The following is a 57,671-nucleotide window of genomic DNA, read 5'->3' as shown; positions in this document are numbered from 1 at the left end:
CACGCAGTCGCGCGCACCGCATCAAGGCGCGCCAAGGCAAGAGGCTTCGACGCGTTGATCAGCGCTCCGGCAAAGGCCCTGGCCTGAACGCCACAAGCCCCAGCACGCCCATCGCCACCGACAGCCACACGATCAGCCGCCCCGTCTCCAGCGGCCCGGCGCAAGCCCCTACCAACAGCCCCGCCAGCGGCTGCGTCAGGTTGTTGAGCATCACAATCACGCCAGTCGTCTTGCCGTAGTCAGCAGGCGGAATGATCTTCTGCCGGCTCGCTCGGATGAACACGTTGAACATCTTGTCGAAGCCGGTGATCAGCAGGAATCCCGCCGCGTAGACCCAGTGGTCCGGCGCCACGCCCGTCAACAAGCCGCCTACCAGCATCGCGATAAAGCCGGTGAGCCCCAGCGTCTTCACGGCGAACGAAGCGCGCGCGATGGTCAGCAGGATCACGATGGTCGCCAGCGCGCCCAGCGTCTGCAGCCCCGCGTAGTAGCCGGTCGAGCGCCCATGCAACCCCGTCACCAGCGCCGCCGAAGACGCGAGCGTGACGCCGACGATCAGGTTCACACCGGCCGCCAGCACCACCAGCCGCTTCAGGCCGGGCAGATGCCAGACATGGCCGAGCGCGATACGGACCGGTTGCCACAACGGCCCACCCTCCGCCTCCGGTTCACGCAGGCGCAAGTCGCTGATCCGCCGCCATGCCACCGTCGCGATGTCGGCCAGCAGGAACAGCGCCGCAGCCACCCCCACCACGCCTTGCCACGGGCACAGCGCGAGCAAGGCCGCGGCCAGCATCGGGCCGAGCATGAAGCCAGTCTGGTCGGCCGCCTGCGACCAGGCCAGCACGCGGTCGAAACGCTCGCCCTGCGCCGCCATCTGCGGCAGCATCACCTCGCGCGCCATCATCCCCTGCGTGGTCAGCACGCCGCACACCGCCGACAAGGCCACCAGCCAGCCGATCCCGCCCCACCACAGGTCGCCCACCACGCCGACGACGCACATCCCCGCACGCAGCACCTGGCTGGCCTGCAGCAACTTGAACGGCGACTTGCGATCGCACAGCGCGCCGCACACCGGAAAGGACAGGTAGCGCGGAAGGGCTTCGACCGCAAACGCGAAGCCCGACCAGGCCACGCTCTGTGTCACCTGGAACACCACCAGCGGCACCAGGAACAACAGGATCTGGTCGGCCAGCTTGGAGACGAACAGCGATGCGAGGAAGACGCGGAATCCCACGAGTCCGGGCGCGTTCAGCCGACGAGGTCGACAACCGCCATCGGCGGAACGCCCCGCGCCTCGATCGCCTCGCCCGCGGCCAGGCAGAGGTCCTCGCGGAAGCGCCCGGCCACCAGTTGCACGCCGACCGGGCTCTTGCCGACCATGCCGGTCGACACGGTCAGCGCCGGCAGCCCGGTGAGCGGCAGGCCGATCATGGTCATCTGCGCTTTCCAGACACGCGCATAGGCCTCGGGGCCCTGCAGGTCCAGGTTGGCAGCGAAGGGCAGCTCGGCGCACACCGGCAACAGCACCACCGGGTAGCGCTCCAGGAACAGTTGCCACTGCCGCGTGATGGTCGCGCGCCGGACCAGTGCCGCCGAGAGTTGCGCCGCAGTGATCTCGCGCGCCAAACCAGCCTGCCCTGCCAGCGCGGTGACCGCGCCCAAGTCGCCCTCGCGTTCGGCCGCCTTCACCATGGCCTCGTAGCCATCGCCCATCCACAGCGTGACCTGGCTTTCGACGGCGTCGCGAAGCGGCGGCAGCGCCTCGAGTTCGTCCACCGTCCAACCCGCGTCGCGCAGGCGCTCCGCCGCATCGAGCAGCGCCTTCACCACCTCGGGTTGCGTGTCCATTCCGTCCGGCCGCAGGCACATCGCAACGATGCGCGGCGCGGCCGGGCCGACGAGGGGCGCGGGGCACCACCACGGATCGCGCGCATCCGGCGCAGCCATGGCGGCCAGACCCAGCCGCAGGTCGTGGATCGTGCGGGCAATGGGGCCGGACACAGCCGTGATCTGGCCGCCGATGGTGCGCTCGGGCAAGGCCGCGTTGAAGGCGGCGATGCGACCCAGCGTCGGCCGCAGTCCGTGCACGCCGCAGGCATAGGCCGGGTAGCGGATCGACCCCGCGATGTCCGTGCCATGCCCGATGTGCCCGATGCCCGCCGCCACCGCCGACGCCGCACCGCCGGATGAGCCGCCTGGCGTGAGCGCCGCGTCACGCGGGTTGACCGTCGTGCCATGCAGCTTGTTGCCCGTGAACCAGCGGTAGCTGAACGCAGGCGTATTGGTGCGCCCGACGATGACTGCACCCGCCTTCAACAGGCTGTCGACCACCGGGCTGTTCGTCGAAGCGATCAGGTCCTTCTGCAGCGTGACGCCATTGGTGGTTGCAAAGCCGACCTGGTCGATGTTGACCTTGACCGTGACCGGCACGCCGGCCAGTGCGCCCTGCTCCTCGCCACGCGCAAGCGCTGCATCGACCGCGCCGGCGCGACGCAGCACCTCGTCGGGCCGGCAGTCGACCACCGCGTTGAGCCTCGTGTTGACGGCGGCCAGCCGCGCCAACGCAGCCTGCGCCGCTTCGGTCGCCGACAACTTGCGCTGGCGGATCAGGTCGGCCACGCGGGAAGCAGGCAAGCGCCAGATGTCGGTCATCGATTCGGAACTCCGTGAGTGGTGAGAAGACGCTCGCAAAGGCGAGCCCGCATCGTATTTCAACAGCCTGGCCTTCGGCACGGGCGCACACAACGCAGGCCGCCTCAAGCTGCATGTCAACGTGGTCGTAACGGCGTCGGTCCCCTGAACGGCGCGCTTCTGGTAAACACAGCGAATGCAAACCACGACTCCAGGCCCGACCCCGGCGACCCTCGCAGCAACCGCGCTGATCGACAGTGACCACCCCGGCGTCACCGCCTTCGCGGCCGAGCACGCGCGAGGTGCAAACGATCGCGAACGCGCCGTGTCCCTCTACTACGCGGTGCGCGATGGCTTCCGCTACGACCCCTACCGCGTCGACCTCTCGCCGCAGGGCATGCGGGCAAGCCAGGTGATCGCGCAAGGGTACGGCTGGTGCGTGCCCAAGGCCGCCCTTCTCGCAGCCGCTGCGCGCGCCGCCGGCATTCCCGCGCGGGTCGGCTACGCGGACGTGCGCAATCACCTGTCGACGCAGCGCATGCGCGAGACCATGCAGACGGACATCTTCATCTGGCACGGCTACACCGAGCTGTGGCTCGACGGTGCCTGGGTCAAGTCCACGCCCGCATTCAACGTCGAGTTGTGCGAACGCTTCGGCTTGCTGCCGCTCGAATGGGATGGCCGGACCGATTCGCTCTACCACCCCTTCGATGGTGAGGGGCGTCGCCACATGGAGTACGTCGGCGAACGCGGCACCTACGACGACATGCCGCTCGAGCGCATCGTGAGCGACTTCGCGACCACCTACCCGGCATGGCAGGGGCTCGCGCAGCCGGGGGTGAGTTTCGATGTCGATGTGCAGCGGGAAGCGCGTTAGCGCCCTCGCCGCCGCTCGACTCCCTCCTGATGGGCCATCTCCCAGCGAGATGGCACGTTCTCCCATCGGTATGAATTTCGCGAGTTAACCCGATAGGGCTGATCGCGCGCTGGATCAACCATGGCGGCCTGGCAAACAGCAACCCACCATGATGACCACCAGCTCTCTATCGACGCCGCTAGGCGGCACCCCATCCCTCTCGACCGCGGACGCGGTCTACCGCAAGGTCAGCTGGCGGCTCATACCGCTGCTGTTCGTCTGCTACATCGTCGCCTACCTGGACCGCGTGAACGTCGGTTTTGCCAAGTTGCAGATGCAGGATGCGCTGCAATTCAGCGAGGCGGTGTACGGCCTGGGCGCCGGCATCTTCTTCGTCGGGTACTTCATCTTCGAAGTGCCGAGTAACGTCTTGATGCACAAGGTGGGCGCGCGCCGCTGGATCGCCCGGATCATGGTCACGTGGGGCCTGTTGTCGGCGGGCACGATGTTCGTGGATTCGCCGATGACCTTCTACGTCATCCGCTTCTTCCTCGGTGCAGCCGAAGCAGGGTTCTTCCCCGGCATCATCCTGTACCTCACCTACTGGTATCCAGCGGCCCGCCGCGGCAAGGCGACCTCGCTGTTCCTGGCCGCGATTCCGTTCGCCGGCATCCTGGGCGGTCCCATCTCGGGCTGGATCCTGCAGGGCATGGCCGGGATCAACGGCTGGCAGGGATGGCAATGGTTGTTCCTGTTGCAGGGCCTGCCGACGGTTGCGCTGGGCCTCGTGATCTGGCGCTACCTGGACGATCGGGTCAAGGATGCCGCATGGCTGAGCCCTGCAGAACGCGAGCTGATCGCACGTGAAATCGCTGCAGACAACATGGGCAAGTCCGAGGTCAGCATCTGGCGTGTGATGGCGCAGGGCCGCGTCTGGCTGCTGGCGCTGGTGTACTTCTCGTTCGTCTCGGGCCTCTACGGCATCTCGTTCTGGCTGCCCAGCATCATCAAGGCCATCGGCGTGAAGGGTGCGCTCGACATCGGCCTGCTGAGCGCCATCCCGTGGACCTTCGGCGTGGTCGCGATGTACCTGACGGCGCGCAGCGCGGACCGCCGCCTCGAGCACCGCTGGCACTCTGCCATTGCCGCCGTGGTCGGCGCCGCCGGGCTGTTGATGAGCGTGGCAATGCATGGCAGTGCCGCCTGGTCGATGGTCGGCCTGACCATCGCGACGATGGGCATCATGTCGACGCTGCCCGTGTTCTGGGGCATGCCGACCGGCTTCCTCGGCGGTGCGGCGGCAGCGGCGGGCATCGCCTTCATCAACTCCTTCGGCAACCTCTCCGGATTCGCTGCGCCCTTCATGATCGGCGTGATCAAGGACGCGACGAAGAGCACGGATGCCGGCCTGCACATGCTCGCGGCGCTGCTCGTGATCGGCGCGGTGCTGGTGCTGCGGGTCAAGCCATCGGCCACCTCGTCGGCCACATCGTCGGCCACCTCGACGCACTGACGTCACCCCCTCCGCGGGCGGGTTGCCCGCGCTTCATTTCTCTTCAGGAAAAACATCATGGATGCCCATGTGATGGACCTCGCGCGCCCGTCTGCCGCCGATGCCGGCCGCCGCACGCCTTCTGCGGAACTCATCGCGGCCTTGCGCCGCCGCTTCGGGACACGGCTGTCCACTGCCGCCAGCGTTCTGCTGCAGCACGGCAGCGACGAGTCGAGCTACCACCCATTGCCGCCCGACGCCGTGGTCTACGTGCACGGCACGGACGAGGCAGCCTTCGTGGTGCGGGCCTGTGCGCGGGAGCGGGTGCCGGTCATCGCCTTTGGTGTCGGCTCCTCGATCGAAGGCCATCTGCTGGCAGTCGAAGGCGGGGTCTGCATCGATTTCTCGCAAATGAACGAGGTGCTCGCGATCCGCACCAGCGATCTCACGGCCACGGTCCAGGCGGGCGTGACGCGCAGCCAGCTCAACGCGGCGCTGGCCGGCACCGGCTTCTTCTTCTCGGTCGACCCCGGGGCCGACGCGACGATCGGCGGCATGGTGGCGACGGCGGCCTCGGGGACCAACACCGTGCGCTACGGCACCATGCGCGACAACCTCGTGAGCCTCACGGTCGTGACCGCGCAAGGCGACGTGATCCGCACCGCCTCGCATGCGCGCAAGAGCTCCGCCGGCTACAACCTGACGCAGCTCTTCTGCGGCTCCGAAGGCACGCTCGGGCTCATCACCGAGGCCACGGTGCGGATTCATCCCCATCCCGAAGTGGTGGCTGCCGCGGTGGTGCATTTCCCTGCCGTGCGCGCCGCCGTGGACTGCGTCATCGAGTCGATCCAGCTCGGCGTGCCGCTGGCGCGCGCGGAAATGCTGGACGCGCTGACGATCAAGGCCGTCAATGCGCACAGCCGCACGACGCTGGCCGAGAAGCCGACGCTGTTCCTCGAATTCGCCGGCAGCCAGGCGCAGATCGAGGAGCAGGCTGCGGTCGTTCGCGAGATCGCCAGCGGTCATGGCGGTGGCGAGTTCCAGTGGGCCAGCCTGCCGGAAGAGCGCTCGCGCCTGTGGACGCCGAGGCACCACGCCTACTTCGCTTCGCTGCAACTCAAGGCCGGCAGCCGCAGCATGACCACCGATGCGTGCGTGCCCTTGTCCGCGCTCGCCGCCTGCGTGGAGGAGACGCTCGAGGACATCGCGGCACATGGCCTGCTGGCGCCGGTGTTCGGCCATGTCGGTGATGGCAACTTCCATTGCCTGGTGCTGGTCGACCCCGCCGCTCCCCCGGAACTGGCCGCCGCCGAGGCCTTCAGCCACCGGCTGGTCCAGCGTTCATTGCGGCACGGCGGCACATCCACCGGCGAGCACGGCGTCGGCCTTCACAAGATGCAGTACCTCGTCGAGGAGCACGGGCCTCATGCGGTGGCGCTGATGCGCTCGATCAAGCTGGCCTTCGATCCGCACAACATCTTCAACCCCGGCAAGGTCGTCAGCTTCAGCTGAGCCACGCCCACGCACATCGCATTCAAACCAACAGAGACAAGACCATGCATTTCACACGTAGCGCCTCCTTGATCGCCATGCTGGCGGCAGCCGGATGCGGCGGCGGGGGCCACAACAATGGCTTCATTGCACCCGCCCCGGTTGCAGCCACGACCCTTGCCCCAGCTCAAGCCCCTGCCCCTGCCCCTGCCCCGGCCCCGGCCCTCGCCCTCACGCTTTCGGAAAAGTGCCCAATGACCGCGGGCCAGCCCCTGGGCAACGGGGCCACCGTGCAGGACGCCCAGGTCGTTGCCGCCACCGGTGCGCAACCCGAGTACTGCGTAGTGCATGCCAAGCTCGACGGCTCGACGTTGCGCTTCGAGGCGCGCATGCCTACCAGCGGCTGGAACGGCAAGATTGCATTCCTCGGCGGTGGCGGCTTCGACGGCGCCATGCCGGTCGCCACCGACCCGCAGTTCAGCGAATCGATCGTCAGCGAGCGCTACGCGACCGTCGGCACCAACGGCGGTTACGACTATCCGGGCGTGCGTGGCCTCGACTATTTCAATGCGGCCTTCGCGCTCAACCCCGAGCAGCTGGCCGACTTCACCTACCGCTCCGAACACCGCGCACTGCCGGCCGCCAAGGCGCTGGTCGCGAGCTTCTTCGGATCGGCCGCTTCTCGCAGCTATTTCGAAGGCTGCTCGATGGGCGGGCACGATGCACTGACGCAGGCCCAGCGCTATCCCGAGGACTTCGACGGCATCGTGGCACGCGCGCCGGCCGGCAACATCATGGGCTTGTTCATGCAGTTCAACCGCATTTCGAAACAGGTCCGCACCCCGGCCAATTCGCTCAACGCGGCCAAGCAAACCCTGCTCGCGAATGCGGTGCTGGCCCAGTGCGACAACCTGGACGGCGCGGCCGACGGCATCATCGCTAAGCCCGAGGCCTGCCGCTTCGACCCGGCGCCCCTGCGTTGCGCGGCCGGCGCAGACACGGGCGACAACTGCCTGTCCGACGCGCAGATTGCCACGGTGAACAAGGTGACCTCGGCCATCGCCTCGGCCGATGGCGCGTGGACGCATCCCGGCTACAACCCCGGCGCCGAGAACACGGCCAAGGGTTGGGGCGAATACATCTGGCCGAACGCGGCCTTCGGTGGCAATTCCGTGCAGGGCCTGTTCTCGGACGGCTTCGTGCGTTCCTTCATCACGCAAGACCCGAACTACGACACGCTCGCCTGGAACTACGACGACTGGCTGCCCCGAATGGGCGTGGTGGGCGGCATGTTCGAGGCCTTCAACCCCGACCTCAGCGCGATGAATGCGCGCGGCGCCAAGCTCATCCTGTGGAACGGCACGACCGATTCCTCGGTCAGCCCTCGTGACACCGCGCGCTACTACGACAACGTGGTCGGTACCCTGGGGCAAGCCAAGGCCGACCAGACCGTCGAACTCTTCATGGCGCCGGGCGTCGGTCACTGCTACGGCGGCGTCGGCCCCGACAAGGTCGACCTGCTCAAGGCGCTGGCCACGTGGGTGGAGCAAGGCACGCCGGCATCGGCGCAATCGCTGGTGCATCGCAAGGTCGACGCCAGTGGCGCAACGACGCTTGCACGCCCGCTGTGCAAGTACCCGGCCTACCCGCGCTACAAAGGCAGCGGCGACCTCAACGATGCGGCCAGCTTCAGCTGCTCGACCTCCTGAAAACCCACCCCCGCAGCGCCTTCGGCGCACCCCCTCGAGGGGGCGCACCCAGCAGCCCGGCAAAGCCGGATCTGCGGGTGCCCCCGAACAGGCATTGCTCGCCGTCGGTTCACGCGTCGCCGGTCACGCGATAGCCTGGCCGCAACCTGATACGAAAGCGGTTCAGAATCGAGTGGTGGAGCTTCGCCAATTCAAGTACTTCCTCGCGATCGTCGAGAACAAGAGCCTGTCTCGCGCCGCGGAGCACCTGCACGTGGCGCAGTCGGCCCTGAGCAAGCAGTTGGCGGAGCTGGAGTCGGAGCTGGGCGTGCAGCTCCTGTCGCGCAGCCGGAACGGCGTGACGACCACCGAGGCGGGCAAGGTGTTCTACGAGTACGCCCAGGGCATCACCAAGCAGATCAGCGATGCGCGCGCGGCGGTGCTGCGGTCTTCCGATACGGTGGTCGGTTCGGTGGTCGTCGCGTTGCCGCAGAGCGTGGCTGCGACGATCGCCATGCCGCTGATGCGCGCGGTGTCGCGCCGCTATCCCAACATCCTTTTTCACCTCAACGAAGAACTCACCGGCAACATGGCCGACCAATTGCTGCTCGGGCGCGTCGACATCGCCGTCTTCACCGAGACCATGCCATCGCGCGACATCGTCTTCACGCCGCTGGTGGAGGAAGCCTTCGTGCTGATGCATTCGCCCCAGGACCCGCTGGCGCCCTCAGGGGGTGACATATCGCTCGACGAAGCGGTTGCGCAGCCGCTCGTCCTGCCGAGTGCGCAGCATGGTCATTGCACGCGATGGATCGTTGACGATGCCCTGAAGCGCGCCGGCCTTCCGCCCCAGCGCATCGCGGCCGAGATCAATTCCGTCTATGTGCTCAAGAGCGCGGTCGAGGCCGGTATCGGGCCAACGATCATGCCGCTGGGCCTTGCGCAGCGCGAAGTCGAGGAAGGACGGCTCGTCGCGCATCGCATTGCGTCGGAAAACGTGGTGCGTGTGCTGGGCCTGTGCGTGTCGCGCCACCTTCCAACATCCAATGCCAAGCTTGCCATCTGCCGGTTGATCAGCAACGTCCTGCGCGATCTCTGCGAGAGCGGCCAGTGGTCGGGCGGGCGCTACCTTGCCCGGCCCAGTTGATCACCATCGACCTTCTCGCCGAGACGCCGCATGACCCACCGGATTCTGGCAGGCGGTGACGTCGCCCCGAGATCGATCGCCGCTTGCCGCTCGTCGACATATCGGATGGCCGCCGCATTGAGCAGGGTCGGCACCAGGTCGGCATGCATCGCCTTCGCCCCATGGTTGGCGCGCAGCCGCTCCCATCGCGCCGCGTTGCCGGCGCGCCATTCATCGCTCGCCCACATGACGGCCGGGACGCGGGTATCCCAGTGTGTCGGGTCCTTCAGCGCGTGCTGGAAGAGCTTGCGCTCGTCGTCGAGCAGGTTCTCGCCATGGTCGGGCGTGTACATCACGAAGGAGGCGCCGCCCGCCTGCGCCGCCTCCGAGATCACGGCATCGACGAAGCGGAGGGATTCGGCCACGGCATTGTCGTAGGCGCGGAGGAACTCCGGCAGCGTGGAGTCATTCGGGAATTGGGAGAGCTTCGAGCAATCTGCCTGGAAAGCAGCCGTTGCCGGGTCGTAGCGATCGCAGTACGAAAAGTGTGCGCCGTAGGCATGCAGCACGATCAACTTCCTGGACGCGCTGTCTGCCAGCGCCGACCTGAGCGATGGCAAAAGGGCTTCCCGATCGGTCCTCTTTGGTGAAAGGAACATGTCGGTGTCGGCGTCAGGCCACGCAATGCCTCTTTCCTGGAGCGCAAGCCACCAGGTGCGAAAGCCAGCCTCCTCGAAAGCCTTCATGAACGTTGCGTCCTTGCTCACTCGATATGCACCGCCAGGCATATCGCGCGAAATGAGCAAAGGCACCGACGTATGCGTGCTGCTGGAGCCGGACGTCACGTCGCAGTAGATGATCGCGTCGTGCTCCATGCCGACCTGCCTTGGCCCGCCGCATGCTCCCAGCCGGTCGGCACGCACGGATTCGCCGATGATGAGGATGTAGGTCTCCTTCTGCGGATGGACCCCCGGCAAGCGCGAGGCGCCCCAGCTCGCGGACGCCAAGCGCGGGTTGGTGGCCGCATAGGGCGACGCCGTCGAGATGAAGTCGTCACGGCCGATCGCGGAAGCCGCGGCCACGGAAATCACATTCAGCGGCCACGCCCTCAGCACCGTGTCATGAAAGACGGCACCGAACAGGACCGAGGCGACGGTGATTGCCGCGAGGGTCGCCACAGACCCCTTCCGGCGCACCGTCCGGGTGGATGGCGTGCGGAACACCACCCAGACCGGCACGGCGAACAGGACCGCGGCCAGGGTGATCCACAGGACATAAGGCTGAATGACCGGCCACGCTTCGTTCGGGTCCGGCCGGATCAGGGCAGCCTCGAGAAGATTGACGTCGCGAAGAAGATCGGCTGCCACGGCCAGGACGCCGAACAGCGCCGGGATGCAGGTGAGCACCAGGAATGTTCGAAGCCCCAGGATCGCCCGAAGCAGACCGAAGAAAGCTGCGCTTGCAACAACCAAGCAGGCGGACCCGGGATCCCATGCGTGCGTGGAGCCGAAGATCCACAGGGCTGGTAACAGCAGGATGGCACCCCAGACAAGCTCGATCAGACGCACGACGCGGTGCCGTCTGTTGACCATCGGCGCGGATGTCACGCGCGCCTTCTCTGGATCGCCATGCTGCTCCATGACCTGTCTGCGAAGACAACAGCATTCTGGCGACATCCCTGGCGACCTGATCGCCCGCCGCCCGAAGACATCGCCGCCCGCAGGGGCTGCCAGGGAGGGAAGACGTCCTGCCGGCTGGCACCCGCGTCAAGCAACCCCGGAACTCCTGGTGGCGCGGCGCGACGCGCAAGACATCAGTCGAACAGCGCCAGTGTCCCGCTCGGCGAGGTGCCTTCGATGGCCAGCATGCGCAGCTTGGTCAGCACCCCGCTGCCGCCGGAAAACCCGCCCGGCCTGCCATTGGCCGCGAGCACGCGATGGCACGGCACGATGGGTGCGAAAGGATTGCGCCCCAGCGCCTGGCCGACGGCCCGCGCCAGCGCCTTGTCGCCCAGCTCCTGAGCCACCTCGCCATAGGTGCGCGTGCGGCCCGGGCCGATGCGACGAGCAATGGCGTAGACCCGCTGGTGAAAATCCGGCACGCCGGTCATGTCGAGCGGCACTTCGCGCAGATCGCGCGAGCCGCCTTGCATCAGGGACTGGACGCCCTCGATCGCCGCTTGCGCGAAGGGTGGTGGTTCGCCATCCTCCAGGGGGCCGGTGCAACGCACCAGCCGGGCCCGGGTGCTGGCCGGATTCGCTTCCGGCAGTTGCACCGCGACGATGGCTTGCGCGTTCCACGCAATGCAGCACGGCCCGATGGCGGTATCGAACAGCGCGCAACCGCGGCACCGGGTCTTCAGCGCTTCCAAGGGCATCCCATGAATCAGCTCCTGTCGATCCGGCGGGGCGGGATCGCTGGGTAAAGCGGTGATTGTCGCCAATCCCCAGCCTTGCAAACGCGCCGACCGCGGATTACGGCGTACGAAGTTGTGCGCGCAGCGCGATGCCGATCTCCGGACGCTCCAGGAAGGGGTCGGCCGGGTTGGTGATCGACACGATGTTCTCCATGCGGCTCTTTACATTGCCGAGCGCGCGCGGATGGCTGAACACATAGAACTGGTTGGCGCTGATGGCGTCGAACACCTTGTTCGCCACCTCGGTCGCCGTCACCTTGCCGCTGCTGACCGCCTTGTCGCTCATGGCCTGGCCGATCAGCTGGCTCTTGGTGAGTTCGGCTTGCGTCGGTGCGTTGGGACGGTTGCGCTCGCTTTTCGTGATACCCGTCGGTACGAAATAGGGGCACAGCAGGCTGGCCCCGATCTGGTCGGTGACCAGCGTCAGGTCCTGGTACATCGTCTCGGTCAGGCTCACGACGGCCGCCTTGGCCGCGTTGTAGATGCCCATGTTGGGGGGCGTCAGCAGGCCGGCCATGCTGGCGGTGTTGGTGATGTGGCCGCGATAGTCCGGGTCCTTCGCGGCGGCTTCCAGCATCATCGGCACGAACAGGCGCACGCCGTGCACCACGCCCCAGAGGTCCACGCCGAGCACCCATTCCCAGTCGGCCACCGTGTTCTCCCACACCAGGCCACCCGCGCCGACGCCGGCGTTGTTGAAGACGAAATGCGGTGCGCCGAATCGCGCCTTGACGTCGGCGGCCAGCTGTTCCATCTGCGCCGCGTTCGACACGTCGACCTTGCGCGCCAGCACCTGCGCGCCGGCAGCTTCCATCTCGGCCTGGGCCTTGTCGAGCGCATCCTGCTGCACGTCGACAAGCACCAGGTTCATGCCCCGCGCCGCGCCGATGCGGGCACATTCGAGCCCGAAGCCCGATCCCGCGCCAGTGAGTACTGCCGTCTTGCCCTTGAAGTCCTGAATCATGAGTGCCGTCCTGTTGAGTCTCTGTTTCGAAGAATGAATCCGCCCGGCTATTGGACCGCGTTGCGGGCGCTGCCGCTGTCGTTCAGGCGACGAGATAGCGCTGGCGCTTGCCCTCTTGCGGCTTTGCATCCAAGCGCAGAACGAGGCGGAGCGCCGCAGACAGTCCTTCATCACGGCAAGACGTTCCAACGCAGTCATGCATTTGAATGCGAGGTCGTCTCAAACCAGGCGCGTGAAGCCATCGGTACTCCAGCCCTCGCTGCCCACGCCGTTATGGACGAAGAACAGGCCATCGGGGTCGTATCGGGCCTTGACGGCGTGCAGTCGCGGATGGTTCGTACCCCAGTACTGCCGCTGGAAGTCCGGCTCAAAGTAGTTGCTCTCCGAGACATAGGCGCCGCCGGCAGGCGCGACCTTGCGCAGTTCGGCCACCGCGCGCGCGATGGCCTGCGCCCGCAAGCGGCCTCGCGCGACGTCCGGCTCATGTCCCGCGACGCCGGGATAGGCCGGCTGCTCTTCCGCGCCCATGATCGCCAGCGCAAAGGCGTCGAGCATCAGGGGGTTCGTGGCCGTGTCCCGCGCCGCCGCGATCGCCTCGGCCGGCGCTCCCGCCAGTCCCTTGTTGGTGTGCAGACCGAGGCCCGTGTGCCGTGAGGCCGCGAACAGCGCATCGCACAAGGCCTCGCGTCGGTCGTCGCGCAGCAATGCCGCAGGCAACCACGCCGAGTCATAGCCATGCAGGAACTGGCCAGCCTGCCCCTGGTCTCCGGGCCAGAACACATTGGTCTTCGGCGCACCGGGCCGGTCGTCGACCGCCATCACGCCCGCCATCCGCTTGAACGTCGTCGCCGACCAGAACTCGCGCGCCGACAGCGATGCGATGAAGGGCGCCGACTCGAACCAGAAGTCCCCCGGCGCACTCGCCACCGCGTCGATGAAGGGCTGCCAGGCCATCTGCGCCTGCCCCCGGTTCAAACCCTGGAACACCATCGACACACGCAGGCTGTTGTCGGGCCTGACGCGGATCTGTTCGCCCCAGTTCGGGTTCATCAGCCTGCTGGCGTAGTGCTCGACCACGAGGCCGATCAACCGCCGATAAGCCTGTGGCGACGTTGCCTTGATCGACATATTCACCGCGCCGAAATCCTCGGGCAGTTCATGCACGCGCAAGGTCACCCGCGTCACGACACCTAGGCTGCCGCCACCGCCACCTTTCAGCCCCCAGAACAGTTCCGGATTCGTGCAGGCATTGGCAACGCGCACAGCGCCATCGGCAGTGACGACCTCGGCTTCCAGCAGGCTGCCGGCCGCGGTGCCATAGCGCTTGGAAAAGCTGCCGAAGCCGCCGCTCTGCACCAGCCCCGCCACACCGACGGTCGTGCACCCTCCACCTTGCACATAGCCGCCGGCCTGTGTCGTGACCGCGTCGTAGGCATGCGCCCAGACCGCACCGGCGCCCACACTCACAGCCCGCAACGGCGTGACATTGCAGCCGGCGGGAACGAAGCCGTCGTGCATCTGGATCGCGTTCATCCGGCGCGTCCACACCATCAGCGAATCGGCGGAATTCGACGTGCCCTGGTAGCTGTGACCACCGCCCTTCACCACCAGCCGCAGCTTGTTCTGCCGCGCGAAGTTGACGGCCGCCACCACGTCGGCTGTGCTGCGCGCGGCAACCGCATACACGCTGGGCTTCGAGGTCCACGCATCGACCCATCCCAAGGTCTGCGTCAGCGCGACGTCGTCGCCGGTGAAGAACGGGTTCTTGATGGCCTTCAGCAACTGCGTGCAGGCCGCACTCGCTGGCGCAGCCACGCACGCTTCCAGCGGCGACTGCACCTTGATGAGCGACCCGCCGACTTGCTGGCCAAGTTGCCGCCACGCGTCGTTCGATGGCCAGCCCGGCTCGCCGGGCCGCACGCGTGCGCGTGGCGAGGCAGCGGCCCATGTGATGAGGGGGAGGCTCAGCGGCGCGGCCAACACACCACCTGCAACAGCTTGCAGTACCCGCCGCCTGTCGGTCGAATCGAGTTTCATGGCTTCGGATTCTGAGGGAATCGCCCTCGCGCGTCAGCCTTGCAGACGTTCACTCCTCAAGCCTTGCGGCTGAATCCGTCGGCACTCCAGTCTTCGCTGCCCACGCCGTTGTGCACGAAGAACAGTCCCTCCGGGTCGAATTGCGTCTTCGCGGCTTGCAGCCTCGGATAGTTCGTGCCCCAGTACGCACGCTGCCAATCGGGCTCGAAATAGTTGCTCTCCGCGACGTACGCGCCGCCGTTGGGTGCCACCTTGCGCAGCTCCGCGACGGCTCGCGCGATGCCTTGTGCGGCCCGACGCCCGCGTGCCAGATCGGGTTCATGGCCCGCGATGCCCGGATAGGCCGGTTGCTCCTCGGCACCGATGATGGCCAGCGCAAAGGCATCGAGCACCGCGGGACTCGTTGCAGTGTCTTTTGCGGCATCGATGGCTTCGGCGGACCCGCCCGCCAGTCCCTTGTTGAAATACAAAGAAATCCACCACTGCCGCGAACTCGCGAACAGCGCGTCGCTCAGCGCCTCGCGTTGATCGTCGCGAAGCAGCGCCGCCGGCAGCCAGGCCGAATCGAATCCATGGACGAACTCGCCAACAGTCAGTTGGTCGCCGGGCCAGTACATGTTGGAGATCGGCGCACCCGGGCGGTCGTCCACCTTGACCAGTCCGAGCGCCCTCTTCAGCGTCGTCGGTACCCAATAGTCCCTGGCCGTCATTGACACGATCACCGGCGACGATTCGAAGCGGAAGTCCCCCGGTGCAGCCGACACCGCCTCCAGAAATGGTTGCCATGCGTGCTGAGCCGCCCCGCGATCGAGGCCCTGGCACAGCATCGAGACACGCATGATGTTGTTGGTCTGCAAACGAACCTGTTCGCCCCAATGCGGGTTCATCAGACGCTTGCCATAGAAGTCGATGAACAGCCCGATCAGACGCCGGAAGGCTTCCGGAGAAGCGGCCTTGATCGACATGTCCACCGCGCCGAATTTCTCCGGCAATTCGTGAACTCGAAGGGTCAGGCGGGTGATCACACCAAGGCTCCCGCCGCCACCACCCTTCAGCCCCCAGAACAGTTCCGGATTCGTGCAGGCGTTGGCGACGCGCACCTGGCCATCGGCGGTGACGACCTCTGCTTCCAGGAGGTTCGCAGCAGCCGTCCCGAAGGCCTTGGAGAAGCTCCCGAAGCCGCCACTCTGGACGAGGCCGGCCACACCCACCGTGGTGCACCCTCCTCCTTGCACATAGGCGCCGCGTTGCGTGGTGACCGCGTCATACACCTGCGCCCAGACCGCGCCTGCTCCGACGGACACCGCCCGCTGCGGCGCGACATGCCCACCGCAACCCGCTGCGACGAACCCATCGTGCAGCCGGATCTCGTTCATCCTTCGCGTCCACACCAGCAGCGAATCGGCCGCGTTCGACGTGCCCTGGTAGCTGTGGCCGCCCCCCTTCACGACCAGCCGCAAGTTGTTCCGCCGCGCGAAGTGGACTGCCGCAGCCACGTCGCTGGCGTTGCGCGCCGCGACGGCATACGCGCTGGGTTTCGAGGTCCATGCATCGACCCAACCGAGATGCTGTGTCAACGCGACGTCATCACCAATGAAATACGGATTCCTGAGTGACTTGAAGAGCTGGGCGCAAGCCGCGCTCGTGGGCGCTTCGACACAGGCTGCAATTGGGGACTCGACCTTGATCAGCGCGCCGCCAACCTGCTGGTTGAGTTGCTGCCAACTGACATCGGACGGCCAGCCTGGATCGCCTGGACGGACACGCGAACGCTGGCGATCCGCGGCCCACGCGCTCATCGGCGCAACCAATGACGCGCCCGCCAACTGCAGAACGCGTCGCCTCCCTGTCCGATCGAGCTTCATGGCGCCCGATTCTGCGGCGAAAGCGTGTGCGCGTCAGCCTTCCGACTTGCGCAGCACGTACCCGATACGCGGGAAGTGCACGTGCACCGTGCCAACGCGATCGTTGCTGCGCTCCAGCGTGTAGTGCGTGCGCGTGGCCGCGACCAGCTTGCCGGCCGTCTCCTCCAGGCCGAAGCTCTCCGCACGCACCGTGACATCGCTGCCCAGCGGAATGCCGTGGTCGTCCTGGAAGGTGCTGTCAGTCAGCAGCGTGTGCGGCGTTGCCGCCTTGGCCGCGGCGATCGCCTCTTCGGAGGTGCACTTCTCCGGCGCACCATGGCCGATGGCGTACATGCGGTCCATCCAGTCGACCACGCCCGGCGTCAGGTCGAGGATGCCGCGCACCGAATCGATGCGCCGCGTGTACCAGAGCGGGTGGTAGGCGGCGAAGTCGGCGATGCAAGGCGCCTCGCCCAACAGGAAGGGCTTGTCGTCGAACATGTCCGAGAGCCGGCGCAGGTAGGACTTGTAGGCGCTCGTGGCATCGGCCGGGCGCAGGCGCGTCATGTTGCCGGCGCTCATCTTGCCGCGGTCCTCGCCGAAGGCCTTGGCGGCCTCGGGCGGCGCCTTGGCGAACACCTCGGCCGCGCCCTTGGGCTGCAGCGCCCAGGCCATCGCAGCCCAGAACAGCGTGGTGTCGGCCCACTGCGCAAGGATGCGAGACAGGCCCTTCTCAGGTTCCGGATACAGCGTCGGCTCGGGCTGCAGGTGCTCCAGAACGTCGGCGATCAGCGCCGTGTCGCAGTACATGTCCGCGCCGATCTGCAGGAACGGCGTCTTGCGGTAGCCGCCCGTCAGCACCTCCACATCCGGCTTCGGCATGATCGGCGGGATGAAGACCGACTTCCACGGCAGCTTCTTCGCGCCGAGGATGAGCCGCACCTTTTCCGAGAACGGCGAGGTGGTGTAGTGGTGCAGGATCAGGTCGGCCATCTTGTTTTCCTTCGAACTTTCCTTCGAACGTAGAGCAGTATCGGCGCGCAACGCAGTGCGCGCAGCAAGGGGCAATCCTTAGATCAGCTTGACGAGCTGCTTGCCGAAGTTCCTGCCCTTCAGCAGGCCCAGGAAAGCCTCCGGCGCCGCTTCGATGCCCTGCGCGATCGTCTCGCGTGGACGCAGCTTGCCGGAACCCACCAGCGCACCCAGCTCCGCCAGCGCCTCGGGCCACACTTCCATGTGCTCGCTGACAATGAAACCTTCGATCTTCAGCCGGTTGATCAGGATCAGCGACGGGTTGGCCAGTGGCAGGGGCGCGCCGTCATAGCCGGCGATCATCCCGCACAGCGCGATGCGCGCAAAGGCGTTGCAGCGCAGCAGCACGGCGTCGAAGATGTAGCCGCCGACGTTCTCGAAGTAGCCGTCGATGCCCTTGGGGCAAGCTTCCTTCAGCGCCGCGCTCATGCTCTTGACGTCCGGATGCTGGCGGTAGTCGATGCAGGCGTCGAAGCCAAGCTCATCGGTCACGTACTTGCACTTGTCCGGGCCGCCGGCGATGCCGACCACGCGGCAGCCGCGCGCCTTGGCCAGCGCACCGAAGGCACTGCCGACCGCGCCGCTGGCGGCGGTGATGACGACCGTGTCGCCTTCCTTCGGCGCGATGATCTTCACCAGGCCGTACCAGGCCGTCACGCCCGGCATGCCGACCGCGCCGAGGTAGTGCGACAACGGCACGTGCGTGGTGTCGACCTTCTTCAGCGAGCCCGGTTGCGAGGCATCGACCACGCTGTATTCCTGCCAGCCGCCGAAGCCCACGACCTTGTCGCCGGCCTTGTACTTGGGATGCTTGCTCTCGACCACCTCGCCCACCGTCCCGCCCTGGAACACGTGGCCGACTGGCTGGCTCGCGGCGTAGCTCTTGGAGTCGTTCATGCGGCCGCGCATGTACGGGTCCAGGCTCAGGAAGTGGTGGCGCACCAGCACCTGGTTGTCGGCCAGCGCCGGCGTCTCGCCCGTGACGAGCTTGAAGTTGCCGAGCGTGGCTTCGCCTTCGGGGCGGTTGTCGAGGTGGATCTGCTTGTTGACTGGCATATGCGTGTCTCTGTGAGGAAAAACTAATCGGTGGAAACGGGTTGCAGCGCGTTCACTTCGCTGCCGCTGACCGGCAGGCGCTTCACGTACTTGAAGGTTCCCGTGGCATGCGAACAGGCGCGGCCCTTCTCGTCGTAGACCGTGGCCTCGGTGAAAGCCATGGTGGCCGTGCGGTGCATCAGCCGGCCCTTGGCGATCAGCGACCCGCGCGAGGCCTGCATGAAGGTGGTCTTCATCTCGATGGTGACGATGCCCATGTCGTTCTGCACGCTGCGCGCGGCCGTGGCCATGGCCACGTCGAGCAGGGTCATGGTGACGCCGCCATGCGCGACGGCAAAGCTGTTGGTGTGATCAGGCTGCGTGGTGTAGTGCAGCTCCGACTCGCCATTCTCGAAGCGCTCGAGCGTGAAGCCGAGGTGATCGACGAACGGGATCGTGACGCCGAAAGAGAGGCTCATGGCGTCAGGCCGCGCCGAGGACGACGCTCACGCCGCCATCCACCGCAACCCATTGGCCGGTGATGTGCTTGCCGGCATCGCTCGCGTACAGCAGCGTCAGGCCCTTCAGGTCTTCCTCGTCGCCGAGGCGGCGCAGCGGCGCGGCATTGGCCATCTTTTCCTCGCCGATCGACTGGATCAGGCCCGTCGCCATCTTGGTCATGAAGAAGCCCGGGCAGATCGCGTTGACGTTGATGCCGTACTTGCCCCATTCGGCGGCCAGCGTGTGCGTGAAGCCGATCACCGCCGTCTTCGAGGTGTTGTAGGCCAGCGTGGTCATCTCGGGCGGGTTGCCGTTGAGGCCGGCGATCGACGCGATGTTGATGATGCGGCCCGACTTCTTCGGGATCATGTACTTGTTGGCCACCTGCTGCGCCAGGATGAAGTAGCCGCGCACGTTGAGGTTCATCACCTTGTCCCATGCTGCGACCGGATGGTCTTCGGCCGGGGCGCCCCAGCTGGCGCCGGCATTGTTCACGAGGATGTCGATGGCGCCCATGCGCTCCAGCGTCTCGTCGGCCAGGCGGCGGGTGTCTTCTTCCTTTGAGCAATCGGCGGCGATCCAGCGCGCGTCGATGCCGGCAGCTTGCAACTCGGCGGCGGCCTGCTCCAGATCCTCGGCCTTGCGCGAGCTCAGCATGATCTTCGCGCCGGCTTCACCGAGCGCATGCGCCATCTGCAAGCCCAGGCCGCGCGAGCCGCCGGTGATGAGGGCGGTCTTGCCCGTGAGGTCGAAAAGTTTCTGGACGGTGCGGGGGGTCATGGGTGTCTCCAGGTAACGAGTCAGCAAAAAGAGTTGTGTGCGGAAGCGAGCGCGATCTGTTCGCAGGACATCGCGGAACCGGCCTTGCCGGACCGCTGGTGTTGCCCCCGGCGAGGGGGTTGGCGCAGTGACGCGAGGCGTCACGCAGCCTGGGGGTGCGTCAAGTGCTGTAGTCGAGGACCGCGCGCGATTCACGCAAAGTGCCAAGGAAGGCCGACACCTTCTTGTGATGCGGATGCACGACGTAGGCCTGCAGCGCAGCAGCGTCGTCGAAGCTCGAGTTCAACACGACGTCATGATTGGCTTCCATGCCCTCGGTACGGATGCCCACTTCGAACTCCCGCATGCCGGGCACCAGCCCCTTGCAGCTGTCGAGTTCCGCCTTGAAGCGCGGCGCTTGCGCTGCATCCAGCAGCTTCCACATCACGATGTGTTTGATCATGGCTTGTCGTCTTTCAGTCGGGAACGAACATAGATCAGCACCACGCCGACCACCGCGGCCACCGCGCCGGGGACGGCCATCATCCAGCCGGTGAAGGCGTCGATGCGGGCGGTGGCGATGCCGAGAATCAGCAGGAACAGCCCGCCATAGATCAGGATCCAGATCCAGTTCTCGATGCGGGCATGCGGATTGGCGGCCATCAGAATGCCTCTTCCGGCATGTCGGTGCAAGTCGGGTCCCGGCTTTCGACGACGTTGAGCCAGGCGCCGATCTTGGGCAACTCGTAGTTGAAGAAGTAGGCCGCGGCGCTGGTCTTTCCGGTCGTCACGGCGGAGGCCTTGGCCGCATCGAGCTCCAGCGCACGGGCCGCCACGTCGAGCCAGATCCAGGCCAGCACCGTGTGCCCGAAGGCCTGCATGTAGGGCACGGCATTGGTCAGCGCCGAGCGCGGATCACCCGTCGACCAGGCCGCCTGCGTGGCCGTGCCGATGCGCTGCAGTGCCTCGCCGAGCGCCTTCGCATGTGCGGCCAGCTCGGGCACCTTGGCCGCACGCACCATCGTCTCGGCCATGCGCGCGGCGAGCAGCTTCATGCCGCGACCGGCTTCCATCAGCACCTTGCGGCCCAGCAAGTCGGCCGCCTGGATGCCGTGTGTGCCCTCGTGGATCATGTTCAAGCGGTTGTCGCGCCAGTACTGCTCCACCGGGAAATCGCGCGTGTAGCCGTAGCCGCCGTGGATCTGGATGGCCAGCGAGTTCGCCTCCAGGCACCACTCGCTGGGCCAGCTCTTGGCGATGGGCGTCAACACTTCCAGCAGCAGGCGCGCATCGTCGCCAGCTTGCGGCGTACCGGTCTTCTGCTCGTCGACCAGCCGCGCACAGTACAGCGACAGGGCCAGCGAGCCTTCGCAATACGACTTCTGAGCGAGCAGCATGCGGCGCACGTCAGCGTGCTCGATGATGCGAACCTGCGGCTTGGCCGAGTCCTTGCCGGCCGGGCCCGCGGGACGGCCCTGGGGACGCGTCTTCGCGTATTCCAGCGAGGCGTAGTAGCCCGCCATGCCGAGCATCACCGCAGCGGTGCCCACGCTGATGCGGGCCTCGTTCATCATGTGGAACATGCAGTGCAAGCCCTTGCCGGGCGAGCCGACCAGGTAGCCCACCGCGCCGGCCTTGCCGCCGACCGGGTACTTGCCCTCGCCGAAGTTCAGAAGCGTGTTGGTGGTGCCGCGCCATCCGAGCTTGTGGTTGAGGCCCGCGAGCGCCACGTCGTTGCGCTCGCCGGTGAGATTGCCCTCGGTGTCCACCATGCGCTTCGGCACGATAAACAGCGAGATGCCGCGCGTGCCGGGAACCAGCTTGCCGTTCTCGTCCGGAATCTTGGCGAGCACGATGTGCACGATGTTCTCGGTCAGCTCGTGGTCGCCCGAGGAGATCCACATCTTGTTGCCCGTGAGACGGTAGCGCGGGCCGAGCGGATCGTCCTGGAAGTCATCGCCATCCGGCACCGCCCGCGTCGCCACGTCGCTCAAGGAAGAGCCGGCCTGCGGCTCCGACAGGCACATCGTCCCCGCCCAGCGCCCCGAGAACTCGTTCTTCGCGAACACGTCCTTCTGCATCTCGGTGCCATGCACCATCAGCAAGTTGGCATTGCCGCTGGTCAGCATGTTCGAGCCGATGCTCACCGAGGCCATCGCGAAGAAGCTGTTGGCCGCAGCCTGCAGCGTGAACGGCAACTGCATGCCGCCGATCTCGTAGTCCTGCGCCGCGCTCATCATCCCCGACTCGACAAAGGCCTTGTGCGCATCGTGCGTGGCCTGCGGCAGGATCACTTTCTCGCCGTCGAAATGCGGCTCCTGCGTGTCGACCGTCCGGTTGTGCGGCGCGTACTTCTCACGCGCAATGCGCTCGCAGGTGTCAAGCACCGCGTCGAAGGTCTCGCGCGAATGGTCGGCAAAGCGCTCGCGCTGGTTGAGCGACTCGGCTTGCAGCCAGTCGTACAGGAGGAAGTCGAGGGTGGAACGAAGGCTCATTGGTGTTCAGTCGAGATCGTGCGCGTGACGACGTTGCACCTCGTCGCGCGGCATCATGAATTCCTCCACCTTGCGTCCGGCTTGCTTCGCCAACGCTGGATTGGAGGACCAAAGGGAAACAAAGAAATCAACCAGCGCGAGGGATTGCTGCAAGCGCGCTTCGGCAAGGGCTGGCGCAATCGAGTTGAGTGATACCGAGTCAGACATGGGGATCCTCTCCGCGTTGAATCTTCTCCAGCGCCTCGACGTCGATCCGGTCTTTCGGGCGATTGGCAAGCGCACGGAGGATGTCGGGAATGGATTTCATCGGGTTGATCGTCGTCGGCTAAGTGCTTCAGTTTGGCTGATTCTGTCCGTCGGGCAAGCGCGCGATCGTGCCTTGTGCAAGCGCGCAAAGTTTCTCCTCGCCATCCTGCACGACGAAAATTTCGCAGGTGCAAACCGCCTGCGTACTGCCCACATGCACTGCCTTCGCACGCGCAATGAGACGCTCGCCGATGGCGGGCCGCACATAGTTGATCTTGAACTCCGCATTGACGACGGGCACGGCCATCGCAGTCCCACCTGCGAAGGTCAATGCGTTGTCGGCAAGGTAGCTGAGCACCCCGCCGTGAACGAATCCGCTTTGCTGCTTGAGCTTGTCGGTGATGGGCACCTGCAGGTCGATGGAACCGCGCGAGAGCTGATGCATCTCCGCGCCGAGCAGCACGCTGAAAGGCTGCGAGGCAATCACCTCGCGGCCCATCGCCAGGAAGGCGTCGGGCGAGACTTGCTGGTCACCGCCCGCCATGATCACAAGACCTCGAACACGCCGGCAGCACCCATGCCGCCGCCGATGCACATGGTCACCACGACCTTCTTCGCGCCGCGGCGCTTGCCTTCGATGAGGGCGTGGCCGGTCAGGCGCTGGCCGCTCACGCCGTAGGGATGGCCCACGGCAATGGCGCCGCCGTTCACGTTCAGGCGGTCATCGGGGATGCCCAGCTTGTCGCGGCAGTAGATCACCTGCACCGCAAAGGCTTCGTTCAGTTCCCACAGGTCGATGTCGTTGACCGTCAGGCCAAGCTTCTTCAGCACCTTCGGGATCGCGTAGACCGGGCCGATGCCCATTTCGTCAGGCTCGCAACCTGCCACGGCAAAGCCGAGAAAGCGGCCGATCGGCGCAAGGCCCTTCTGCTGGGCGTACGTTTCATCGACCAGCACGCAAGCGCCGCCGCCGTCGGAGAACTGGCTGGCATTGCCGGCCGAGATCACACCGCCGGGCACGGCCGGGCGGATGCCGCTAATGCCTTCCTTGGTGGTGCCGGCGCGGATGCCTTCATCGTTCTCGATGGCGACTTCCTTGGTGCGCAGGCCCAGTTGGGCGTCGGCCACGCCGGCCAGCACGGTGATGGGGGCGATCTCGGCCTTGAACAGGCCGGCTTCCAAAGCGGCGGTGGCGCGTTGCTGGCTGCGCGCGCCGTATTCGTCCATGGCCTCGCGGCCGATGTTGTAGCGCTTGGCCACGTTCTCTGCCGTCTGAAGCATGTTCCAGTAGATCTCCGGCTTGTGCTTGACCAGCCACGGGTCGGTGCCCATGTGGCGATTGGCTTCGTTCTGCACGCAGGAGATGCTTTCGACACCGCCGGCCACGTACACATCGCCTTCGCCCGCGATGATGCGTTGGGCTGCCGTCGCAATGGTCTGCAGGCCCGAGGAGCAGAAGCGGTTGATGGTCATGCCCGAGGTGGTGATCGGCAGTCCGGCGCGCAGCGCGATCTGGCGCGCGATGTTCGAACCCGTGGCGCCTTCAGGCGTGGCGCAACCCATGATCACGTCGTCCACCGAGGCCGGGTCGATGCCAGCGCGCTGCACCGCGTGCTGCACCGCATGGCCGCCGAGCGTGGCGCCGTGCGTCATGTTGAAAGCACCCTTCCAGCTCTTGGCGAGCGGTGTGCGGGCGGTAGAGACGATGACGGCGCTGGTCATGGTGATGTCCTTAGTGAAGAGTTGGAAGGGTTACAGGGGTTGCGACGCGGTGTTGCGCAGCAGCTGGTGATAGAAGCCGATCATCTCGCCGTAGTTGGCGATCGACACACGTTCGTTGTTGCCGTGGAAGCGCGGCAGGTCCTCGGACTTCACGCGGATCGGCGAGAAGCGGTAGACCGACTTGCTGATGAGGCTGAAGTGGCGCGAATCGGTGGCCGCGGTCATCAGGCCGGGCGCGACGATCGCATCGGGGAAGCTCTGGCGTACGGTCTGCTCGATCGTGCGGTAGCCCGCGCTGTCGGTTGGCGACACCGGCGACGGTTCGGAGTTGCCCGGGTAGGCCTTGATCTTGATCGCGTCGTTGTCGAGTTGTTTGCGCAGGTGCTCTTCGACGCTGGCCAGGGTGTCGCCCGGCAGCACGCGGAAATTGACGGCGGCCTCGGCACGTCCCGGCAGCACGTTGTCCTTGTTGCCGGCGCGGATGATCGTCAGCGCCGTGGTCGTGCGCAGCATCGCGTTGCTGCTCGGGCTCTTCTCGAGCTGGCTCGTGACCAGCGGGCCGGTGAGCCACAGGTTCGACAGCAGCACGCGATTCAGTCCGCCCATCTCGGGTGCCAGCGTGCCGAACATCTCGGCGGCCACGCCCTGGATGCCGCCGGGCATCGGGTGCGCTTCCAGGCGAGCCAGCGCCGCGCTCATGCTGCCGATGGCGCTCTTCTGCGGCGGCATCGACGAATGGCCCGGGGCCGTATCGAGCGTCAGGAAGAAAGTGCCATAGCCCTTCTCCGCCAGGCCGATCAGCGCGGCCGGCTTGCTCAGCCCGGGCATCACGCCGTCGAGCACCAGCAGGCCTTCGTCGAGCACCCAGTCGAGTTCCACGCCACGCGACTTCAGCAACTCGGCGATCGGCCGCGCGCCGCGCAGGCCGCTGACTTCCTCGTCGTCGCCCATGACCAGATAGATCGTCTGCGGCGGCTTGAAGCCGCTGGCGATCAGCAACTCGATGGCTTCCATCTGGGCCATCAGATTGCTCTTGTTGTCCATCGTGCCGCGACCCCAGACGAAGCCGTCCTTGATCTCTCCAGCAAAGGGGTCGACGCTCCAGGCCTTCTCGGTACCCGGCGCGATCGGCACCATGTCCTGGTGCGCCATCAGCGCCACCGGCTTGCGCGCCGGATCGCTGCCCTGCCACGTGTAAAGCAGGGCGTTATCGCCTATCACTTCCTTCTTCAGCGTCGCGTGAAGCTTGGGAAACTTCTCGGCGAGAAAGGCATGCAACTTGTCGAACTCGGCGTTATTCCCCTTGGGGTCGTCGAGGCTCGACACGGTGCGAAATTGAATCGATGCGGACAGCCGCTTCGCAGCCGCCTCCGTATCGATGGCGGGCGGGGTGACTGCCGCCACCGCCACCTGACGCGACGGCGTGCGCCACGTCTTGACCGCAACCGCCGCTGCCAGCAGCAGAACCACCAGCAGCAGGATTTGAAAAACTCGCTTGATCACAGTTGCGGTCTCTTCCTGTCTCAGCTGAAGCTCTTGCCTTCAGCCACCAGCTTCTGGATCAGCGCAGCCGGCTCCCAGAACTTGCCATCGTCACGCGGGTTCTTCGCAAAGCGACGCATCGTCTCGGCCACGTTGTAGAGGCCGGCTTGCGACGCATAGTGCATCGGGCCACCGCGGAAGATCGGGAAGCCGTAGCCGGTCAGGTACACCATGTCGATGTCGCCGGCCTTGCTCGCAATGCCGTCTTCCAGGATGTGCGCGCCTTCGTTGACCAGCGCGTACACCAGGCGTTGCACGATTTCCTCATCGGAGATCTTGCGCGGCGTGATGCCTTCGTCCTTGCGGTGCTGCTCGATCAGGTCCAGCACGACCTGGCTCGGGATCGCGTCGCGCTTGCCGGCCTGGTAGTCGTACCAGCCTGCGCCGGTCTTCTGGCCGAAGCGGCCCAGTTCGCAGAGCTTGTCGGCCGTGCGGCTGTACTTCATGTCGGCACGCTCGGTGGCGCGGCGCTTGCGGATCGCCCAGCCGATGTCGTTGCCGGCCAGGTCGCCCATGCGAAACGGGCCCATGGCAAAGCCGAACTTCTCGATGGCCTTGTCCACTTGCTGCGGCGTCGCACCTTCGTCCAGCAGGAAACCGGCCTGACGCGAGTACTGCTCGATCATGCGGTTGCCGATGAAGCCGTCGCACACGCCAGAGACGACCGAGGTCTTCTTGATCTTCTTGCCAATCGCCATGACCGTGGCCAGCACGTCCTTGGCGGTCTCCTTGCCACGCACCACTTCCAGCAGCTTCATCACGTTGGCCGGGCTGAAGAAGTGCATGCCGACCACGTCTTGCGGACGCTTGGTGAAGGCAGCGATCTTGTCGACGTCCAGCGTCGAGGTGTTGGAGGCCAGGATCGCGCCGGGCTTGGCCACGCGATCGAGTTCCTTGAACACGGCTTCCTTGACGCCGAGCTCTTCGAACACGGCCTCGATGATCAAGTCGCAGTCCTTCAGGTCGTCGTAGCTCAGCGTGGTCGACAGCAGCGCCATGCGCTGGTCGTACTTGTCCTGCTTGAGCTTGCCCTTCTTGACCTGGGCTTCGTAGTTCTTCTTGATCGTGGCGACCCCGCGGTCCAGCGCTTCCTGCTTCATCTCGAGAATCTTGACCGGGATGCCCGCGTTCAGGAAGTTCATCGAGATGCCGCCGCCCATGGTGCCGGCGCCGATGACGCCGACCGACTTGATCGCGCGCTGGGGCGTGTCTTCCGCCACGTCGGGGATCTTGCTGGCCGCGCGCTCGGCCATGAACAGGTGGCGCAACGCCGACGATTCCGGCGACAGCATCAGCTGCGTGAACAGGCGGCGTTCCTCGGCCATGCCATCGTTGAACTTCATCGTGGTTGCTGCCCGCACAGCCTCCAGGCACTTGAGCGGCGCCGGATAGTTCTTCGACATGCCCGTGACCATGTTCTTGGCGAACTGGAAGTAGGCATCGCCTTGCGGGTGTTTGCACGGCAGGTTGCGCACCAGCGGCAGTTCGGCGGGCGACTTGCCGGCGACGGATTTGGCGAATTCAACCGCTTCGTCGAACAGCGACTCGGCCGAGGCCGCGAGCTTGTCGAACAGCTTCTGGCCAGGTGCCGAGGCGAGCAGTTCGCTCTTGACCGGCTCGCCGCTGACGATCATGTTGAGCGCGGTCTCCACCCCCAGCACGCGCGGCAGGCGCTGCGTGCCGCCGGCGCCGGGCAGCAGGCCGAGCTTGACTTCAGGCAGTGCGACGCTGGTGCCCGGTGCGACCACGCGATAGTGGCAACCCAGAGCCAATTCCAGGCCGCCGCCCATGACCACCGAATGAATCGCAGCCACGATCGGCTTCGGCGAGGCTTCCAGCGCGAGGATCACGCTCAGCAGGTTGGGTTCCTGCAGCGCCTTCGACGTGCCGAATTCCTTGATGTCCGCCCCACCGGAGAACGCCTTGCCGGCGCCCGTGATGACAATCGCCTTGACAGCCGGATCGTTGTTGGCCTTGCTCAGACCGTCGGTGATGCCGACGCGGGTCGAAAAACCGAGACCGTTGACCGGGGGATTGGTCATGGTGATCACGGCGATCTCGCCGAGCACCTTGTATTCAGCCGTCATGGCGCGTTCCTTTGAATGGGGAAGTGAAAAAACGAAGAATCGGCCGGAGAGCGCCCGCCCCACGTGGTGAGGACCTCGCACTCACCCGTCGCCGAATAGCACGAGTGTTCTTTTTAAAATTCTAGGCGCTTACGGCGAACAGTGAATTTCGCCGCAGTCGCTACCGGGACAAGGGCCGAATTCTCAGACCTCTAACCACTCTTTTCGCGTGGTCGCATCGGCACGCAGGCTGTCCGGCGTGCCGTCGAACACGATGCTGCCATGCCCCATGACCAGCGCCCGGTCGGAGATGTGCATCGCGATGGTGAGCTTCTGCTCGATCAGCAGCACCGAGATGCCGCGGCTCTTGAGCGTCTGCAGGTACTGCCCCACCAACTCGACGATCTTGGGCGCCAGGCCTTCGGTCGGCTCGTCGATGATGATCAGGTCGGGGTCGCCCATGAGCGTGCGGCACAGCGTCAGCATCTGTTGCTCGCCGCCGGAGAGCACGCCGGCCTCCGTGTGCTCGCGCTCCTTGAGGCGCGGGAACATCTCGTACATGTCCTTGAAGGTCCAGCGGCTTCCCTTGCCCGAGCCCTTCTGGCCGAGCAGCAGGTTCTGCGACACGGTGAGCTTCGGGAAGATGTCGCGGTTCTCCGGCACGTAGCCCAGGCCCAGATGCGCGATCTCGTAGGCCTTCTTGCGCAGGATGTCCTGGCCCTTCCATTCGAGCTGGCCCTCGGCATGCACCAGGCCCATGATGGCCTTGGCCGTGGTCGAACGGCCGGAGCCGTTGCGGCCCAGCAGCGCGACGATCTCGCCCTTGCCGACCTCGAAGGAAACGCCATGCAGCACATGGCTCTTGCCGTAGTAGGCGTGGATATCGTTGAGTTTCAGCATGTCAGTGTCCCGCCCCTTGCGCGTCGGCGACCGATGAACCGAGATACGCCTCCTGCACCTTCGCATTGGCGCGCACCGCAGCGGGCGTATCGAAGGCAATCACCTCGCCGTAGACCACCACGGCGATCTTGTCGGCCAGGCCGAACACCACGCCCATGTCGTGCTCCACGGTCAGCAGTGTCTTGCCGACCGTCACGTGTTTGATCAGCGCGATGAAGTGCGAAGTCTCCGTCTTGCTCATGCCGGCGGTCGGCTCGTCCAGCAGGATCACGTTGGCCCCACCCGCGATGGTCACGCCGATCTCCAGCGCGCGTTGTTCGGCGTATGTGAGGTTCACCGCCTGCACGTCGCGCTTGCGTTCCAGCCCGATCTGGCGCACCAATTCCTCGGTCCGCGCGTTGGCCTCGTCGAGGTTCGACAGGAAGCGCAGGAAGCTGTAGCGAGCACCCGTATGCCACAGCAAGCCGCAGCGCAGGTTTTCGAACACGCTCAGCTTCGGGAACACATTGGTGATCTGGAAGCTGCGCGCGAGCCCGAGGCGGTTGATTTCGAACGGCGTCTTGCCGTCGATGCGCTGCCCGTTCAGCAGCACCTCGCCACTGCTGGGCTGCAAGCGCCCGCTGATGAGGTTGAACAGCGTCGATTTACCAGCGCCGTTGGGGCCGATCACTGCGATGCGCTCCCCGGCATTCACCGCCAGGTTCACGCCGCGGATGATGTCGGTCTTGCCAAAGCTCTTGCGCAAGTCCTTGAGTTCGAGTGCGTAAGTCATTGCCCTGCCCTGCTTATGCAGCCTCCATGCGCTTGATTTCTGCTTCGATGTATTCCTGCGCGGCGCCCCAGGCGCGCGCGAACTTGCGTCGAACAATTTCCATCAGCGCCAGGCCGACCAGCGCCACTGCCGCCGCGCCCAACCAACTGCCCATGCTCGACGTGTCCAGTGTCAGGCCCGCGAAACGGACCTCAGGTCCAAGCGCCGCGTTGAGCTGGATGTGATAGACCATTTCGACCAACGCCGCTGCGCCCACCACCAGCAGCCCACCCGTCACGATCAGCCCCGCGTACAGCGACCAGAACGGCTTGAATCGCCCGAACTTGGCCACCCGCAGGTTCATCATGATCAGGCTGGCCACGCCGCCCGGCGCGAACATCACCATCAGCAGGAACACCAGGCCCAGGTACAGCAGCCAGGCCTTGGTCAGTTCCGACAGCAGCACCGAGGCCAGCACCAGCAGCACCGCACCGATGATCGGCCCGAAGAAGAAGGTCGCCCCACCTAGGAAGGTGAACAGCAGGTAGCCACCCGAACGCAAGCCGCTCAAGCTGTCGCTCGCGTTCACGATCTCGAAGTTGATCGCTGCCAGACCGCCACCAATGCCCGCGAAGAAGCCGGCGATGATGAAAGCGAAGTAGCGCACCCGCTGCGTGTTGTAGCCGATGAACTCGACCCGTTCCGGGTTGTCGCGCACCGCATTCAGGATGCGGCCAAGCGGCGTTCCGGTGAAGGCGAACATCAGCGCGGTACAGATGAAGCAGTAGACCGCGATCAGGTAGTACACCTGAAGCTGCGGGCCGAAGTTCGCCCCCATGAAGGTGCCGTACGTCCGGTTGCTCGTGACACCGCCTTCGCCGCCGAAGAAGCCGGGGAACATCAGTGCCATCGAGGCCACCAACTCACCGATGCCCAGCGTGATCATCGCGAAGGTCGTGCCCGCCTTCTTGGTGGTCACGAAGCCGAACAGGATGGCAAAGAACATGCCTCCGAGCCCCCCCACCAGCGGAATCAGCACCAGCGGCACCTTGAAGCTGCCCTCGGCCGCGAGGTTCATCGCATGGATGGCAATGAAGGCCCCCATGCCGGTGTACACGGCATGGCCGAAGCTCAGCATGCCGCCCTGCCCGAAGATCATGTTGTAGCTGAGGCAGATGATGATCAAGTAGCCGATCTGCGAGAGGATCGTCAGCGCCAGGCTGCTGCGGAAGATCAGCGGCGCGACGATCATCGCGACCGCGAACAGCGACCAGATCGCAATGCGACCGGCACCCATGACCTTGGGACGATTTGGATTGGAAGTGGCCATGTGTCAGTCCTCCCGCGTGCCGAGCAAGCCCTTGGGGCGGAATATCAGGATCAGCACCAGGAACAGGTACGGAAGGATCGGCGCAATCTGCGAGATCTTGAGTTGAAGGAGTTCATAGCCGAAGGTCTTGTCGGTGACCGCCATGCCCATCGACTGGAACGCACCGCCGATGGACTGGTCCATCGCCACGGCAAAGGTCTGCAGCACGCCGATCAGCAGCGACGCCAGGAAGGCGCCCGCCAAGGAGCCCATGCCGCCCACCACCACCACCACGAACACGATGGAACCTACGGCGCCAGCCATCGCCGGCTCGGTCACGTAGGTGTTGCCGCCGATCACGCCGGCCAGTCCCGCCAGCGCGGCGCCACCACCGAACACCAGCATGAAGACGCGCGGCACGTTGTGCCCGAGCGCCTCGACCATCTCCGGATGCTTGAGCGCGGCCTGGATCACCAGCCCGATGCGCGTGCGCGTCAGCAGCAACCAGACCGAGACAAGCATCAGAAGCGCCACCAGCATGATGAACGACTTCGACTTCGGGAACTGCGTGCCAAAGATCGTGAACAGCGGCCCTTCGAGTTGCGACGGCAAGCCATACGGCACCACCGAGCGCCCCCAGATCAATTGCACCAGTTCAAGGATCAGGTACGACAGGCCGAAGGTGACCAGCAATTCAGGCACATGCCCGAACTTGTGGACCCGGCGCAGGCAGTACCGCTCGAATGCGGCGCCGAGCGCGAAGACAACCAGCGGCGAGATCACCAGTGCCGGCCAGAAGCCGACGACACCGGAAATCGTGAATGCGAAATATGCACCCAGCATGTAGAAGCTGGTGTGCGCGAAATTCAGCACGCCCATCATGCTGAAGATCAAGGTAAGTCCGGAGCTCAACATGAACAGCAGCAGCCCGTAGCTGAGCCCGTTCAGGAGCGAAATGACGAAGAATTCCATTTGCGAGCCATCCTCCTAGTTCGTTTTTGGGAAAGCCATGAAAAAACGCCGGGGAGCGATTTGCATCACCCGCCGGCGTCCAGTGTCATGGCGCCTCAGCCAGCGCTCGGACGCTTCATCTGGCAGGACGTGGGGGTGCTCGAGACGTAGGGCTCCAGGTACTTCACCGGAGCGAAGGTGTAGCCGGTCTTCTCGACGTTGTACTTGTTCTTGGCATCAACCTTCTGCCACTTGGAGATCCAGAGGCCTTGCTGCAACTGGTGGTCGGTCTTGCGGATTTCGCTCTCGCCGTTGAAGCCGTTGAACTTCAGGCCTTCCATGGCTGCGGCCACCTTGACCGGATCGGTCGACTTGGCCTTGGCCATGGCGTTGCTCAAGGCGGTGAGGATGTTGTAGATCGAGAACGTATAGAAGTCGTCGCCGAACTTCCCCTGGAACTCGTTCATCAACTGGTTCATCCGCCCCGTGTAGTTGGAGTGGTTGTAGGAGATTTGGTAGACCTCCAGGTCGCCACCCGCCGCCAGGGCCGTCGGCGTGCCCGAGACACCGGCGTAGTAGGCGTACAGCGGCGTCTTCAGGCCGGCTTCGTTCATGGCCTTGACCAGCAGGGTCATGTCCTGGCCCCAGTTGCCGGTCACGACCGTGTCTGCACCGGATGCCTTGATCTTGGCCACGTAGGGCGCGAAATCCTTGACCTGGCCGAGGGGATGCAGATCCTCGCCGGCAATCTTCACATCCGGGCGCTTGCGGGCCAGGCTTTCCTTGAAGTACTTCGCAAGCTGCTGGCCATGCGAATAGTTCTGGTTGATCAGGTAGACACTCTTGATTTTCGGCTGGTCCTTCATGAAGCTCGTCAAAGCTTCCATCTTCATGGCGGTGTTGCCATCGAAGCTGAAGTGCCAGTAGTTGCACTTCTCGTTGGTCAGGACAGGATCGACCGCCGAGAAGTTCAGATAGACGATTTCCTTGCCGGGATTGCGTTCATTGGCCTTGGCCACTGCATCCGACAGCGGCACGGCCACGTGGGAACCATTGCCCTGCGCGACGTAGTGGATGCCTTGGTCCGTAGCGGCCTTGAGCAGGTTCAACGCCTCTTGCGGCGAACTCTTGCTGTCCATGGGAACGATCTCGAACTTCACCCCGGCCGGATTCTCCGCAGCCGTGAGGTTGGCAGCCAGGAACTGCCAGTTCTTGAGCTGGTTCTGGCCCACGTTACCCATGGCACCGGAAAGGCCTTCGATCATCGCGATCTTGACGGTCTCACCCTTTTGGGCAAGCGCGCCGGTAGCGGCGGCCAGCATGACAGTGCCGGCCAGGAACTTCAGGGCAAATTTCATTGAAACATCTCCACAAGGGTTCAGAAAAAGTGGTGCGAGCGTACGGGGCTTTCCGGGGCCACCCCTCAGGGAATGTCCCTAAGCCAGCCCGCGAAACGCCCGTTTCTATCGCTCAGGCGACACTGTTTGCTACCGATCGGTAGAAAACCATCACAGCCCTGGCAGCTTGTAGCCCTTTAGTTGCTCACGCAGCTTCGTCTTCAGGATCTTGCCGGTCGCGCCAAGCGGAATGGCGTCCAGGAACACGACATCGTCGGGAATCTGCCACTTGGCTGTCTTGCCTTCGTAGAACTTCAGCAATTCCTCGCGCGTGACCTCCTGGCCGGGGCGCTTGACCACAGTGACGATCGGACGCTCGTCCCACTTCGGATGGAACACGCCGACACAGGCGGCCATGGCGATGGCCGGGTGCGCGACGGCGATGTTCTCGATCTCGATGGAGCTGATCCATTCGCCGCCGGACTTGATCACGTCCTTGCTGCGGTCGGTGATCTGCAGGAAGCCGTCGGCATCGATGGTGGCGACGTCGCCGGTCGGGAACCAGCCGCGGCCGTTCTCGTCGGGGATCAGCGGATCGCCGCCCTCGCCCTTGAAGTATTCCTTGACGATCCAGGGGCCTTTCACCAGCAGGTCGCCGTAGGCCTTGCCGTCCCACGGCAGTTCCTTGCCGTCGCCGTCGACGATCTTCATGTCGACGCCGAAGATCGCGCGGCCCTGCTTCAGGCGGATCGCGGTCTGCTCGTCGGGCGACAGGCTCAGGTGCTTGTTCTTGAGCGTGCACAGCGTGCCCAGCGGGCTCATCTCGGTCATGCCCCAGGCGTGCAGCACTTCCACGCCATAGCCCTCCTGGAACGCCTTGATCATCGCCGGCGGGCAGGCCGAGCCGCCGATCACCGTGCGCTTGAGCGTCGAGAAGCGCAGGTTGTTGGCCTGCATGTGGCCGAGCATCATCTGCCAGACCGTGGGCACGCCGGCCGCGAAAGTGACCTTCTCGTTCTCGATCAGTTCGAACACCGACTTGCCGTCGAGCGCGGCGCCCGGGAACACCAGCTTGCAACCGGTGAGCGCGGCCGAATACGGAATACCCCAGGCATTGACGTGGAACATCGGTACGACCGGCAGCACCGAGTCGCGCGCCGACAGGCACATCACGTCCGGCAGCGCTGCCGCATACGCATGCAACACGGACGAACGGTGGCTGTAGAGCGCAGCTTTCGGGTTGCCGGTCGTGCCGCTCGTGTAGCACATGCTGGACGCCGAGTTCTCGTCGAAGCTCGGCCAGGCGTAGTCGCTCGAATGCGGTGCGATCCAGTCTTCGTAGCTGACCAGGCCGGGCACGCCGCTGTCCGCCGGCAGCTTGTCGGCATCGCACAGCGCGATGTATTTCTTGATGGTCGGGCAACGCGCATGCACTGCCTGCACCAGCGGCAGGAAGCTCAGGTCGAACATCAGGACCTGGTCTTCCGCATGGTTGGCGATCCAGGCGATCTGGTCAGGGTGCAGGCGCGGGTTGATGGTGTGCAGCACACGGCCCGAGCCACTCACGCCGTAGTACGCCTCCAGGTGCCGGTAACCGTTCCAGGCCAGCGTGGCAACGCGGTCACTGAAGAGCAGGCCCTCCTGGTCGAGCGCATTGGCGACCTTGCGGGCGCGCACAGCCATGTCGGCCCAGGTGTAGCGGTGGATGTCACCCTCGAAGCGGCGCGAAACGATCTCGGCGTCGCGATGGTGGCGGTCTGCGAACTCGAGCAATGACGAGATCAGCAGCGGTTGTTCTTGCATCAAACCGAGCATGGGAAGTCTCCTGATTCCTGAATCGACAAAAAAATGGCAGCGCGGAGTATTGCGCAGCGCAGCACCGGCCTGGTTGGGGGAATGCCCGTAGCGCCTTCCCGCCACTCGAAAGAACGGACAATCGGGTGCATGAATATCCCTTCGAATGCGATGGTTGCTGATGAATCCGGCCTGCGTTGGCGCAATGAATTCGCGACGCTGCCGCCGAAGTTCTTCACCCGCTTGCAGCCCACGCCGCTGCCCGATCCGTACTGGGTGGGACGCAGCAATGCGGCGGCGCAGCAACTCGGACTCGAGGCCGAGTGGTTCCTGTCTTCCGAGGCACTGGAAGTGTTCACCGGCAACGCCTTGCTCCCGGGCATGGACCCGCTGGCCAGTGTTTACAGCGGGCACCAGTTCGGCGTGTGGGCCGGGCAACTGGGCGATGGGCGCGCCATCATGCTCGGCCAGTCTGAATCCGGCTTCGAAGTGCAACTGAAGGGCGCAGGCCTCACGCCCTATTCCCGCATGGGCGACGGCCGCGCGGTGTTGCGTTCCAGCATTCGCGAATTCCTCTGCAGCGAAGCCATGCAAGGACTCGGCATCCCGACCACGCGCGCCCTCTGCGTGACCGGCTCCGATGCGCGCGTGCGTCGCGAAGAAATCGAGACCGCCGCGGTCGTCACGCGCACCGCGACGAGCTTCATCCGCTTCGGCCACTTCGAGCATTTCTGGGCCGGCGACAAGCTCGACGAACTGCGCACGCTGGCCGACTTCGTCATCGATCGCTTCTATCCGGAATGCCGGCTGACCGACCGCTTCGGCGGCAATGCCTACGCCGCCTTCCTGGAAGCCGTGAGCGAGCGCACCGCGGCGCTGATGGCGCAATGGCAGGCGGTGGGTTTCTGCCACGGCGTGATGAACACCGACAACATGAGCATCCTCGGGCTCACCATCGACTACGGGCCATTTCAGTTCCTCGACGGCTTCAATCCACGCCACATCTGCAACCACAGCGACACCGGCGGCCGCTATGCCTACAACCAGCAGCCCAGCGTGGCCTACTGGAACCTCTATTGCCTCGGCCAGTCGCTGCTGCCGCTGATCGGCGAGAAGGAAACGGCGCTGGCCGCGCTGGAGTCCTACCAGGCCGTGTTTCCGCGCGAGTTCCTGGGCCGCATGCGCGCCAAGCTCGGCCTGCCCGATGCGCAGGACGGAGACCTCCCGCTCGTTGAAGGATTGCTGGCGGTGCTGCGCCAGGAACAGACCGACTGGACCATCTTCTGGCGCAGGCTTTCGCAGCACATGGCCGGCGCCGACGTGCAGACGGTGCGCGACCTGTTTGTCGACGCCGCCGGATTCGACGTCTGGCTGAATTTGTTCATAGACCGCCATGCCTCGGTCCCCAGGGCAGCGGCGGCAGCACTGATGCTCCAATCCAATCCGAAGTTCGTGTTGCGGAACCACTTGGGTCAGAAGGCGATCGAAGCTGCGCAACGCAAGGACTACAGCGGCGTCGCGACCCTGCTGAAGCTGCTCGAAACCCCGTTTGAAGAACACCCCGGCTTCGACGACTACGCCGGCTTTCCGCCCGACTGGGCTTCCTCCATCGAAATCAGCTGTTCGTCATGACCACACCCGTCCAGAAAACCGACGCCGAATGGAAGGCGCTGCTCGCCGAAAAGGGCGCGGAGCGCGGCGCTTTCGAGATCACGCGCCACGCCGCCACCGAACGCCCCTTCACCGGCAAGTACGAAGCGCACTGGGCCGACGGCACCTACCACTGCGTCTGCTGCGGCGCCAAGCTGTTCGAATCCGGCACCAAGTTTGACGCCGGCTGCGGATGGCCCAGCTTTTCGGAAGAAGCCGTGCCCGGCGCGATCCGCAACATCGTCGATCGTTCGCACGGCATGGTTCGCACCGAAAATGTCTGCGCCAATTGCGGCGCGCACCTCGGCCACGTGTTCCCCGACGGCCCCACGGAAACCGGTCTTCGCTACTGTATGAACTCGGCCTCGCTCGACTTCAAACCCACCACTGAATGAAACTGCTCCTCGACTTCTTTCCGATCCTGCTGTTCTTCGGCGCCTTCAAGCTGTACGACATCTACATGGCCACGGGCGTGCTGATGGCGGCCACGGCGCTGCAGATGGCCATCCACTGGTTCATGCACCGCCGCCTGGAGCCGATGCAGAAGGCCACGCTGGTGCTGATCCTGCTGTTCGGCTCGCTCACGCTTGCGTTGCACGACGACCGCTTCATCAAGTGGAAGCCCACCGTCCTGTACAGCGCCATGGCCATTGCGCTGGCGATCGCCTTCTGGGGCTTCCGCAAGAACTTCCTGGAGTCGATGCTGGGAAAGCAGTTGCGCCTGCCGCACCGCATCTGGACGCACCTGAACGTCGCGTGGATCGGGTACTGCCTGTTCATGGCCGCCATCAACGGCTACGTCGCGGCCTACTTCAGCACCGAGGCCTGGGTCGACTTCAAGCTGTGGGGCTATGCCTTCCCCATCGTCTTCCTGATCGCGCAGGGGCTCTACATCTCGCCGCACCTCAAGTCGGACGACGAGCCTGCAGCATGAGCACGACACAACACCGACTGCCCGTTGCGCGCGATCTGGAGGCGACGCTGCAAGCCGCGCTGCAGCCCACCGCGCTCGAAGTGATCGACGAAAGCGCGGCGCATGCAGGCCATGCCGGTGCCGGCGCCGAGGGCTACGGCACCCATTTCCGCATCCGCATTTCCAGCCCGCTCTTCGCGGGCAAGTCACGCGTGGCGCGGCATCGCCTTGTGTATGATGCGCTGCACATTTTTATCGCACAGGGCGTTCACGCCATTGCCATCGAGGCCTCCTGAGCCTCATTCCCCCAGGGCCGACGCGCCTTCATCTCACCCCAAATGCTCATGAAAAAACAAATCTTGCAGGCCGTTGCCGCCGCGGTCCTGGTCGGCATGGTTCCCGTGTCCGCCCTCGCGCAGAACGCCGCCATCGTCAATGGCAAGGCCGTGCCCAAGGCGCGCATGGACGCACTCGCGTCGCAACTCACCGCAGCCGGGAAGCCGGTGACGCCTGAAATGCAACCGCAACTGCGCGAGGAAATCGTGCTGCGCGAAGTGTTCATGCAGGAAGCGCAGAAGCAGGGCATCGACAAGACTGACGACTACAAGAACCAGATGGAACTGGCCCGCCAGGCCGTCATGATTCGCGCGCTGTTCGAGAACTACCGCAAGGCCAATCCGGTGACCGACGCCGAGGTGCAGGCCGAATACGACAAGGCCGTCGCCGCCAACAGTGGCAGCGCTGCCAGCGGCGGCAAGGAATACAAGGCCCGCCACATCCTGGTGAAGACCGAGGCTGAAGCCAAGAAGATCATTGCCGACCTGAAGAAGGGTGGCAACTTCGATGAAATCGCCAAGAAGCAGAGCACCGACAAGGGTTCGGGCGCGCAAGGCGGCGACCTCGGCTGGGCCAATCCCGCCAGCTTGGTGCCCGAGTTCTCGAACGCCATGGTTGCGCTCAAGAAGGGCGAGACCACGCCGGCGCCGGTCAAGTCGGAATACGGCTACCACGTCATTCGCCTGGACGACGTGCGCCAGGCCGAAGCGCCGAAATTCCCGAAGCTCGAGGAAGTCAAGCCGCAGGTCGTGCAGCAAGTGCAGCAGCAGAAGCTGCAGAAGTACCAGGAAAGCCTGCGCGCTGCGGCGAAGGTGGAGTAAACAAGCTCGCCCCCAGGATCCGCGCACTTCGTGCGCTCCTCCAACCCCTACCGGGGGCAACACCGGCGGCCCGGCAAAGCCGGTTCCGCGGTGTTTCACGAACAGCAGGAAGCGGCTTTCATGGGCCGCTTTTTTTATGCCCAGAGGACCGAGCGCATCGAGATCGAGGCGGACTGGAAATCGGCGTTGAAGAAGCGTGGCGATTCGCCGGCTTCCACGGCACCGGCGGCGTAGAGCAGCGGCAGGTAATGGTCGTGCGTCGGATGCGCCTGCGTGGCGACGGCGCCGAGCGCCCTGAAGTCGGGCAGCGCAGACAACTGGCCCTTCGCGATCTGCGCCGCGACCACCTTGTCGAACTCGATGGCCCAGTCGTACGCCTGGTTCGGCGCGGCGTCGCGTTGCGTGGCGCGCAGGTTGTGCACGACATTGCCGCTGCCGACGATCAGCACACCGCGCTCGCGCAGCGCCTTCAGTTGCAGGCCGAGTTGGTAGTGCTCGGTCGGCGAGCGGCTGTAGTCCATGCTGAGTTGCAGCACCGGGATGTCGGCCTTGGGGAACATCGGCTTCAGGACCGACCAGGTGCCGTGGTCGAAGCCCCATTCCGACACATCGAGCGCGACCGGCGCGCCGCTGAACGGCTGGCTCAGCGTCTTGCCGATGTCGGCCGCGGCCTGCGGTGCGCCGGGCGCGGGGTACTGCTGGTCGAACAGTTCCTGCGGAAAGCCGCCGAAATCGTGGATCGTCTTGGGCCGAGCCATGCCGGTGAGGTACCAGCCGCCGCGCGTGAGCCAGTGCGCCGAGACGCAGAGGATCAATTGCGGCGCGGGGTACTTCGCGCCGAATTCCGCGCCGATGGCCTGCCAACTCCGCCGGTAGGCGTTGTCGCCGATCGCGTTCATCGGACTGCCATGGCCCACGAACAGCACCGGCATGCGCGGCGATTTCCGGAGTCCCCTGAAGCTCTCGGCCGCGAGCGCATCGGCCAGCGGCAGCGTGCTGGCCAGTGCACCGGCAAGGAAGGCGCGCCGCTGCAGCGTCATGCGGTCAACCCACCCACTTGCGCGCGTTGCGCCAGATCTGCATCCAGGGGCTGAGGTCGTTCTTGTCGCCCGAGGTCCAGCTCATCTGGATGTTGCGGAAGACGCGCTCCGGATGTGGCATCACCGCGGTGAAGCGGCCGTCCGCGGTGGTCACCGAGGTCAGGCCGCCAGCGCCGCCATTCGGGTTGAACGGGTACTGCTCGGTCGGTTGGCCATGGTTGTCGACGTAGCGCATCGCCGCGATGGCCTTGCTCGCGTCGCCACGGTGTTTGAAGTTGGCATAGCCCTCGCCGTGCGCGACCGCGATGGGCAGGCGGCTGCCGGCCATTCCGCCGAAGAAGATGCTCGGCGAATCCAGCACCTCGACCATCGACAGGCGTGCCTCGAAGCGCTCGCTCTGGTTGGTGGTGAAACGCGGCCAATGCTCGGCGCCGGGAATGATGTCGGCCAGTTCGGCAAACATCTGGCAGCCGTTGCAGACGCCGAGGCCAAAGGTGTCGCCCCGGCCGAAGAACTGCTGGAACTGGGCCGACAGACGCGGGTTGAACGTGATGCTGCGGGCCCAGCCGATGCCGGCGCCCAGGGTGTCGCCGTAGCTGAAACCGCCGCAGGCCACCATGCCCTGGAAGCTGGCCAGGTCGGCCCGACCCGATTGCAGGTCGGTCATGTGCACGTCGAAGGCTTCGAAGCCGGCCTCGGTGAAGGCGTAGGCCATCTCGACGTGGGAGTTGACGCCTTGCTCGCGGAGGATGGCGACCTTGGGGCGGGATTTCAGATAGGCCGGTGCGGTAGTGGCGCTGCTGCCCTTACCCCGACCCTCTCCCGCTGGCGGAAGAGGGAGGAAGACATGCATGCCGGGGTCTTCCGGACGGCCGGCGGCGTCATGCTCCATGTCGGCACAGGCTGGGTTGTCGCGCTCGCGGGCGATCTTCCAGCTGACCGAATCCCAGACCTGGTGCAGGTCGTGCAGGCTGGCGCTGAACACCGACTTGGCATCGCGCCAGATTTCAAGCTTGCGCTTGCCTGCCTCCATCGACGACGACTCGGGCCGGGTCTTGCCCACGAAATGGCTGTGCGCACTGAGGCCGTGCGCGCGCAGCACCTGCATCACGTCGTTGCGCTCGGCGGTGCGCACCTGCAGCAGCATGCCGAGTTCTTCGTTGAACAGTGCCTTGAGCGTGAGTTCCTCGCGACGTGCGCTGACTTGCTGGGCCCAGTTCTTGGCGTCGCCGGTTTCCATGCGGCTGTCGGAAATGCCGTCGCCTTCGGTGACCAGCATGTCGACGTTGAGCGACACGCCGACATGGCCGGCGAAGGCCATCTCGCAGGCGGCGGCGAACAGTCCGCCGTCGCTGCGGTCGTGCATCGCGAGGATCTTGCCGTTGGCGCGCAGGGCGTTGACGGCGCTGACCAGGCTCACCAGTTGGGCCGGATCGTCGAGGTCGGGCACCGCATCGCCGCTCTGGCCCAGCGTCTGCGCCAGGATGCTGCCGGCCATGCGATGCTGGCCGCGGCCGAGGTCGACAAGGACCAGCGTGGTGTCGGCTTCCTCGGCGTCGAGTTGCGGCGTCAGGGTGCCGCGCACGTCGGCCAACGTGGCAAAGGCCGTCACGATCAGGCTGACCGGCGACGTGACCTTTTTCTTCTCGTCACCGTCGGACCACTGGGTGCGCATCGACAGCGAATCCTTGCCGACAGGAATCGACACACCCAGCGCCGGGCACAGTTCCAAACCAACGGCCTTGACCGTTTCGTAGAGCGCGGCGTCTTCGCCGGGCTCGCCGCAAGCAGCCATCCAGTTGGCCGACAGCTTGACGCGCGACAGCTCGATCGGCGCGGCCAGCAGGTTGGTGATCGACTCGGCCACCGCCATGCGGCCCGACGCCGGCGCATCGAGCGCGGCCAACGGCGTGCGCTCGCCCATGCTCATTGCTTCGCCTGCAAATCCCGTGTAATCGGCCAGCGTGACCGCGCAATCGGCCACCGGCACCTGCCACGGGCCAACCATCTGGTCCCGATGGCTCAGGCCACCGACAGTGCGATCGCCGATGGTGACGAGGAAGCGTTTGGAGGCCACCGTGGGGTGGGAGAGCACGTCGATGGCGGCTTTTTGCAGGTCGACGCCAGTGAGGTCCAACGGCTTGAACTTGCGCGCGATGGTCTTGACGTCGCGCAACATCTTGGGGGGCTTGCCCAGCAAGACGTTCATGGGCATGTCGACGGCCGTGCCCTCATCTCCGCCTTCTTCCAGTTCCCCTACCAACAGTTGCCGCTGTTCGGTCGCCACCCCGACCACAGAAAACGGACACCGCTCCCGCTCACAAAACGCAGTGAACTGCCCCAGCGACTCCGGCGCAATCGCCAGCACATAGCGCTCCTGGCTTTCGTTGCACCAGATCTCCTTCGGCGCCATACCCGACTCCTCCAGTGGCACGGCACCCAGGTCGAAACGCGCCCCGCGCTCCGCATCATTGGTCAGCTCCGGAAACGCATTGCTCAACCCGCCGGCGCCCACGTCATGAATCGCCAGGATCGGGTTCGCATCCCCTTGCTGCCAGCAATGGTTGATCACCTCCTGCGCACGACGTTCGATCTCCGGATTGCCGCGCTGCACCGAGTCGAAGTCCAGCTCGGCCGCATTCGCCCCGGTCGCCATCGAACTGGCCGCGCTACCGCCCATCCCGATCCGCATCCCCGGGCCGCCCAACTGGATCAGCAGCGAGCCGGCCGGGAACTGGATCTTCTTCGTCTGCCCCGCGTCGATGCTGCCCAGGCCGCCGGCGATCATGATCGGCTTGTGATAGCCGCGTTGCACCGTACCCTCGTCGGAACTGACGGCCTGCTCGTATTCGCGGAAGTAGCCCAGCAGGTTGGGCCGGCCGAATTCGTTGTTGAATGCCGCCCCGCCGAGGGGGCCCTCGGTCATGATCTGCAGCGGGCTGGCGATGTGCTCCGGCTTGCCGTAGTGGCCCTCTTCCGGCCACAGCTTCGACACCGTGAACCCCGTCAAGCCAGCCTTGGGCTTGGAGCCGCGCCCGGTGGCGCCCTCGTCCCGAATTTCCCCACCCGCGCCCGTGGAAGCACCGGGAAACGGCGAAATCGCGGTCGGATGGTTGTGCGTCTCGACCTTCATCAGCACATGGCTGAGCGCGCTTTCCTTCCCATAGGCGCCGCCGCGCGCCAGGAAGCGCTCGACCTGCGTGCCTTCCATGATCGACGCGTTGTCCGCATAGGCCACCACCGTGTGCTGCGGGTTCTGCTTTTCCGTGTGGCGGATCATGCCGAACAGGCTGTGCGACTGCGCCTGGCCATCGATCACGAAGTCGGCATTGAAGATCTTGTGCCGGCAGTGCTCACTGTTGGCCTGCGCGAACATCATCAATTCGACGTCGGTCGGGTTGCGTCCGAGCCGGGTGAAGGCCTCGACCAGATAGTCGATCTCATCCTCGGCCAGCGCCAGGCCGAATTGCGTGTTCGCGGTGACCAGCGCTGCGCGCCCGCCTGCCAGCACGTCCACATGCGCCATCGGCTGCGCTGGCAGTTCGGCGAACAGGGCCGAGGCGCTTTCCAGCGTCGGCAACACGGATTCCGTCATGCGGTCGTGCAGCAGTGCCGCCACGCCCACCAGCGCGTCCGTGTCGAGCACCGGCGCCTTGCCGAGCAGCGGCTTCTTCAGCGAAAGCCGGTACTCGGTGACGCGTTCGATGCGTCGCACCGCGAAACCGCAGTTGTGGGCAATGTCGGTCGCCTTGGAGGCCCACGGCGACACCGTGCCCAGGCGCGGCGCCACCACGACGGAGGCGCCGGCGTCCTTTTCCTCGAAGGGCTCGCCGTAGGTCAGGAGCGCCTGCAACTGCGACTGCTGCGCCGCGTCAGGTGCCGCATCGGTGGCCACCAGGTGGACGAAGCGCGCTGAAACACCGTCAATACGAGTATCGACGGCCTGCAAGCGCGGCAACAGCCGGCGTGCCCGGAAATCGCTGAGTGCGTCGCCGCCCTCGAAACGGGTTACGACGAGGGGATGGTGCGGGATCACGGGCTGCGTCACGGGTCGGGCGAGGCCTTGGCGGCCTGGTTAGGAATGGGACTGACGGGGGACAAGGGGCGGGTGGCCGCTGACTGGGGCCATCCGCGCGAGCCCGGGATTTTACGGCTTGTCCTTTTGGATTTCAGGCATCACGTACATACCGTGAACAGGCCTTTCCAGCAGAGGGATAATTGAGGGCTATGAGCATTTCCTACAACGACGCCGCCGGCATCGCAGCCATGCGAGTCGCGTGCCGCCTTGCCTCCGAGGTTCTGGACCACCTGACACCGCTGATCAAGCCCGGCGTGACGACCAACGACATCGATCGCTGGGCCGCCGAATACATGGTCAAGCAGGGCACCACCTCGGCCACGGTCGGCTACATGGGCGCAAGCAGCACGCCCTACCCCAAGTCGCTGTGCACCTCGGTCAACCACGTGGTGTGCCACGGCATTCCCAACGACAAGCCGCTGAAGAAGGGCGACATCGTCAACGTCGACGTGACCGTCATCAAGGATGGCTGGTTCGGTGACAACAGCCGGATGTTCATCGTCGGCGACGCATCGATCGCGGCCAAGCGCCTTTGCTCGATCACCTTCGAGGCGATGTGGCACGGCATCCTGCAGGTCAAGCCCGGCGCGCACCTGGGCGACGTGGGCCACGCGATCCAGAAGTTCGCGGAAGGCAACGGCTATTCGGTGGTGCGCGAATTCTGCGGCCACGGCGTCGGCCGGCGTTTCCATGAAGAACCGCAGGTGTTGCACTACGGCCGCCCGGGGACGATGGAAGAGCTCAAACCCGGCATGATCTTCACGATCGAGCCCATGATCAACGCCGGCAAGCGCGACATCAAGGAAGACGCCAAGGGCGGCCAGTACGACGGCTGGACCATCGTCACGCGCGACCACTCCCTTTCCGCGCAATGGGAGCATTCGGTGCTGGTCACCGAGACGGGTTATGAGGTCCTGACCTTGTCGGCCGGCAGCCCGCCGCTGCCTTCTTTCGTGAAGGCCACGGCCACTTGACAGCCCCCGCCGCGGTCGACGTACCCATGCTGCGCGAGGCCTATCGCGCACACAAGCGCGCCCTGTTCGACACCCTGCGCTTTTCGCGCGCGCCAACGCGCAGCGTGCACACCGTGTTGCGCCAGTTGTCGGCGTTGGCCGACGAAACCCTGCGCGCCCTCTGGAGCGACGCCGACTTCGGCAACCAGTTGTCGCTGGTGGCGGTGGGTGGATTCGGACGGGGCGAATTGTTCCCGCACTCGGACGTCGACGTGCTGCTGCTGCTGCCCGAACCGCACGAGGGCGAAGTCGCGCCGGAGCGGCTGGAGGCTTTCATCGGCCGCTGCTGGGATGCGGGCCTGGAGATCGGCTCCAGCGTGCGCACGCTCGGCGAGTGCCTGGCGGAAGCCGCGAAGGACGTGACGGTGCAGACCTCGCTGCTCGAGTCACGCCTGATTGCCGGCGACAAGAAGCTCTACGCCGCCTTCCGCAAGGACTTCCTGGCTGCGATGGACCCGCAGGCCTTCTTCATCGCCAAGTCGCAGGAGATGCGGCACCGCCACCAGAAGTACGAGAACACGCCCTACGCGCTGGAGCCCAACTGCAAGGAGTCGCCGGGCGGCCTGCGCGACCTGCAGGTCATCCTGTGGATGACCAAGGCCGCGGGCTTCGGCCAACGCTGGGACGACCTGTCGAAGAACGGCCTGGCCACCGCCTTCGAGGTGCGCCAGATCAAGCGCAACGAGGCCCTGCTGAGCCTGGTCCGCGCGCGCCTTCACGTGATCGCCAACCGGCGCGAGGATCGCCTGGTGTTCGACATGCAGACCGCGGTGGCCGCGACCTTCGGCTACGAAGGCGAATCCGAGCGCAAGGCCAGCGAAGCGCTGATGCGGCGCTACTACTGGGCGGCCAAGGCCGTGACCCAGCTCAACCACATCCTGCTGCTCAATATCTCCGAGCGGCTGCAGCCGCTGGGCGAGGAACCGGTGCGCATCAACGACCGCTTCTTCGAGAAGGCCGGCCTGATCGAGGTGGCGAGCGACGACCTCTACCTTCGCGACCCGCACGCGATCCTCGAGACCTTCCTGCTCTACCAGAAGACCATCGGCGTGAAGGGCCTGTCGGCGCGCACGCTGCGGGCGCTCTACAACGCGCGCCACGTGATGGACAGCAAGTTCCGCAATGACCGCGTGAACCACGTCACCTTCATGCGCATGCTGGTGGAGCCGCGCGGCATCACGCATGCCTTCCGGCTGATGAACGAGACCTCGGTGCTGGGCCGCTACCTGCGCGTGTTCCGCAGCATCGTCGGGCAGATGCAGCACGACCTCTTCCACGTGTACACGGTGGACCAGCACATCCTGATGGTGCTTCGCAACATGCGGCGCTTCTTCATCGCCGAGCATGCGCACGAGTACCCGTTCTGCTCGCAGCTTGCGGCCGGCTGGAACAAGCCGTGGATCCTCTACGTCGCGGCCTTGTTCCACGACATTGCCAAGGGCCGGGGCGGGGACCACTCGCGGCTCGGCGCGCTCGACGTGCGCCGTTTCTGCGCGCAACACGAGATCGCCCGCGAAGACGCGAAGCTCATCGAATTCCTCGTGGCCGAGCACCTGACCATGAGCACGATCGCGCAGAAGCAGGACCTGAGCGACCCGGAAGTCATCGGCGCGTTTGCCAAGAAGGTCGGCAGCGAGCGTTACCTCACCGCGCTCTACCTGCTGACCATCGCCGACATCCGCGGCACCTCCCCGCGCGTCTGGAACGCGTGGAAAGGCAAGCTGCTGGAAGACCTCTACCGCGCCACCTTGCGTGCGCTGGGCGGCCACATGCCCGACGCCGGTGCCGAAATCGAGGCGCGCAAGCACGATGCCCTGGTCGAACTCGCGCTCTACGCGCAACCCGCCGATGCCCACAAGGCGCTTTGGGAAACGCTGGACATCGGCTACTTCATGCGCCACGACGCCGGCGAGATCGCCTGGCATGCGAAGCAACTGTCGCGCCGCGTGCCGATGCATGGCGTGCCGATCGACCCGCATGCCGCAGCCCTGGTCCGCGCCCGCCTCTCGCCAGTGGGCGAAGGCTTGCAGGTGGTCGTCTATACGCCCGACCAGATGGACCTGTTCGCGCGCATCTGCGGCTACTTCGAGCAGGCCTCCTTCAGCATCCTGGATGCCAAGGTCCACACCACCACCAACGGCTATGCGCTGGACACCTTCCAGGTGGTCGCCACCTTCATCCCCGAGCACTACCGCGACCTGATCAGCCTGGTCGAATCCGGCCTCAGCAAGACGCTGGACGAAGCCGGCGCCCTGCCCCCGCCCGGCAAGGGCCGCGTGTCGCGACGCGTGCGCAGCTTCCCGATCAAGCCGCGCATCAGCCTGCTGCCCGACGAAAAGGCGCAACGCTGGCTGCTCAACATCTCGGCCAGCGACCGTACGGGCTTGCTGTATTCGGTGGCGCGGGTGCTGGCACGGCATCACCTGAACCTGCAACTCGCCAAGGTCACGACGCTGGGCGAACGGGTGGAAGACACCTTCCTGATCAGCGGACCGGAGTTGCAGGGACAGCGGGCGCAGTTGGCGATCGAGACGGAGTTGCTGGAGGCGCTGGCTTCCTAGCAATCCTGGAGGTCGGCAGTGCGGAAGTCGAAGTCCTTTTCGGGACCAAGGCTCCCGGGGGATTCTTCCGGCCCCGGCAACGCTGACCACCGTCGAAGGCAACACAACACCAACGGCAGCCGCAACGGCATCGGCGTGTTCCGGCTGAAACGCCGCAAGACCTCGATCTCCGAGAACGGCCTCAAGGGCGTGATCGTCTACGAGCAGGCGCGGTCAGCGCTGCGCCGCGCCCAGCCGTCGTTCCAGCCAGGCGCTGTAGCGCGACAGCCCGAAGCACATCACCCAGTAGACCAGCGCCAGGAACAGGTAGCCTTCCAGGTAGAACGGCCGCCAGGTCGGGTCGCCACCCAGCGCCAGGCCCAGCGCCCCGGTCAGTTCGAACAACCCGACCACCGTCACCAGCGAGGTGTCCTTCAGCGTGCCCACGACGCTGTTGGTCAACGCGGGCACCACGAGCCGCAGCGCCTGCGGCAGGATGATGTCGCGCTGCACCGGCCAACGGCCGAAACCCAACGCCATCGCCACCTCGGTCTGCCCGCGCGGCACCGCCTGCAGGCCGCCCCGGATGATCTCGGCAAGGTAGGCCGCAACGAACAGGCTGAGGCCCGCCAGGACGCGCACCAGAACGTCAGGTTGCCAGCCAGCCGGCCACAGCAGCGGCAGCAGGAACGAGGCCATGAACAGCACCGAGATCAGCGGCACGCCGCGCACCAGTTCGATGTACGTCGCACTCAGCGTTCGCGCCGCCGGCCACAACGAGCGCCGTCCCAGCGCGAGCAGCAAGGCCAGCGGGAACGCAAGCGCCAAGCCCACCACCGCCAGCCCGATGGTCAACGGCAGGCCGCCCCACTGGCTCGTCGGCACCGTCGCCAGACCAAACACGCCACCACGCATTAGGACCACGAACATGGCCAGGGCCAGCACCCATACGGGCAGCAGCCACCAGCGCCAGAACCGGGGCCAGGCGCTCAGCAGCGTGGTGGCCGACAGCACGATCACCGCAACGGCCGGACGCCATTGGTCCGCATAGGGATAGCGCCCGAACAGCATCGGCCGCCACTTCTCTGCAACAACGCCCCAGCAGGCGCCCTGCGCAGCACGGCAGGCATCGGCATCCGCGCGAAAGACCGCGTGCAGCACTGCCCAGTCGAACAGATGCACGCCGGCCCATGCGAACACCGCCAGCAACAGCAGCGTCGCGGCAGCACGCAGCGGCGAGCCGAACAACTCAGCGCGCACCCCCACGTTCATGCGAAGACCTTCGTGCTGCGCACTGCGATGCGAGCGCCTTCGGACCTCGGCGCGGCGCTCATTGCCACCCTCGCAACGCCACGCGCGCGTTGTAGCGATTCATCACCGCCGACGTCAGCAACGACAACGCCAGATACACGGCCATGATCACCGCAATGCATTCGAAGGCGCGGCCGGTCGAGTTGAGCGAGGTGTTGGCGATCGACACCAGTTCCGGATAGCCGACCGCGACCGCGAGCGAGGAATTCTTCGTCAGACTCAGCAACTGGTTGGTCAGCGAAGGCACGATGACGCGCAGCGCCTGCGGCAGTACGACGATGCGCAGTTGCTGCCCCGGCGTGAGCCCGAGCGCCTGCGCCGCCAGCTTCTGTCCCGCAGAGACCGAACCAATGCCCGCGCGCACGATCTCCGCGATGAAGGCAGCGGTGTAGAGCGCAAGCGCGAGGACCACCGCCAGGTACTCGGGACTCAGCGCCGCACCGCCAGTCACGTTGAAGCTGCCGCGTTCCGGCCAGTCGAGTTGGCTGGGCCAGAAACTGCCCGGCTCGCTCACCGGCCAGGGCATCGACAGCCCGCCCTTGCTGAGCCAGACGCCGGGCATCAATTCGATGGCCTCCGTCGAATCGGGCAACAGGTGCGTGATGGCGAAGTACAGCATCAGCAGTTGCAGCAGCAACGGCACGTTGCGCACCGTCTGCACGTAGAACGCACATAGCCAGCGCACCAGCCTGTGGGGCGCCAGCCGCCCGATGCCCAGCAGCGTGCCGAGCACCACGGCGAGCACTGCCGCAGGCACCGAGGCTCGCACCGTGTTGATCAGTCCTGCAAGAAATGCCCGCCACAACGGCTGGCTGCCTTCGAAGTCCAGCCAGCCTTCTGCCACTTCGAAGCGCGCCGCATCCCACAGGAAATCGAAACCCGATCGGACGCCACGCGCGCGCAGTGTTTCGAGTGCGTGTTGAACCAGCCAGAACGCACCGCCCACCACCGCCATCACGAACAGCGCCTGCAGCGCCCATGCGAGCCACGTCGCGCGCCGACTGCCCGGCGCCAGGCCGCTCACTTCACCGGCAGCGCGTAGAGCATGCCGCCCTTGTTCCACAAGTTGTTGGCGCCGCGCGGCAGCTTCAGCACAGACTTCGGCCCGACGTTGCGCTCGAAAATCTCACCGTAATTCCCCACGGCCTTGATGGCGCGATACGACCATTCCTTGTCCAGCCCCAGCAGTTTGCCCAAGTCATCGCCGCTGCCGACCAGGCGTTGCTGCGCCGGGTCCTTGCTGGTCGCCTTGAGTGCATCGATGTTCTCCTGCGTGATGCCCGCCTCTTCCGCCTCGATCAGCGCGTTCGGCACCCACTTGACGATGGCGAACCACTCGTCGTCACCACGGCGCACCGCGGGCGCCAGCGGCTCCTTGGAGATCAGTTCCGGCAGGATCACGTAGTCGTCGGGGTTGGTGGCTTCCTTGTTGCGCAGACCCGCGAGTGCGGACGTGTCGGTCGTGAACGCTTGGCAACGACCTGCGAAGAAAGCCTTGAACGAAGCCTCGAAGCTTTCGAACACCACCGTCTTCACGGGGATGTTGTTGGCCTTCGACCAGTCGGCCACGTTCTTTTCGTTGGTGGTACCCGACTGCGTGCAAATGGTCGCGCCCTTGAGTTGCTTGGCGCTGGTCACCTTGATCTTCTTCGGCACCAGGAAGCCCTGGCCGTCGTAGTAGTTGATGGTGGTGAAGTTGAAGCCCAGCGACGCGTCGCGCGTAAGGTTCCAGGTGGTGTTGCGCGCCAGGATGTCGACCTCGCCGGCCTGCAAGGCGGCAAAGCGCTGCTGCGAGTTGAGTGGCACGAAGTCGACCTTCTTGCCATCGCCAAGCACGGCGGCCGCGATGGCGCGGCAGGTGTCGACGTCGAGGCCCGACCAGTTGCCTTGCGTGTCCGGCGCCGAGAAGCCGGCCACGCCATTGGTCACGCCGCACTTCACCGTGCCGCGTGCCTTGACGGCGTCCAGTGTCTTGCCGGCGAAGGCGGGCGCGGCGGCAGCCAGCGAAAGGGTGACCGCCACCGCGGAGACAACGGCGAGGGCGGGTCGAAAACGATGGTTCATGGAGGTTCCTCAATTGTCAGTAGCGGGCAGTTTACGGGGATGCCCCCGGCGGCTGCAAAAGCGAAGCGACTGACAGACAATCGCGCGCATCTTCAACTCCGTCAAAAAAGGTTTCTTGCATGATCCGTTCCGATGACACTGGCAAGCTGATTCTTCGCCTGGCCCTGGGCGTCCTGATCCTGTTGCACGGCGTCGCCAAGCTCAGCACGGGCGTTGGCGGCATCGCCAACATGCTCGCCGCGCACGGTTTGCCGACCGTCCTGGCTTACCTGGTCTATGTTGGCGAGATCGTCGCGCCAGTGCTGCTGATCGTCGGGCTCTACACCCGGCCCGCCGCGTGGATCACCGTGGTGAACATGCTGGTGGCCATCGCACTGGTCCACATGAAGGACATCGCGTCGCTTGGAAAGAATGGCGGATGGGCATTGGAACTCCAGGGCATGTTCCTCTTCGGCGCACTGGCCGTGGCATTCCTTGGCGCCGGCCGATTCAGCGTCGGCGGCACCAGCGGGAAGTACAACTGAGTTTGCAGGGCCGGGCGGTGCCCGGCCCGCCCCAAAGGGGATCTGGTCGACATGGCAAAGCCACTTCGGCCTGAGAATCCCAGGCCGAGTTGCGCCCGCCCGCCTTTGCGGGAAATTGCGTCGAGACGGCAAAGCCACATCGACTCCCGAGACGCGAATCCTTCTACTGCGGCGACCGATTCCGGGCCAGCCGTGCCAGCTCCGGCATGACAAGCGCTTCGCGGCGTCAGCCTCTGCTGCATCTGCGCTTGTCATCGCACCGCGTTGCGACTTGCGCTCCGCAGACCCGACCGCGGCGCTCTCACTACGACATCTCCAACCCTTCTTCGCCCCAAAGGCGGGGCCACGCCCGGCCCGCTCCCAATGGGATCGAATGGATCCGGCAAAGCCACGTCGCCTTCAGAGAAAGCCATCCTCCTTCCACGCCGAAGGGCCCAGGCTCTTGGGGGGATTACCAAGGGCAAATTACTACGAGCGTAGTAAGCTTTGACGGAACGCGTTCGGCGTTCACATAGAAAAACTCAGGGAGACAAGATCATGCATGCCTTCAACGGCCATGAGAGCGTTCGGCTCGGAAACCCGCGCCGCGTAGCGCACGACCGATACCCACTGCGCGCCCTTCAGGCGTGCCCGCACGGCGCCCTCGCAGGGCCCGGTGACTTCCAGCAAGGACTCGATTCCTGAGTCCGTCCACCCGTATTGAGTCCGCTGGCCAGTTCCTGGCCTCGCGGTTCGCCAGTGCATGTTTGCTGTCCGCAGCCGCGATGGGCCGTGGTGTGCCGACACCGTTTGCATGACGCAGACACGCGGCAACCAGGCCGGCATATTTCCCCCGCAGCGCACCGCCTCTAGCCGCATCTTTCCCCTTGTCGAAACCATCAATGCGAATTTGGTTCAACCGTCCCTTTGCCCTGGCCTACCGTGTGCTGTCCCTGATCAGGGAAGCCGACACTGCCCGGCGCTTCACGCTCATCTGCACTCACAAGAACACATGGTTCACAGGCTTTGCAGCAGCCGACGAATCGCAGCTGGAACCCGTCGGCCTCGACGCGGATGCCTATCGCGACTGGTGCCTGGATTTTGCGACCCGGCAAGGCATCGATCTCATCGTCCCAGGGCACGAAACGGCCGCCTTGATCGATTCCAGCCAGATGTTCGCGGCGCACGGCATACGCTTGCTGGCACCCGCCAATGCCGAAACCCTGCCAAGACTGCACGACAAGTCATGGGTATACCGGCAATTGGCAGATCAGGATTTCCTCGCAAGCTCGGTCGACCTGGATGACCCGGGCAAGCTGCCCGAAGCAGTGCAGTCGATCTGGGCAGAAGGCCACCGCGCGTGCATCAAGCCCACCGTGTCGGTCTATGGCAAGGGCTTCTATCGCCTGATGCATCCCGGTGACACGCGCAGGCCGTTGCGCGGGTTGACGCTGTCGGAATGGGTCAGCAAGGCCGTCGCCGAAGACGGTACTTGCGCGCCGCAGCAAGTCCTCGAGTACCTGCCCGGCCACGAATTCAGCGTGGACTGCATCGCGGACCATGGGCGTTGGATAGCCGGTGTCGTACGGAAGAAGGCCATCCTCAGCAACACCCAGTTGCTCGACGACAACCCGCTGCTGCTCGGCTACGCACAACGCCTGGTCGAGCGCTTCGGGCTGAACGGCATGATCAATGTGCAGTTCAAGGAAGACGCCCACGGCCAGCCCAAGCTGTTGGAGATCAACCCTCGGGCGTCGGGTGGCGTGGCCATGAGCTGCTTGTCCGGCATCAATTTGCCCTACCTCGCCCTGCGTGGCTTTGTCGACGGATACGACGGGCTCCCCATCCCCCGGGCCCGTCTCGGGCAGCGCGTCACCGAGGTTGCCGTCGCCATCAGCCTGCCCACCAGCCATGCGCAATAACAACCAGGCCGCCGTCATGCCGGAAGCAATGCAAGCGCAGGTCGAACTGCCAACCGGGTCGCTGAAGGTGTCATTGCGCCGTGCGGACTGGCCTCTGCATGAGCTCTGCGGATTTGCAGCAAGGCACAACCCCAAGCGCGGCTTCCTGTTCGTCAGCAAGGTGCTGGGCAAGCACTGGCCCTGCAAGCCGTCGACCATGCGCGCTGCGCACGTGGCGCTGGCAGCCAAACTGGCCGCACCGGGCGACGCGCCCGCCTTGTTCATCGGTCTGGCCGAGACGGCGACCGGACTCGGACAGGGCGTCTTCGAGCAGTACCTCGAGCGCTTCGGCCCGGGAAGCGCCCTCTACGTGCAAACCACCCGCTACCCGTTGTCGGGCGCTGAAATGCTGCCCTTCCTGGAGCGTCATAGCCATGCACAGAACCTGCGCCTGCACGTACCGGAGCGCGAGGACTGGGCCGCCATCTTCAAGCGTGCCCGGCTGCTGGTTCTGGTAGACGATGAATTGAGCACTGGCGACACCTACCTCAGCTTGATCGCCGCCTACAGCGCACAGAATCCGGCGCTCGAGGAAATCGCTGCCGTGTCGCTCAGCAACTTCATGGGTGAGCCGGGCCAGGCGCGTTTTCGCGAACAGCTGGCACTTCTGGACGTTGCAGGGGCGCCGCCCAGGCGGGTGAGCTTTCCCGCCCTGGTGGAAGGCCAGTTCACGTTTTCCAACAACCCCGATTTCCAGGCACCGCCACCACCCGCCGCGCAAGCAGACATGAATTGCCGCCGCGCTTACAACAGCGGCGCCAGTGCACGCATGGGAATCGATGCGTTCCTGCAGGTGCCGACGTCGCTGGTTGCCGGACTGGTCGGGACGCTGCCGCGCGACAAGCCTGTGCTGGTGCTGGGCAGCGGCGAGTTCATGCATCCCGCATTCGTTCTGGGCACCGCGTTGGAAGATGCCGGCCTGGAAGTTCGCATCCAGTCCACCACACGCTCCCCTGTGCTCGTGGGCGCCAGCATCGGGTCGCGGCTGGCCCTGCCGGACCTGTACGGCGAAGGCATCCCCAACGCGCTCTACAACTTCAAGGCCGAGGACTACGGGGCAGTGCTGCTGTGCCATGAATCGCCTGACGATGGCGACGACGGCAGCCTCGCCACCAGTTTGCGGCTTTTGGGTGCCCGCAGTGTCGGCTTCAACGGCAGGATCAGCGCGTGAGCGCCGCGCCAGGGTGCACTCAAGCAAACTCGCGCCTGCTGGGGGCAGCGGGGCCACGCAGTGCCAAGCGTGGGGGCAGCAAATGACCGACGCCCTCCACCCGCCCGTGTTCGTGTTCAGCGACCTGGACGACACGCTGTTTTCCAGTGCACGCAAGCGTGTGCCAGGTCCTGACTCCCAGCCCGCGGCGCTGCTCAGGAATGGCGAGGTCGTGTCGTACAGCAATGGTCCGCAGCGCGCCCTGCTGGCCTGGTTGATGCGCGATGCCCAGCTGGTGCCAGTGACCGCTCGCAGCGTGGAAGCCTATCGCCGGGTCTTGCTGTCGTTTTCCGGCCCCGCCATCCTGAGCTTTGGCGGCGTGCTCCTGGACGCGGCGGGCCAGGAAGACGCCCACTGGGCTGCCCACATGCTGCAGGTCCTGGCGCCGGCCGCGCCCTTGCTGGAAGAAGCCTGCGCGCTGCTGCAATCTGCCATAGAAGCACGCGGCCTGAACGCGTGGGCGCGCGTAGCGCAAGAAGGAGGATTGGCGCAGTACGTGGTCGCCAAGCACCGCGAGCACGACGTCGATGCATTGGCACAACTCGGCAAAGACGTGCTCGAACCGTGGTTGGCGGCGCATGCCGGATTTCGCAGCCATCAGAACGCCAACAACCTCGCCTTGCTGCCCCCAGGGCTGGACAAGTCCGCGGCCTTGGCCTTCCTGCTGTCCCGCTTGCGCGCGACGCACGGCGAGATCGTGACCGTCGGCTTCGGGGACAGCTTCAGCGATGCCGAATTCATGGCCTTGTGCGACTACAGCATGACGCCCGGCGGCACGCAACTCGGGAATCGGATGGCGGGCAGGAAGGAGCGCGCGCATGCTCGATGACCGCGTGCCACTGCATGGCAGCTATGCGGCGGAGGACGTTCGATTCCTTCTCAAGCCCCTCACGCTGGCGCCCATCACCGACACCGCGGAAAAGGAACGCCTGATCCAGACCGGCCAACGCCACTACAGCGAGATGATCGGCCGGGAGCATTTGCCAACCCCGGAATATTTTTCGCTGTTCGAGCAGGCCGTGGAAAGCAACGCGGCAACCATGGCGCGCGACCTCATGCGACTTGCGCGGCACATCGTGAAAGCGCGTGGGAGGAACATCACGCTGGTGTCGTTCGCTCGTGCGGGCACACCGGTTGGCGTGCTGTTGCGTCGAACCTTGGCCAGGTACTTCGGCATCGACGCCTCGCACTATTCCGTCTCCATCGTTCGTGACCGTGGCGTGGATGCCGTTGCGCTGGACTTCATCTTGTCCAGGCATGCATCGGAGTCGATCGTCTTCGTGGATGGCTGGACCGGCAAGGGCGCCATTGCGCGCGAACTCGTTCGCTCGCTGGCATCGTTCAATGCCAGCCGCAGCCTGGCCATCCCGGCGCAACTGTTCGTGCTGTGCGACCTCGCCGGACAGGCCTGTGCGGCGGGTTCGTCCGACGACTACCTGATTCCTTCGGCCGTGCTCAACTCGACGGTGTCCGGTCTGGTGAGCCGCTCGATTCTCAACGAGCAGATCGGCCCCCAGGATTTCCATGGGTGCCTGCTCTACACCGAGTGGCAGGCACAGGATCGCTCCCGCTGGTTCATCGACCGCATCGCGCAAGCCTTGCATGGCGACGCGGATCGCTACTTGGCGGAGCCCCTGCCCCCGCATGACGCCGCGCGCCTGCGGGGGCAGTCGCACGCCCTGCTTGAACGGCTGGCCCGTACTTATGACATTGCCAACATCAACCTGATCAAGCCAGGCATCGGCGAGTCCACCCGCGTTCTGCTGCGCCGGGTGCCTCGCTTGCTGCTGTTGCGCGACCGCACGGAACCCGCCACAGCGCATCTGGCGTGGTTGGCTGAACGGGCCCACGTGCCCATCGAACTGGACCCGGGGCTGCAAGTGCGTGCAGTCGCCGTCATCAAGACACTTGGAGAGGACTGATTTCTCGTATGAAACCCGCCACTGCCCGTACGCCACATCTGGGAGCTTCGCTTTACGTGCCAGCGACCCGTCCGAAGTTGGCCGCAGTCCTCTCCGGCCGCGAACTACCTACCTTGCGCTCAGTCATCGCGTGCACCGAAGATGCCGTGGCCGATGGCGAACTGGAAGGCGCATTGGCCAACCTGGCGACTGTGCTTCGGGCGCTGGACCCGATCGAGATGCGCAGCGACTTGCTGCGCTTCGTGCGCGTGCGCAATCCGGCCGTGATGGCGCGCGTTTTGGACATGCCAGGGGTCGAGAAGATCGACGGCTTCGTGCTGCCGAAGTTCACGCTCGCCGTGCTGCCGCAATACCAGGCCCTGCTGAAGGCCAGGAACTTCTGGCTCATGCCGACGCTGGAAACATCCGAGGTCTTCGAGCAGGACGCCATGCGAGAACTTTCCCTGGCGCTCTGCCGCAAGGAGTGGAAGCCGCGCATCCTGGCACTGCGCGTGGGCGGCAGCGACCTGTTGCGCTTGCTGGGATTGCGTCGCACGCGCGGTTTCACCTTGTACGACACGCCGTTGGGCAGCCTGCTTTCTCAACTCATCCTCACGTTCAAGCCCCTGGGATTCGCATTGACTGCGCCCGTGTTCGATTTCATCGAGGACGAGCACGTGCTGGCGCAGGAGGCCAAGCGCGATGTGGCCTTCGGCTTCTGCGGCAAGACCGCGATCCACCCCGCGCAGATCGCGACCATCGAGGCGGCTTTTCACGTAAGCGCCAGCGAGTTGATTGCTGCGCGCCGGTTGATGGAGCCGGATTGCCCTGCCGTCTTCAAGCATGACGGCACGATGTACGAAGCCGTGGTGCACCGCGACTGGGCAAGGCAGGTGATTGCCAAGCGCGAAATGCTGGCGCTATAGCGCTTTCAGTCGTCCTGGCTGGCGTCGAGCCCCGGAAATAGCACCTCGGTGAAACCGAAGCGCGAAAAGTCCCGCACGCGCATCGGGTACAGCTTGCCCAACAGGTGGTCGACTTCATGCTGCACCACGCGCGCATGAAAGCCGCTGACGGTGCGGTCGATCGGGTCGCCGAACGGGTCGAAGCCGGTGTAGCGGATGTTCGCAAAGCGCGGCACGACGCCGCGCAGGCCGGGCACTGAAAGACAGCCCTCCCAGCCCTCCTCCTCTTCCTCGCCGATCGCCGTGATGACTGGGTTGAGCAGCACTGTGCGAGGCACCAGCGGTGCGTCCGGATAGCGGGGATTGACCGCGTCGGTACCGAAAATCACGAGCTGCTGGTCGACCCCGATCTGCGGTGCGGCGAGTCCGGCGCCATT

The 57,671-nt window shown here is 65.3% G+C and carries 50 protein-coding genes (1 of these 50 only partly in view); 18 read left to right on the top strand and 32 right to left on the bottom strand.

Going from position 1 to position 57,671, the window contains the following annotated elements; genetic code table 11:
• Positions 1-58: 58 nt before the first annotated feature.
• Both WKW82_RS17370 and WKW82_RS17365 read right to left on the bottom strand, forming a co-directional pair.
• Positions 59-1,237: an MFS transporter gene (locus WKW82_RS17370; RefSeq protein WP_340343559.1), complete on the bottom strand. Its 1,179-nt coding sequence runs from the start codon at positions 1,235-1,237 to the stop codon at positions 59-61.
• A 14-nt stretch (positions 1,238-1,251) separates the two neighbouring features.
• Positions 1,252-2,655: an amidase family protein gene (locus tag WKW82_RS17365; RefSeq protein ID WP_340343558.1), complete on the bottom strand. Its 1,404-nt coding sequence runs from the start codon at positions 2,653-2,655 to the stop codon at positions 1,252-1,254.
• 175 nt (positions 2,656-2,830) lie between these two features.
• Between WKW82_RS17365 and WKW82_RS17360 the strand changes: the two genes are divergently transcribed.
• The 5 genes from WKW82_RS17360 to WKW82_RS17340 all read left to right on the top strand — a co-directional run bounded on the left by WKW82_RS17360 (position 2,831) and on the right by WKW82_RS17340 (position 9,308).
• Positions 2,831-3,511 carry a transglutaminase-like domain-containing protein gene (locus WKW82_RS17360; RefSeq protein ID WP_340343557.1) on the top strand — a complete coding sequence of 227 codons (681 nt, stop codon included), beginning with the start codon at positions 2,831-2,833 and terminating at the stop codon, positions 3,509-3,511.
• 151 nt (positions 3,512-3,662) lie between these two features.
• On the top strand, positions 3,663-5,003 hold the full coding sequence (locus WKW82_RS17355) for an MFS transporter (RefSeq protein WP_340343605.1): 1,341 nt from the start codon (positions 3,663-3,665) through the stop codon (positions 5,001-5,003).
• A gap of 57 nt (positions 5,004-5,060) precedes the next feature.
• Positions 5,061-6,494, top strand: coding sequence for an FAD-binding oxidoreductase (locus WKW82_RS17350; protein WP_422823501.1), 1,434 nt, complete (start codon positions 5,061-5,063; stop codon positions 6,492-6,494).
• A 233-nt stretch (positions 6,495-6,727) separates the two neighbouring features.
• The gene (locus WKW82_RS17345; RefSeq protein WP_340343556.1) at positions 6,728-8,182 is read left to right on the top strand and encodes a tannase/feruloyl esterase family alpha/beta hydrolase; all 1,455 of its coding nucleotides are present in this window, start codon (positions 6,728-6,730) and stop codon (positions 8,180-8,182) included.
• A 175-nt stretch (positions 8,183-8,357) separates the two neighbouring features.
• Positions 8,358-9,308 (top strand): LysR substrate-binding domain-containing protein, encoded by a 951-nt coding sequence (locus tag WKW82_RS17340; protein ID WP_340343555.1) that lies wholly within the window; start codon positions 8,358-8,360, stop codon positions 9,306-9,308.
• Here WKW82_RS17340 and WKW82_RS17335 read toward each other — a convergent pair.
• The 23 genes from WKW82_RS17335 to WKW82_RS17225 all read right to left on the bottom strand — a co-directional run bounded on the left by WKW82_RS17335 (position 9,287) and on the right by WKW82_RS17225 (position 35,009).
• A complete protein-coding gene (locus tag WKW82_RS17335) occupies positions 9,287-10,927 on the bottom strand; it encodes a phosphoethanolamine transferase (RefSeq protein ID WP_340343554.1) in 1,641 nt (546 codons plus the stop codon). The two genes, WKW82_RS17340 and WKW82_RS17335, sit on opposite strands and share 22 nt — an antisense overlap.
• A 173-nt stretch (positions 10,928-11,100) precedes the next feature.
• A complete protein-coding gene (locus WKW82_RS17330) occupies positions 11,101-11,664 on the bottom strand; it encodes a methylated-DNA--[protein]-cysteine S-methyltransferase (protein ID WP_340343553.1) in 564 nt (187 codons plus the stop codon).
• Positions 11,665-11,761: 97 nt separating this feature from the next.
• Positions 11,762-12,667, bottom strand: a complete 906-nt coding sequence (locus WKW82_RS17325) for an SDR family oxidoreductase (RefSeq protein ID WP_340343552.1) — start codon at positions 12,665-12,667, stop codon at positions 11,762-11,764.
• Between the two features lie 219 nt (positions 12,668-12,886).
• Positions 12,887-14,704, bottom strand: coding sequence for an FAD-binding oxidoreductase (locus WKW82_RS17320; protein WP_340343551.1), 1,818 nt, complete (start codon positions 14,702-14,704; stop codon positions 12,887-12,889).
• Positions 14,705-14,760: 56 nt separating this feature from the next.
• Positions 14,761-16,503, bottom strand: coding sequence for an FAD-binding oxidoreductase (locus WKW82_RS17315; RefSeq protein ID WP_340343550.1), 1,743 nt, complete (start codon positions 16,501-16,503; stop codon positions 14,761-14,763).
• A 99-nt stretch (positions 16,504-16,602) separates the two neighbouring features.
• Positions 16,603-17,541, bottom strand: a complete 939-nt coding sequence (locus WKW82_RS17310) for a glutathione S-transferase family protein (protein WP_340343549.1) — start codon at positions 17,539-17,541, stop codon at positions 16,603-16,605.
• A gap of 78 nt (positions 17,542-17,619) precedes the next feature.
• Positions 17,620-18,636 (bottom strand): NADP-dependent oxidoreductase, encoded by a 1,017-nt coding sequence (locus tag WKW82_RS17305; protein ID WP_340343548.1) that lies wholly within the window; start codon positions 18,634-18,636, stop codon positions 17,620-17,622.
• A gap of 23 nt (positions 18,637-18,659) precedes the next feature.
• Complete coding sequence (locus WKW82_RS17300) at positions 18,660-19,094, bottom strand: PaaI family thioesterase (protein WP_340343547.1); 435 nt, start codon at positions 19,092-19,094, stop codon at positions 18,660-18,662.
• A gap of 4 nt (positions 19,095-19,098) precedes the next feature.
• Positions 19,099-19,896, bottom strand: a complete 798-nt coding sequence (locus WKW82_RS17295; protein ID WP_340343546.1) for an SDR family oxidoreductase — start codon at positions 19,894-19,896, stop codon at positions 19,099-19,101.
• 160 nt (positions 19,897-20,056) lie between these two features.
• On the bottom strand, positions 20,057-20,338 hold the full coding sequence (locus tag WKW82_RS17290; protein ID WP_340343545.1) for a Dabb family protein: 282 nt from the start codon (positions 20,336-20,338) through the stop codon (positions 20,057-20,059).
• A complete protein-coding gene (locus tag WKW82_RS17285) occupies positions 20,335-20,538 on the bottom strand; it encodes a hypothetical protein (RefSeq protein ID WP_340343544.1) in 204 nt (67 codons plus the stop codon). Before WKW82_RS17285 ends, WKW82_RS17290 begins: the two co-directional genes overlap by 4 nt.
• Positions 20,538-22,370 carry an acyl-CoA dehydrogenase gene (locus tag WKW82_RS17280; protein ID WP_340343543.1) on the bottom strand — a complete coding sequence of 611 codons (1,833 nt, stop codon included), beginning with the start codon at positions 22,368-22,370 and terminating at the stop codon, positions 20,538-20,540. The genes WKW82_RS17285 and WKW82_RS17280 overlap by 1 nt, the downstream gene beginning before the upstream one ends.
• Positions 22,371-22,376: 6 nt before the next feature.
• Positions 22,377-22,577, bottom strand: a complete 201-nt coding sequence (locus WKW82_RS17275; RefSeq protein WP_340343542.1) for a hypothetical protein — start codon at positions 22,575-22,577, stop codon at positions 22,377-22,379.
• 127 nt (positions 22,578-22,704) lie between these two features.
• Positions 22,705-23,160, bottom strand: a complete 456-nt coding sequence (locus WKW82_RS17270) for a PaaI family thioesterase (protein WP_340343541.1) — start codon at positions 23,158-23,160, stop codon at positions 22,705-22,707.
• A 2-nt stretch (positions 23,161-23,162) separates the two neighbouring features.
• On the bottom strand, positions 23,163-24,338 hold the full coding sequence (locus WKW82_RS17265) for an acetyl-CoA C-acyltransferase (protein WP_340343540.1): 1,176 nt from the start codon (positions 24,336-24,338) through the stop codon (positions 23,163-23,165).
• 30 nt (positions 24,339-24,368) lie between these two features.
• Positions 24,369-25,841 (bottom strand): M20 family peptidase, encoded by a 1,473-nt coding sequence (locus WKW82_RS17260; protein WP_340343539.1) that lies wholly within the window; start codon positions 25,839-25,841, stop codon positions 24,369-24,371.
• A 20-nt stretch (positions 25,842-25,861) separates the two neighbouring features.
• Positions 25,862-27,967: a 3-hydroxyacyl-CoA dehydrogenase NAD-binding domain-containing protein gene (locus tag WKW82_RS17255; protein WP_340343538.1), complete on the bottom strand. Its 2,106-nt coding sequence runs from the start codon at positions 27,965-27,967 to the stop codon at positions 25,862-25,864.
• A 183-nt stretch (positions 27,968-28,150) separates the two neighbouring features.
• Positions 28,151-28,846: an ABC transporter ATP-binding protein gene (locus tag WKW82_RS17250; RefSeq protein WP_340343537.1), complete on the bottom strand. Its 696-nt coding sequence runs from the start codon at positions 28,844-28,846 to the stop codon at positions 28,151-28,153.
• Position 28,847: 1 nt separating this feature from the next.
• Complete coding sequence (locus WKW82_RS17245; RefSeq protein WP_340343536.1) at positions 28,848-29,618, bottom strand: ABC transporter ATP-binding protein; 771 nt, start codon at positions 29,616-29,618, stop codon at positions 28,848-28,850.
• A gap of 13 nt (positions 29,619-29,631) precedes the next feature.
• Positions 29,632-30,927, bottom strand: coding sequence for a branched-chain amino acid ABC transporter permease (locus tag WKW82_RS17240; RefSeq protein ID WP_340343535.1), 1,296 nt, complete (start codon positions 30,925-30,927; stop codon positions 29,632-29,634).
• Positions 30,928-30,930: 3 nt separating this feature from the next.
• Positions 30,931-31,878 (bottom strand): branched-chain amino acid ABC transporter permease, encoded by a 948-nt coding sequence (locus tag WKW82_RS17235; RefSeq protein ID WP_340343534.1) that lies wholly within the window; start codon positions 31,876-31,878, stop codon positions 30,931-30,933.
• A 95-nt stretch (positions 31,879-31,973) separates the two neighbouring features.
• Complete coding sequence (locus WKW82_RS17230; RefSeq protein WP_340343533.1) at positions 31,974-33,215, bottom strand: branched-chain amino acid ABC transporter substrate-binding protein; 1,242 nt, start codon at positions 33,213-33,215, stop codon at positions 31,974-31,976.
• A 150-nt stretch (positions 33,216-33,365) separates the two neighbouring features.
• On the bottom strand, positions 33,366-35,009 hold the full coding sequence (locus WKW82_RS17225) for a 3-(methylthio)propionyl-CoA ligase (protein ID WP_340343532.1): 1,644 nt from the start codon (positions 35,007-35,009) through the stop codon (positions 33,366-33,368).
• A gap of 129 nt (positions 35,010-35,138) precedes the next feature.
• Between WKW82_RS17225 and WKW82_RS17220 the strand changes: the two genes are divergently transcribed.
• The 5 genes from WKW82_RS17220 to WKW82_RS17200 are packed head-to-tail and all read left to right on the top strand — an operon-like array spanning position 35,139 to position 38,708.
• Positions 35,139-36,620, top strand: coding sequence for a protein adenylyltransferase SelO (locus WKW82_RS17220; protein ID WP_340343531.1), 1,482 nt, complete (start codon positions 35,139-35,141; stop codon positions 36,618-36,620).
• Complete coding sequence (gene msrB / locus WKW82_RS17215) at positions 36,617-37,033, top strand: peptide-methionine (R)-S-oxide reductase MsrB (protein WP_340343530.1); 417 nt, start codon at positions 36,617-36,619, stop codon at positions 37,031-37,033. The genes WKW82_RS17220 and msrB overlap by 4 nt, the downstream gene beginning before the upstream one ends.
• Positions 37,030-37,572, top strand: coding sequence for a septation protein A (locus WKW82_RS17210; RefSeq protein WP_340343529.1), 543 nt, complete (start codon positions 37,030-37,032; stop codon positions 37,570-37,572). The genes msrB and WKW82_RS17210 overlap by 4 nt, the downstream gene beginning before the upstream one ends.
• On the top strand, positions 37,569-37,847 hold the full coding sequence (locus tag WKW82_RS17205; RefSeq protein ID WP_340343528.1) for a BolA family protein: 279 nt from the start codon (positions 37,569-37,571) through the stop codon (positions 37,845-37,847). The genes WKW82_RS17210 and WKW82_RS17205 overlap by 4 nt, the downstream gene beginning before the upstream one ends.
• A 48-nt stretch (positions 37,848-37,895) precedes the next feature.
• Positions 37,896-38,708 carry a peptidylprolyl isomerase gene (locus tag WKW82_RS17200; protein WP_340343527.1) on the top strand — a complete coding sequence of 271 codons (813 nt, stop codon included), beginning with the start codon at positions 37,896-37,898 and terminating at the stop codon, positions 38,706-38,708.
• A 134-nt stretch (positions 38,709-38,842) separates the two neighbouring features.
• Here the strand turns inward: WKW82_RS17200 and ygiD are convergent, their stop codons facing one another.
• Complete coding sequence (gene ygiD / locus WKW82_RS17195) at positions 38,843-39,748, bottom strand: 4,5-DOPA-extradiol-dioxygenase (RefSeq protein WP_340343526.1); 906 nt, start codon at positions 39,746-39,748, stop codon at positions 38,843-38,845.
• Positions 39,749-39,752: 4 nt separating this feature from the next.
• Entirely contained in the window at positions 39,753-43,796 is a 4,044-nt protein-coding gene (gene purL, locus WKW82_RS17190; protein ID WP_340343525.1) for a phosphoribosylformylglycinamidine synthase, read from the bottom strand.
• A gap of 179 nt (positions 43,797-43,975) precedes the next feature.
• Here purL and map point away from each other — a divergent pair, with 179 nt between their 5' ends.
• Both map and WKW82_RS17180 read left to right on the top strand, forming a co-directional pair.
• Entirely contained in the window at positions 43,976-44,800 is an 825-nt protein-coding gene (gene map, locus WKW82_RS17185) for a type I methionyl aminopeptidase (protein ID WP_340343524.1), read from the top strand.
• Between the two features lie 26 nt (positions 44,801-44,826).
• Positions 44,827-47,400: a [protein-PII] uridylyltransferase gene (locus WKW82_RS17180; protein ID WP_422823506.1), complete on the top strand. Its 2,574-nt coding sequence runs from the start codon at positions 44,827-44,829 to the stop codon at positions 47,398-47,400.
• A 213-nt stretch (positions 47,401-47,613) separates the two neighbouring features.
• On the opposite strand, the gene WKW82_RS17175 is transcribed toward WKW82_RS17180, so the two are convergent.
• The 3 genes from WKW82_RS17175 to WKW82_RS17165 all read right to left on the bottom strand — a co-directional run bounded on the left by WKW82_RS17175 (position 47,614) and on the right by WKW82_RS17165 (position 50,754).
• The gene (locus WKW82_RS17175; protein ID WP_340343522.1) at positions 47,614-48,651 is read right to left on the bottom strand and encodes an amino acid ABC transporter permease; all 1,038 of its coding nucleotides are present in this window, start codon (positions 48,649-48,651) and stop codon (positions 47,614-47,616) included.
• Positions 48,652-48,709: 58 nt separating this feature from the next.
• Positions 48,710-49,645, bottom strand: a complete 936-nt coding sequence (locus WKW82_RS17170) for an amino acid ABC transporter permease (protein WP_422823504.1) — start codon at positions 49,643-49,645, stop codon at positions 48,710-48,712.
• A gap of 65 nt (positions 49,646-49,710) precedes the next feature.
• Positions 49,711-50,754 carry an amino acid ABC transporter substrate-binding protein gene (locus tag WKW82_RS17165; RefSeq protein ID WP_340343520.1) on the bottom strand — a complete coding sequence of 348 codons (1,044 nt, stop codon included), beginning with the start codon at positions 50,752-50,754 and terminating at the stop codon, positions 49,711-49,713.
• A gap of 119 nt (positions 50,755-50,873) precedes the next feature.
• Between WKW82_RS17165 and WKW82_RS17160 the strand changes: the two genes are divergently transcribed.
• On the top strand, positions 50,874-51,278 hold the full coding sequence (locus WKW82_RS17160; RefSeq protein ID WP_340343519.1) for a DoxX family protein: 405 nt from the start codon (positions 50,874-50,876) through the stop codon (positions 51,276-51,278).
• A 507-nt stretch (positions 51,279-51,785) separates the two neighbouring features.
• Here the strand turns inward: WKW82_RS17160 and WKW82_RS17155 are convergent.
• Entirely contained in the window at positions 51,786-51,947 is a 162-nt protein-coding gene (locus tag WKW82_RS17155; protein WP_340343518.1) for a hypothetical protein, read from the bottom strand.
• A gap of 212 nt (positions 51,948-52,159) precedes the next feature.
• Here WKW82_RS17155 and WKW82_RS17150 point away from each other — a divergent pair, with 212 nt between their 5' ends.
• The 5 genes from WKW82_RS17150 to WKW82_RS17130 all read left to right on the top strand — a co-directional run bounded on the left by WKW82_RS17150 (position 52,160) and on the right by WKW82_RS17130 (position 57,255).
• Positions 52,160-53,179, top strand: coding sequence for an ATP-grasp domain-containing protein (locus tag WKW82_RS17150; protein ID WP_340343517.1), 1,020 nt, complete (start codon positions 52,160-52,162; stop codon positions 53,177-53,179).
• Positions 53,169-54,389: a phosphoribosyltransferase domain-containing protein gene (locus tag WKW82_RS17145; protein ID WP_340343516.1), complete on the top strand. Its 1,221-nt coding sequence runs from the start codon at positions 53,169-53,171 to the stop codon at positions 54,387-54,389. Before WKW82_RS17150 ends, WKW82_RS17145 begins: the two co-directional genes overlap by 11 nt.
• Positions 54,390-54,471: 82 nt before the next feature.
• Positions 54,472-55,257 (top strand): HAD family hydrolase, encoded by a 786-nt coding sequence (locus WKW82_RS17140; protein ID WP_340343515.1) that lies wholly within the window; start codon positions 54,472-54,474, stop codon positions 55,255-55,257.
• Positions 55,247-56,350: a cysteine protease StiP domain-containing protein gene (locus WKW82_RS17135; RefSeq protein WP_340343514.1), complete on the top strand. Its 1,104-nt coding sequence runs from the start codon at positions 55,247-55,249 to the stop codon at positions 56,348-56,350. Before WKW82_RS17140 ends, WKW82_RS17135 begins: the two co-directional genes overlap by 11 nt.
• An 8-nt stretch (positions 56,351-56,358) precedes the next feature.
• Positions 56,359-57,255 (top strand): HpcH/HpaI aldolase/citrate lyase family protein, encoded by an 897-nt coding sequence (locus WKW82_RS17130; RefSeq protein ID WP_340343513.1) that lies wholly within the window; start codon positions 56,359-56,361, stop codon positions 57,253-57,255.
• A 5-nt stretch (positions 57,256-57,260) separates the two neighbouring features.
• Here the strand turns inward: WKW82_RS17130 and def are convergent, their stop codons facing one another.
• Positions 57,261-57,671: the 3' portion of a peptide deformylase gene (gene def / locus WKW82_RS17125; RefSeq protein ID WP_340343512.1), read on the bottom strand. It continues 129 nt past the right edge of the window; only the last 411 of its 540 coding nucleotides appear in the window; the start codon falls outside the window, past its right edge; the stop codon is at positions 57,261-57,263.

Source organism: Variovorax rhizosphaerae (genome assembly GCF_037889975.1).
GTDB lineage: Bacteria > Pseudomonadota > Gammaproteobacteria > Burkholderiales > Burkholderiaceae_C > Variovorax > Variovorax rhizosphaerae.
This window is presented reverse-complemented; position numbering and strand designations above follow the sequence as displayed.

Coding starts and splice junctions, on each gene's coding strand:
- WKW82_RS17365 (WP_340343558.1), bottom strand. CDS start 2,655: ATGACCGACATCTGGCGCTTGCCTGCTTCCCGCGTGGCCGACCTGATC.
- WKW82_RS17360 (WP_340343557.1), top strand. CDS start 2,831: ATGCAAACCACGACTCCAGGCCCGACCCCGGCGACCCTCGCAGCAACC.
- WKW82_RS17355 (WP_340343605.1), top strand. CDS start 3,663: ATGACCACCAGCTCTCTATCGACGCCGCTAGGCGGCACCCCATCCCTC.
- WKW82_RS17350 (WP_422823501.1), top strand. CDS start 5,061: ATGGATGCCCATGTGATGGACCTCGCGCGCCCGTCTGCCGCCGATGCC.
- WKW82_RS17345 (WP_340343556.1), top strand. CDS start 6,728: ATGACCGCGGGCCAGCCCCTGGGCAACGGGGCCACCGTGCAGGACGCC.
- WKW82_RS17335 (WP_340343554.1), bottom strand. CDS start 10,927: ATGGAGCAGCATGGCGATCCAGAGAAGGCGCGCGTGACATCCGCGCCG.
- WKW82_RS17330 (WP_340343553.1), bottom strand. CDS start 11,664: ATGCCCTTGGAAGCGCTGAAGACCCGGTGCCGCGGTTGCGCGCTGTTC.
- WKW82_RS17325 (WP_340343552.1), bottom strand. CDS start 12,667: ATGATTCAGGACTTCAAGGGCAAGACGGCAGTACTCACTGGCGCGGGA.
- WKW82_RS17320 (WP_340343551.1), bottom strand. CDS start 14,704: ATGAAACTCGATTCGACCGACAGGCGGCGGGTACTGCAAGCTGTTGCA.
- WKW82_RS17315 (WP_340343550.1), bottom strand. CDS start 16,503: ATGAGCGCGTGGGCCGCGGATCGCCAGCGTTCGCGTGTCCGTCCAGGC.
- WKW82_RS17310 (WP_340343549.1), bottom strand. CDS start 17,541: ATGGCCGACCTGATCCTGCACCACTACACCACCTCGCCGTTCTCGGAA.
- WKW82_RS17305 (WP_340343548.1), bottom strand. CDS start 18,636: ATGCCAGTCAACAAGCAGATCCACCTCGACAACCGCCCCGAAGGCGAA.
- WKW82_RS17300 (WP_340343547.1), bottom strand. CDS start 19,094: ATGAGCCTCTCTTTCGGCGTCACGATCCCGTTCGTCGATCACCTCGGC.
- WKW82_RS17295 (WP_340343546.1), bottom strand. CDS start 19,896: ATGACCCCCCGCACCGTCCAGAAACTTTTCGACCTCACGGGCAAGACC.
- WKW82_RS17290 (WP_340343545.1), bottom strand. CDS start 20,338: ATGATCAAACACATCGTGATGTGGAAGCTGCTGGATGCAGCGCAAGCG.
- WKW82_RS17285 (WP_340343544.1), bottom strand. CDS start 20,538: ATGGCCGCCAATCCGCATGCCCGCATCGAGAACTGGATCTGGATCCTG.
- WKW82_RS17280 (WP_340343543.1), bottom strand. CDS start 22,370: ATGAGCCTTCGTTCCACCCTCGACTTCCTCCTGTACGACTGGCTGCAA.
- WKW82_RS17275 (WP_340343542.1), bottom strand. CDS start 22,577: ATGTCTGACTCGGTATCACTCAACTCGATTGCGCCAGCCCTTGCCGAA.
- WKW82_RS17270 (WP_340343541.1), bottom strand. CDS start 23,160: ATGGCGGGCGGTGACCAGCAAGTCTCGCCCGACGCCTTCCTGGCGATG.
- WKW82_RS17265 (WP_340343540.1), bottom strand. CDS start 24,338: ATGACCAGCGCCGTCATCGTCTCTACCGCCCGCACACCGCTCGCCAAG.
- WKW82_RS17255 (WP_340343538.1), bottom strand. CDS start 27,967: ATGACGGCTGAATACAAGGTGCTCGGCGAGATCGCCGTGATCACCATG.
- WKW82_RS17250 (WP_340343537.1), bottom strand. CDS start 28,846: ATGCTGAAACTCAACGATATCCACGCCTACTACGGCAAGAGCCATGTG.
- WKW82_RS17245 (WP_340343536.1), bottom strand. CDS start 29,618: ATGACTTACGCACTCGAACTCAAGGACTTGCGCAAGAGCTTTGGCAAG.
- WKW82_RS17240 (WP_340343535.1), bottom strand. CDS start 30,927: ATGGCCACTTCCAATCCAAATCGTCCCAAGGTCATGGGTGCCGGTCGC.
- WKW82_RS17235 (WP_340343534.1), bottom strand. CDS start 31,878: ATGGAATTCTTCGTCATTTCGCTCCTGAACGGGCTCAGCTACGGGCTG.
- WKW82_RS17230 (WP_340343533.1), bottom strand. CDS start 33,215: ATGAAATTTGCCCTGAAGTTCCTGGCCGGCACTGTCATGCTGGCCGCC.
- WKW82_RS17225 (WP_340343532.1), bottom strand. CDS start 35,009: ATGCTCGGTTTGATGCAAGAACAACCGCTGCTGATCTCGTCATTGCTC.
- WKW82_RS17220 (WP_340343531.1), top strand. CDS start 35,139: ATGAATATCCCTTCGAATGCGATGGTTGCTGATGAATCCGGCCTGCGT.
- msrB (WP_340343530.1), top strand. CDS start 36,617: ATGACCACACCCGTCCAGAAAACCGACGCCGAATGGAAGGCGCTGCTC.
- WKW82_RS17210 (WP_340343529.1), top strand. CDS start 37,030: ATGAAACTGCTCCTCGACTTCTTTCCGATCCTGCTGTTCTTCGGCGCC.
- WKW82_RS17205 (WP_340343528.1), top strand. CDS start 37,569: ATGAGCACGACACAACACCGACTGCCCGTTGCGCGCGATCTGGAGGCG.
- WKW82_RS17200 (WP_340343527.1), top strand. CDS start 37,896: ATGAAAAAACAAATCTTGCAGGCCGTTGCCGCCGCGGTCCTGGTCGGC.
- ygiD (WP_340343526.1), bottom strand. CDS start 39,748: ATGACGCTGCAGCGGCGCGCCTTCCTTGCCGGTGCACTGGCCAGCACG.
- map (WP_340343524.1), top strand. CDS start 43,976: ATGAGCATTTCCTACAACGACGCCGCCGGCATCGCAGCCATGCGAGTC.
- WKW82_RS17180 (WP_422823506.1), top strand. CDS start 44,827: ATGCTGCGCGAGGCCTATCGCGCACACAAGCGCGCCCTGTTCGACACC.
- WKW82_RS17175 (WP_340343522.1), bottom strand. CDS start 48,651: ATGAACGTGGGGGTGCGCGCTGAGTTGTTCGGCTCGCCGCTGCGTGCT.
- WKW82_RS17170 (WP_422823504.1), bottom strand. CDS start 49,645: ATGGCGGTGGTGGGCGGTGCGTTCTGGCTGGTTCAACACGCACTCGAA.
- WKW82_RS17165 (WP_340343520.1), bottom strand. CDS start 50,754: ATGAACCATCGTTTTCGACCCGCCCTCGCCGTTGTCTCCGCGGTGGCG.
- WKW82_RS17160 (WP_340343519.1), top strand. CDS start 50,874: ATGATCCGTTCCGATGACACTGGCAAGCTGATTCTTCGCCTGGCCCTG.
- WKW82_RS17150 (WP_340343517.1), top strand. CDS start 52,160: ATGCGAATTTGGTTCAACCGTCCCTTTGCCCTGGCCTACCGTGTGCTG.
- WKW82_RS17145 (WP_340343516.1), top strand. CDS start 53,169: ATGCGCAATAACAACCAGGCCGCCGTCATGCCGGAAGCAATGCAAGCG.
- WKW82_RS17140 (WP_340343515.1), top strand. CDS start 54,472: ATGACCGACGCCCTCCACCCGCCCGTGTTCGTGTTCAGCGACCTGGAC.
- WKW82_RS17135 (WP_340343514.1), top strand. CDS start 55,247: ATGCTCGATGACCGCGTGCCACTGCATGGCAGCTATGCGGCGGAGGAC.
- WKW82_RS17130 (WP_340343513.1), top strand. CDS start 56,359: ATGAAACCCGCCACTGCCCGTACGCCACATCTGGGAGCTTCGCTTTAC.